Below are 57,671 nucleotides of genomic sequence, written 5' to 3' on the forward strand. Positions count from 1 at the left end.
GCGTGCCGGTTACGAACATCCAGCGGCGCTGCCGTCTGCGCCGTCCTGCACGGATATATTCGACGGAAGCGGAAGGCGCGATCAGGTTAGGGGTCAGAGTCATAAGGAACGCACCTTCGCTCTCATCGCCAGAATAATCAGGATCGGAGCGCCGACGAAAGCGGTCACTACGCCGACTTCAAGTTCGCCCGGACTTCCGATCAGGCGTCCCAGAACATCCGATACGGTCAGGATGACCGCTCCGGCGACGGCGGACAGCGGAATCACGAAGCGCAGATCCGGTCCGACCATGAGGCGCACCACGTGGGTCGCCAGCAGGCCGATAAAACCGATCGGTCCGGCCAGCGCCGTTGTCGCTCCGCACAGAATCACGCCGGCCAGTGCCGCGATTAACCGCAAGGTGCCGGTCTTGACGCCGAGGCCTTTGGCCGTCTCGTCGCCGAGCGCGAGCGCGTTAAGCGCAGGCGAGGTCAGGAACCCGATCAGCAGGCCGGCGAGCAGAAACGGAACGAAGGTCGAGATACTGCTCCAGGTTCCCGATCCCACGCTGCCTACCTGCCAGAAGCGAAATTGGTCCATGACATGGGAACGCGGAATCAGAATGGCCGTCACCAGCGAAGAGAGGGCCGCGCTGGTGGCCGCTCCGGCCAGAATAAGCTTGATGGGCGTGGCTCCGCCGCGCCCCAGCGAACCGACTCCGAATACGAATACGGCCGTGATCGCGGCACCGGTCATGGACAGCCAGATATATTGGCTGGCTGTCGTCATGTTCAAGAAAGCCATGCCGCACACCACGAACAAGGAAGCTCCCATATTCACGCCCAATATGCTCGGATCCGCGATCGGATTGCGCGTCACGGCCTGCATCAGCGAGCCCGATACGCCGAGCGCCGCTCCGCAGAGAAGGCTGAACACCGTCCGTGAGATCCGTTTTCGAACGATATTCGCTTCGTAGGAGTCCATCTCCGGACGAAACAAACCGTCGATCAAATCGTGAAACGGCACTGCCCGCGAGCCGAATGCCAGGGAGGCGAGAATACTCGCTCCCAGCAGAATCAGGCTCACGATCAGTACCGTGGGAAAATGCTTCGGGATGTGCGGACTCGGACGGGAATCGCTCGAGACCGTAATAGGGTTCATCTGGGTTATTTCACCTTGTCGGCAGCGGCGCCGAGCAGTTTCATGTAATCGTCAATCGTATAGGCGATCGACAGGGGAGTCGGCGTGCCGGCTGCCACAAGCGGCGTATCCGCCGCGATGAAAGCGACGGAACCGCGCTCGATCGCCGGGATTTTGCCCAGCAGCGGATCGGCTTGAAGCGCGGCGAGCAGCTTGTCGTCGCCGTAACCGACAATGAGGTCGGCGTCGTTCAGCGCCTGCGCGTTCTCGGCGCTCAGCTCCAGCGAGTAGCTGGTCGGGTCCGTAATCAGCGAAGTGATGCTCTCCGGATAAGTCAGGCCCATTTCTTCAAGGAACGAGACGCGGGTATCAACCGGCGTATAGATATGCAGTTTGGACAGATCGTCGGCCGAGAAATTGACCCAGGCGATTTTTTTGTCTTTCAACTGCGGATAAGCGGCGAACTTCTCATTGATGAGCGCTTCCGTATCGGCGATCAGTTTCTCGCCTTCGGCAGGCATGCCCATGCCTTCGGCGGTCAGTTGAACCTGTTCGCGCCATTTGGTCGTCCAAGGGGACGTCGGATAAGCGACTACCGGAGCGATCTCGCTCAGGGTATCGTAATCTTCCTGCGTGATGCCCGAGTACGCGGCCAGGATCACATCCGGCTTGGCATCGGAGATCGCTTCGAAGTCGAGACCGTCCGTATCCTGGAATACGTTCGGATCGGCTGCGCCAAGCTCATCGAGCTTTTCCTTCGTCCAAGGCAGCAGTCCGCTGCCATCCTGTACGCCGAAGTTGGCGGCGGAGAAACCGTCGGGAACGACGCCCAGAGCCAGCGCGACGTCCTGATTGCCCCATTGGATGGTCACGATCCGTTCGGGTTTGCTCTCGATTACGGCTTCGCCCAGCGCCCCTTTGATCGTCAGCGGGTACTGCGTATCTGTGGTTTCCGCAGCGGCGGAATCCGTTTTGGAAGTCTCTGCCGGTGCGGTCTCGGCAGCGGCCGTATCCGTCGAAGCCGGAGCTGCTGCGGGTGCGGCTTCTTTTGCGCCGCAGCCGACGAGCGCCAGGACCAGGATGATCGAGATGATGGCAGTGACCAGCGAATATTTTCGGTTTGCGTTCATGATGGACCCCTCTCTGAATCGATAAGCGTATTTTATGGTGCCGGAAAGCTCGGAAATGAATAAAAAACCGATAACTTTAATAAAAATGTCCTGATAATGATTATCAACATCACTAAATATATCGGCATACCAGATGAACTGTCAATCAAAAGTTTACAGGTACCCAATCGGATAAGGATGTATGTTCATAAACGTTCGGAGTCCGCGAAGAAGGACGGGAACTTAACAAGCGGAGCGAAGCACGAATCTTCATCGGGCAGACAAATAAAACCCCCGGACGCGGTCCGGAGGCTGAAGAGGAGGAAAGAAGCGAGCAAGCTTGAAGTTCCTTAGATTTTGAATCCGCTGACCGCGCGGTGCAAATTGTCGGCCAGATGCGACAAAGCGGTTGAAGAGGATGAGATTTCTTCCATGGAAGCCAGCTGCTGCTGGGCGGCCGCGGCGACATTTTGCGAATGATCGGAGGTCTCGCCCGCGATACCCAGCAGGCCGTACAGATTCGAAGAGGTGTCCTGCACGCGTGCCGATACTTCCTGGGCCGCGCCCGACATATGGTCGACCCGCTCGTTCAGGCTGTGCATCAGGTCCTGGATCTCCTTGAAGTTCGTCTGCGTCCGTTTGACGGCTTCGAGCCCGCCCTGTACTTCGGCGCCCACCTGTTCGATCGAACGGGTCGAGCGCTCCATGTCGCTTTGGATCTCATGGATCAGCGAGGAGATCTGCGCCGACGAATGCTGGGACTGTTCGGCCAGCTTGCGCACTTCGTCGGCAACGACCGCGAAACCCCTGCCGTGTTCGCCGGCCCGTGCCGCTTCGATGGCCGCGTTGAGGGCCAGCAGATTCGTCTGGGCGGCGATCGCCGAGATGAACTGCGAGATTTCTTCGATTTCTTTGGAACGTCCGTCGAGCAGTTGGATGACTTTTCCGCTCTCGTGAACGGAACGGTCGATCTCGTGAATCTGCATAACGGTATTCTCGACCAATAGATCGCCTTCGGAAGCTTTGCGAATGGTCCGGCTGCTCACATCCAGGATGGCATCCGCACTGCTGGAGATAGAACGTACGCCGGTCACGACTTCGTCCAGTGCCGCCGTACTGCTCTGCGCACGGCTCTCGGATGTCTCGGCGCCCATCGCCACATCCTGAATCGATTGGGCGATCGTTTCCGTGGCGAGGCTCGTCTGTTCGGAACTTGCGGACAGCTGCTCGGAAGACGCCGCCATCTGCTGCGCCGTTTCGATGACTTCATCGAACATTCCGCGCAGATTGTCGGTCATGTCGTTGAACCCTTCGGCGAGCGTCGTCAATTCATCGCCCGTCCGGTCGGTTACCCGATGGGTGAAATCGCCTTCGCCCGCCTGGCGCAGCGAAGCGGTTACGGCATTCAGCCGTTTTCTCATCCGGCGCGTGAACAGCAGGACGGCGGCGGTGGAAACGCTCAGAATGCCGGCCAGCGCAATCAGGAATACGGTGAAAAAGCCGGAGAGGATACTCTCGATGATGCTCTGGGGGGCGCCGACGTAGAAAATGCCGATGACCTCGCCGCCTGCGCTGCGAATCGGCATATAAGCGGATTGATATACGTTGCCCGCCACATTGGCTTCGCCTATGTACAATTCGCCGCCGTCGATGACGATTGCTTTGACCTTGGCGGAGACCTGGGTGCCCACGGCGCGGCTGCCGTTTACCTGGACGTTGGTCGCGACCCGGGTATCCCCTTGAAAGATCGTCACCGTGCCGCCGGTATCGCTGCCGATCGTATCGACCAGATTGAAATTTTCGTTCATCTGCGTCTCGCCTTTGTACAGTTTGTCGTTTTCGATCGTCCATTCGCCCGGATAAGCGCTGTCGATATACCGGTAGCTCAGCGCCAGATCGCCTTTGGCTTTTTCCACGGCAAAGGCCTTGATCCCATCGCTGACCTGCCGATGAACAATGACGCTCACGATGACCGAGAACAAGATCATGAGCGCCAGAAACATCAGATTGATTTTGGTGCCGAGTTTCAGATTCATTTTCAAAAATTTGCGCACAATAAAATCTCCTTAGGTAGAGTTGTGCTAAATATATCGGTAAAATTTTAAGTTAATGAAGAGTTTTCGACAAAATAACGACAAAAAAAGGGACTTTTAACACAAGCTTAAAGTCCCGTACCACAATATACAGTTGATTAGAGGCTCGATGACAGGATCAATGTTCCCAAGCTTTCTCGGGAAGTCTCATGGGAAGGCTGAAAGCAAAGCAGGTTCCGGCCTTCGATGAATGCTTCAGCTGGAGATGTCCGTCCATCAGATTCACCAGCTGTTTGCAGATCGACAAGCCGAGTCCCGTGCCGCCGTAGCGGTTGACATAATTGGCTGTATGCAGCTGCGTAAACGCCTGGAACAGAAGAGGCTGCTTGTCGGCGGCGATGCCGCTGCCCGTATCGGTGACGGTAAAGGTCAGATAGGAACCGCCTTGTTCGATCAGGCCGGCGGATTCGGCGGGAGACACGGATAACGCCGCAAAAGTATCGCCTTGCGCTTGATCCAGCAGCGGGCCGCCAGTATGCGAGACGCTGGCTTCGATCCGGATCTCGCCTTTTTCCGTAAACTTGAGCGCATTCGACAGCAGATTGACGAGAACCTGCCGGATCTTGTTCTCGTCCCCGATCCACAGGTCCGGTACGCCGCTCGCGATGATCTCGTTCAGTCCGACATTCTTGGGATCGGCTTCGGCCCGGAACAGCTGCACCACTTCGGACAGACACCCTCTCAATGAAAAAGGTTCGTGCACGACCTCCATTTTGCCGGAGTCGAGCTTGGAGTAATCCAGAATCTGATTGAGGATCGTCATCAGGGAGCGTCCGCTGCCGTGGATCAGGTTCAGATATTGGGTCTGCTGGTCCGACAGCGGAGTAGCTTGCAGCATCTCGCCCATATTCAGGATCGCATTCATGGGCGTACGGATTTCGTGGCTCAGAATCGCCAGCAGGTTCGCTTTTTCCTCCAGGGCCCGTGCCCGCTCCTGTTCGGATTCCCGCCATTTCAGATAGGTTTGATCCAGGTCCAGCATATTTTCAAAAAAAGCGGCCAGAGACTGCAGCAGTTCGACATCGTGCGCCCGATAAGCGTAGAAGTTGTCGTCGAAGGCGCACAGCGAGCCGAATACATGTCCGTCGCGGTCTTTGATCGTAACGCCCATAAACGAGCAGCCGCCGATAAATGGGGTGACGTCCATATCGCGTGTCAGCGGATGGGTACGATTATCGTCGATTACGAGCGGATGCGGACCGTTCTCCGTCACCAGATGGCAGTAGGAGTCGGTATGGTCGATCACAAGCCCTTCCTGCAAAATGACGGCGCTTCGGTTGATCGTATTCAGGACTTTGGTCTCGTACTCATCGCTTAGAGCAATACAAAAGGTATTGGCGGGGATGACTTTGCAGGCGGTGTCTACAATCTGTGCGGCGGATACATATAACTTCTCGGATAAGACGTCCATGACGTCGATATAACTTGTCTTGAGCAAAACGCACCTCCGGGTGAACAAAACCTTGCAAGGAAGATCTTGAAATAAGGGTAGTAGATGAAGCTGTATAGCAAAGATTGGTTTTACGGGAGAAAAAGAGGAATGAACCGTTGAATAAATCTAAAAAACGTCAAATCGGGATATGGTTTACATAAACCTTCATTCGGAAAATTAAACAGCTTATTCGACAAGTGTAATGAAAAAAATGTCGAAAGGACAAGCTTTGTTTCGCATTGCCAAGTCGGACCGGATTCGTTATGCTGGACTCAAACCGAATATGAATGCGGGTGCTGGATGAAGTCCGGCTGAGATGGAAGCCTTGTGCTTTCGGACCGTTAATCTGATCCAGGTAATGCTGGCGTAGAGAACCTCATTCGAATTGTTCAAGCCATTCGTGTATTCTCGAGTGGCTTTTTTGTATATTCGCAGCCCATAGAGGGTCTTCGCCGGCAGAATCCCGGACGAGGAGGACAAGATGTCGAACAATCAAGCCGAGCCAGCCAAACGGACAGAAACGATGCAGCACACACACGCTTCTTCGGGAACGCCGAGTGAAGACAACGAACGGTATTCGCGCCAGATCCGGTTTGCGCCGATCGGTGCCTGCGGACAGGAGAAGCTGGCGCAGCGTTCGGTCGGCATCGTCGGGATGGGCGCTCTCGGGACGGCACTGGCCAATCACATGGTTCGGTCGGGCGTCGGCCGGGTGCGGATCGTCGACCGGGATTACGTGGAGCGCAGCAATCTGCAGAGGCAGATGCTGTACGACGAAGAGGATGCCGAGCAGTCGCTGCCCAAAGTGGTCGCGGCGGAGCGCAGGCTGCGGCGGATCAATTCGTCTGTGACCGTGGAAGCGATCTTCGCCGACGCTGGGCCGGGCAATATCGCAGAACTGCTGGAAGGTCTCGACCTGGTTCTGGACGGGACGGACAATTTCCGGACCAGATTTCTGCTGAACGACGCCTGTTATAAAATCGGAATGCCGTTCGTATACGGCGGAGCGGTAGGCTCGCGCGGGATGAGCGCAATCTTCGTGCCCGGCGAGACGCCGTGTCTGCGCTGTTTGATTCCCGAAGCCGATTCCGGCGGAGAGACATGCGATACGGTCGGCGTCATCTCGCCGATTGTCGACATTGTCGCTTCCTATCAAGCGGTCGAAGCGCTCAAGTTCCTGGTCGGCGACGCGCAGGCGAGGCGGAAAACGCTGCTGTCGCTGGACATCTGGACCAACCGCGGCCATGAACTGCCCGCGGCGCGGCAGCGGAGCGGCTGCCCGTGCTGCGATCGCCGGGAGTATCCGGCGCTCCAGCTTGCGGAAGAGACCACCCTGTCGCTGTGCGGACGGGATTCGATCCAGATCACAGGGCATGCGCCGTTCGATCTGGAACGCTGGAGCCGTCAGCTGGAGCCGGCGTCGCGGAGTCTCAAAGTCAATGCGTATCTGATCCGCGCCGAACTGTCGGAGAACGAACGGATTGTCTTGTTTGCGGACGGACGGGTGTTGGTGCAGGGGACGGACGATCCGGTCCGGGCCCGGGCGATTTATGACCGGTATATCGGAAGCTGAAACGGATCCGGTCGCAGGGACCAAGTGATGTTTCAATCAAAAGGAGGCGGGCAAGATGCGGGATTTCAGATTGTATGCGATCACCGGGGAAAACTTCCATCCGGGGCGCGAACTTGTGGACGTGATGGAACAGGCGATCATCGGAGGCGCGGATATCCTTCAATTTCGCGACAAACACAGCGGGAAAGAAGAACTGCTGCGCAAAGCCAAAGCGCTGCGGGAGCTGACCCGGCGCTGCGGGATTCCTTTTATCGTCAACGATCATGTCGATCTGGCGCTTGAAGTGGACGCGGACGGTATTCATCTGGGCCAGGGCGATCTGCCGCTCGAAGAAGCGCGGCGCCGGGTAGGCGGCAGAATCATCGGGATTTCGACGCATGCCATCGAAGAAGCGCTGCTGGCGCAGGAGCAGGGAGCGGACTATATCGGAGCGGGTCCGGTCTACGCCACGCAGACCAAAGCGGACGTCGTCGATCCGGTCGGACTGTCGTATATCCGCGAAGTGGCGGAGCGGATCTCGATTCCGTTCGTGGCGATCGGGGGGATCAAGCTTGGCAATGCGGACGAAGTGATCCGGGCGGGAGCTTCGCGTCTTTGCGCCGTCAGCGAGATTGTCGGCAGCGCCGATCCCGCGGAAGCGTGCAGAGCGTTTATTCGCAAGCTGGAGAAGAAAGGGTGAGGCGGGAATGGAACTGATCGTAAACGGAACCAAGCGGGAGTTGGATGCCGTGAATATCGCGGATGTGGTGGAGCGGCTCGGCCTTGCCGGGCGGCCGGTCGTGGCGGAGGTCGAAGGCGAAGTCCTGCATTCGGGGCAGTGGGAATCGGCGGAAGTGAAGCCGGGAATGAAGATCGAATTGGTGCATTTTGTGGGAGGAGGCTGAAACGATGAACGAACACAGAGGGTCATCCGGCGATGTCTGGAGCATCGGCGGTCTGGAGATGCAGTCGCGATTTTTCCTGGGAACGGGGCTGTTTCCCAATCCGTTCGTCCAGAACGAAGCGATCGCCGCTTCCGGAGCGGAAGTATTGACGTTCGCGATCCGAAGAGTGGATCTCGAAGCGGCGGAAGACGACTCGATCCTTCAGCATCTGGAGCCGGGGGCGTTCCGGTTTCTGCCGAATACGTCCGGTTCTCGGACAGCGGAGGAAGCGGTGCGTATCGCGCGCCTGGCACGGGCGTCCGGTCTCAGCGACTGGATCAAGGTCGAGATCAGCGCGGACGGGCGGACGCTGCTGCCCGACCCGATCGAAACGCTGCGGGCTACAGAGATGCTGGTCAAGGAAGGCTTCACGGTGCTGCCGTACACGTCGGACGATCCCATTATCTGCCGCCGGCTCGGGGAGGCGGGAGCGGCCGCGATCATGCCCGGCGGGGCCCCGATCGGGACGGGACTCGGGATCTTGAATCCCTACAATATCGGCTTGATTGTCGAAGAGTCGGCGGTGCCGGTCATCGTCGACGCGGGGCTCGGCACGGCGAGCGATGCGGCGCTTGCGATGGAACTCGGCGCGGCGGCGATCCTGATGAACACGCCGGTCGCCAAAGCCCAGGACCCCGTCGGTATGGCCCGGGCGATGAGACTTGCGATCGAAGGCGGGCGGCTCGCCTATCTCTCGGGTCGGGTGCCCAAGAAACGCTACGCTTCCGCCAGCAGCGGCTTTGAATCGCTGCTCGTCGACTGAGCAGGCCGAGGCGCGAGAGGAGACGGGAGAGAAAATGGGCGATTCATTTATTGTGCTTGGCGGAGGCATTGTCGGGCTGTCGTGTGCCCTTGAACTGAGATTGCGCGGAGCGGACGTCAGACTGCTGGAGTCCGGGGACTGCGGCGGCCAGGCTTCGGGAGCGGCCGCCGGCATGCTGGCGCCGTATTCGGAAAATCCGGAAGCGCCGGACGAGTTTTTCCGGCTGTGCCGGGAAAGCCTGGAGCTGTACCCGGATTGGCAGCGGCGGGTTCGGGAGCTGTCCGGCCTGGACTTCGAATACACGAACTGCGGCAGCCTGTATGCCGCTTATCACGAAGCGGATGTGCAGGCGCTGGAGAACCGCCTGGATTGGCAGCGCAAGCACGGGTCGAGCGGCGAGATTCTGCGCGGCGCGGCTTTGTCGGCGGCCGAGCCAGGGCTTGCGCGAAGCGCGGTGGCGGCGCTGCGGACGCCGCAGGAGAGCCATATCTACGCGCCGGACTTTGTCGAAGCGCTGAAGTCGGCCTGCCGGAAGGCCGGGGTGGACATCTGCGAACGGCTCGGGGAGCTTGAACCGACGCAGTGGGAACGCGGGGTTGAAGTCCGGGCGACGGGCCGCGAAGGCATCGAGCGACGGGCCGCGGACACCGGCCGGAGCCTGTCGGGCCGCGGAGAGCCCGAGCGGATCGGGCCGCAGGAGGCCGAAGCGGAAGGGGCGGTGCCGGGCAGCCTGACGGCCGCCGGCGGCCGGGTCTTTCGCGCGGACCGGCTGGTGGTCTGCACCGGAGCCTGGGCCGGAAGCCTGTCCGGCCGGTTGGGGCTGCGCCTGCCCGTGCAGCCGATCCGCGGGCAGATCTGCGCGTACGCATGGGGCGAAGACCGGGCGCCGGTGCGGCACATGGTCTTCTGCAGCCAGGGCTATCTGGTGCAGAAAGTGAACGGGACCCTGGTCTGCGGCGCGTCGGAAGACGTCGCGGGCTTCGATACGAGCGTGACGGAGCGCGGCATCTCGCGCCTGATGCGCTGGAACAAGCGCGTGCTGCCCGCGCTCGAACAGGCGCAGCCGTTTCACCGCTGGGCGGGACTGCGCCCGGCTACGCTTGACGGCCGCCCGCTGATCGGGCGGCTGGAACGCGCGGAGCGCGTGATCTTCGCGGCGGGCCATTACCGCAACGGCATTCTGCTCGGTCCCGTGACGGCGAAGCAGGTCGCGGACTGCGCGGAAGGCCGTCCGGCGCAGCCCTGGCAGCGCGCTTTTCGGCCGGAACGGTTCGGGGCAGCGGCTCCGAGCCCGCATTAAACCGGCGCTTTGAGAGCGTGCTGACGGATCGTCATTCCGTTAGCACGCTTTTTTTGCGTTTTCCGTATTTTAACGGATCGCAGAGATCTTTAGCCGACGAAACACAGGGAAATCAGCGGAAAACGTCGCGACTTTACGTCTGACGGTCAGGTCGATCCGTTAGAATTTCCAAAAGGTGAAATCGGGCCTTTAAGCGTCGCCTCGATCCGTTAGAATCACGGAAGCCAAATGCAGACACGGTAGAAGCCAAGCTGGGACCGTGCAAAAACTTGCCGGAAGCTCCGTTTCCTTCGAGCCACGGAGTGCCGCAAATGTTTCCGGCTGCCGCAGCCCTTTGCGCTATCTTCTTTTGCGCGTAAAATAGGATCCATATTTACAGGCACGAGAAGGAGCGCTGTTTTGACCGGTAGGCTGTTCGCGTTTTTATTAATCGACGTGGGTTTGGACGAATATGCCGCACGGTTTGAATAAAGGGGGAAATCATACGATGAAAGACGCCACCATCCTGATCGCCGACGACGAGAAAGAAATTGCCGATCTGGTCGCGCTGCATCTGGAGAAGGAAGGATACCGGACGCTGACGGCGCAGAACGGACGGGAAACCGTACGCCTGGTACAGTCGCAGAAGATCGATCTGGTTCTGTTGGATATCATGATGCCGGAGATGGACGGATACGAAGTGACGCGGCAGATCCGCGAGCAGCACCGGATGCCGATCATTTTTCTCAGTGCGAAGACTTCGGATCTGGATAAGATCACGGGGCTTGTGATCGGCGCGGACGATTACATGACCAAGCCGTTCAACCCGATGGAGCTGGTCGCCCGGGTCAACGCGCAGATTCGCCGATCCACCGAGCTGAACGTGCCGGACAAACGCGGTTCCGTACTGGAAGCCGGCGGCCTGACGATCGATCCGGAGCGGCGCGAAGTGACCGTATACGGCCGCGCCGTCGAGCTAACGCCGAAAGAATTCGATATTTTGCATCTGCTCGCCGGCCATCCCAAGAAAGTGTTCAGCGCGGAAAATATTTTCGTCCACGTCTGGGGAGACGATTATTTCGAGAGCGGGAATACGGTGATGGTACATATCCGGACGCTGCGCCGCAAGCTTGGGGAAGATGTCGAGAAGAACAAATGGATCAAGACGGTCTGGGGTGTCGGGTACGCATTCAATGGCTAGGCTGACAGGCAGCTTCCGCTTCCGGATGATTCTGCTGCTGGGACTGAGCATGCTGCTGTCCGGCGGCGTGACGTATGCGATCTACAAAGGGCTGCAGATCTACTACGTGGAAAATGCGAAATTCGGCGACCCGCTGGCCCAATTCCGGCAGATGATCCGCGATTTCGGCGATTTGAACTTTTTCCTGATCTTCTTCGTGCCGCTGGCGATCCTGTTCTTTTTCTGGCTGACCAAACCGTATTCCCGCTACTTCCGCGAAATTTCGATCGGGATTCACCGATTGGCGAACGGCGATTTCGAAGGGCGGGTAGAGATCGGGTCGGGGGACGAATTCGGCAGTATCGCGGCGGATATGAACGCGGCGGGCGAAAAGCTGCAAAAAGCGGTAGAGCGCGGCGATTTCGCCGAGAGCAGCAAGGACCAGCTTGTGCTCAACCTCGCCCACGATCTGAGAACCCCGCTGACGTCGGTGCTCGGGTACCTGGATTTTATTTTGCGGAACGAAGAATTGACCTCCGAGCAGGTGAAGCACTATATTACGATCGCTTTCACCAAGTCCCGGCGCCTGGAGAAGCTGATCGACGAACTGTTCGAGATTACGCGGATGAACTACGGCATGCTGACGCTTGACCTGCGCGAATTGGATCTGGGCGAGCTGCTGGTGCAGATGCACGAAGAGCTGTATCCGGTGCTTGAGCAGAATGGACTGACCGCCAGGCTTTCGATCGAACCGGATGTGCGTATTCACGGCGACGGCGAGCTGCTGGCACGGGTATTCGAGAATTTGCTGACCAATGCGGCCCGTTACGGCCGGGACGGCCGGTATATCGATATCGTCTGCGGCATTGAACAAGACGGGGCCGTCGTACGCGTGACCAATTACGGCGACTCCATCCCCCAGAATGAGCTGCCGCATTTGTTCGAGATGTTCTATACCGGCGACCGGGCGCGCGTTCAGAATCCGCAGGGCGGAAGCACGGGACTGGGCCTTTTTATCGCCAAAAATATCGTGGAACGCCATAAGGGACAGATCTCCGCGCAGAGCGATGCCGTACAAACGTCCTTCGCGGTACGGCTGCCGATCCAGGGCGACGAACGGTCGTCAACGCCGGGATAAACATTTGGAAATTTAAGAGAAACTTTAGATTTGCCGGTACCTTTTCTTAAACCGCCTCTCTTATGCTGGGTAGAGAAGAGAGACGGGAGGGGACGGACATGAAAAGATGGGGATGGACCACCGGCATCATCGCGCTGCTGCTCGTGCTGGCTGTACTTAAGCTGACCGAACAGCATCAGGCCTCGGACCGCGCCTACGATTCGGCGGACGGGCTGCTTCAGGAAACGGCGCTGCGCCATAGCGGCGAAAAGCTTCAATTCGAGGAGAACCGGCTGTACGAAGGAGATCTGCTGCTGGTCAACGGCGATTATCCGATTCATCCGCAGAGCGGGGTGCCCGATGTCGTGGAGCTGAGCGGCCAACCGGAATTGACGGGCGGGGCGGTGCTGCTGGACAACGGAATCCGGCTGTCGCGCAGCGTGGCATTGAAGTTCGCCGTCATGGTGGAAGCGGCTTCGCAGGAAGGCGTGAACCATTTTATGATCAGCAGCGCTTACCGCGATCAGGCGGAGCAGAGCCGTCTGTACAAGGAAAAAGGAGCGGATTACGCGCTTCCCGCCGGATCCAGCGAGCACAATCTGGGATTGGCGCTCGATATCGGCTCTACGCAGGGCAAAATGAGCGGGCAGGAAGAAGGCAAATGGCTGGAACGCAATGCGGCGAAGTACGGATTCGTGCTGCGCTACCCGGCGGACAAAACGGAGGTGACGGGGATTTCGTTCGAACCGTGGCATTTTCGTTATGTGGGTCTGCCGCACAGCATTGCGATGGACCGGAACAATCTGGTGCTGGAAGAGTATCTGGAGCTGCTGGCGGAGAAAAAAGCGGTCTCTACCACGGTCGACGGACGTACCTACGAAATCCTGCATTACGGACCGGATGAACTCTCGGAGATGCAGGTGCCAAAAGGGCGGGACTGCGTGCTGTCGGGCGACAACAAAGGCGGGCTGGTCGTAACGGTCTATCCGTAAGCGGAACGGCGGAGCCCGGGGCATCAAAGAGTCGTGGACCCCGCTTCTGCGCCGCTCGTGCAGGCGAACGGCGCAGCTTCTATAAAAAGCGGCTTTCCGGTTAACGGAAAGCCGCTTTTTGGCGTCACAGAGCCGAAAGTCCGTGCTTTTTATTTTTGAAAATGCTTGTTGTACGCGTTCGGCCGATCGGTTAATCTGGAGCTGAATTCAGATGGAGGTGTTCCTTGTGACTTGTTCGGTGCGGCTGCGATAAATCCGGAAGACAACCGTGGGGACCTGTTCGATTCCGCTGCAAAAATCCGGAATGCCAGGTTTATTTGAATTTGTCCCGATCGCGCTTCTTCCGCTTTGAACCTACAAGTCTATCGATAAGGGAGACCGACACGATGCACAAAAAATGGCAGCGAGCCTTTATGATGATTTTTACCGGACAGCTGTTCTCGATTCTGACTTCTTCCATGGTGCAGTTCGCCGTTCTCTGGCATCTGACCGCGACCATCGGCTCGGCGTCCGTTCTGCTGCTTGCGGGCTTGGCGGCATTCCTGCCGCAGGCGCTGTTCGGCCTGTTCGTCGGCGTCTGGATCGACCGCTGGAACCGCAAGATTACCATGATTGCCGCCGACGGCGTCATTGCCCTGTTCAGTCTGCTGCTCGGCCTGTACTTCTATCTCGGCGATCCGGCGCTGCCGGTCGTGTTCTCGATTCTGGTGATCCGCTCCGCCGCGTCCGCTTTCCACGCACCCGCTTTTCAGGCGGCGATTCCGCTGATTGCGCCGGAAGACCAGCTTACCCGCGTAGCGGGCTGGCAGCAGATGGTGTTCTCCGTTTCGAGCATTCTGGGGCCCGCCCTGGGGATCGCCGTCTATTCCGCTTCTTCGCTCGGGGCCGTGCTGCTGCTCGATGTAGCCGGAGCGGTATTCGCCTGTGCCATGCTGATCCGCGTCAAGATTCCTCCGCAGCAGCGCGACTCCGCCGAAGCGGAATCGCCGTCTTTCCTGCGGGAGTTCCGAAGCGGCTGGCGGGCGTTCGTCACCGTCAAGCCGATCGTCCGCCTGACTGTGATTACGATCGTGTTCAGCATCGTCTTCACGCCGCTTGCGACGCTGTTTCCGCTGATGACGTTCCGGCATTTCGGGCTTGGCGGCTATGCCGCAAGCGTCGTGGAAGCCGCTTTCGGAATCGGGATGATCGCCGGAGGAGCCGCACTGTCGTTCTTCGCCGGAAAAATAAGCGATACCGCGTTTGTGAGCCTCAGTCTGATCCTGATTGGCCTGACCTGCCTGCTCAGCGGGATTCTGCCGTCTGCCGCTTTTGCCGGTTTCGTCGCCTTGTCGTTCGTGATGGGCGGTGCGGCGCCGCTGTTCAACGGTCCTTACATGGCGATGATCCAGAAAGCCTACCGCCCGGAACAGCTCGGCCGCGTCCTGTCGCTCGTCACCAGCCTGACCATGCTCTCTTCCCCGATCGGTCTGGCTGTCGCCGGTCCGGTTGTCGATATCTACGGTGTGCCGTTCTGGTTTCTCGGTTCCGGTATCGTGATCGTCGGCTTGGGCGCTTTGATTCGTCTTCAAGCCCGTATGTTCAGAATTACCGAAGTTCCGGAAAAAAAGGCTTGAATGAGCGTCTGCCCCATACTTGCTTGGGATCAGACGGGGACTTATAGTGGAATCAGCATGTAACCGCATTCAAAAAGGAGCTGATTCCATGTTCGTTCCCCCTTACAACGCCGCTTCCGATGTGCAAAATCCGCAAAAAGGACACCGCCTCGCCGATATGCCGGTCCATGATCCGTTCGTGTTCGCCGATTCCCGCAGCGGAACCTATTATTTGTACAGCGGAGCCGCGCCGCGGCTGAACGGGGTGGATCGCCATGGCGTACTGGTCTACAAAAGTACCGATCTGGAAGAATGGGAAGGGCCGTATGGGGTATTCGCCGTTCCGGACGGCGTCTGGGCCGATCCGCAGCATGGCGCGTGGGCGCCGGAAGTGCACGAATACCGCGGCCGGTATTATCTGCTTGTCACGCTGCACAATGAAGGCCGGCCGCTTGAAGGCGATCCGGTCCAGGGTTATGCCAAGCATTGGCGGGGTACGGCTTCGGCCGTAAGCGACTCGCCGGAAGGTCCGTTCGAGCTGCTCCAAACGGACGGTCCGCTGATCGCTTCGGAGCGGATGACGCTGGACGGTACGCTGTATATCGATGAAGAAGGGGCGCCGTGGATGGTGTACTGCCACGAATGGGTTCAGACGCTGGACGGCACGGTCGAAGCGGTACGTCTGACGGAAGATTTGGCTTCGGCCGTCGGAGAATCGATTCTGCTGTTTAAAGGTTCTTCGGCTCCGTGGCTGAACCCGGATGCCGCGCAGGAAACGTCCGACGATGATCTGCGCCGAGAGCCGCATAGCGATCCGACAGTGCAGCCGCACGGTTCCTCCGCTGCCGGCGAGCCCGACGTCTACGTCACCGACGGCTGCCAGCTCTACCGGACATCGGGCGGAAGTCTGGTTATGCTCTGGTCGAGCTATGAAGAAGGCAGCTATGTGCAGACGATCGCCCGTTCGACGAGCGGCCGTCTGGAAGGGCCCTGGGAGCAGCTTGAACCGCTGGTAGGGGAAGACAGCGGGCATGGCATGCTGTTTCGCACTTTCGACGGACGCCGGATGCTGATTCTGCATCGTCCGTTCAGCATGCCGGAATCGCGGGGGTATCTGTACGAAGTGGAAGACCGGGGAGACCACTTCCGGATCGTGGAGGCCTTCTAGTACCTTGTCAACACTAAAGGTAAGGTTACGCTCCCCTGAATCGCACCTAAAGCGTGTGCGTTTCAGGAAAACGTAAACCTCGGATGAAGAGTTGAAAGGGTACTGGGCGAAGCGTCTTCACAGGAATCGCCAGTACCCGAAAAACGGCCGCAACCGGGCGGATTTCCGCCGGCTGTGGCCGTTTTTGTTCATAGAGTCCGAAAGCCCGGGAAGGCGCGTGCATTATTTCCGGCGGCTTCTGCCCGGTTTGACGACAACCGCTTCGCTGCCCTGCGGCTGCGGCCGGCGTTCCACACGCAGCCATAGAATGCCGCTGACAAGCGAATACAAACCCACAAACAGAACAAAGATACCCGCAACGAGGTTATCCAGCATCAGGATTCCCGTGACAAACATAATGGCGGCGAGCAGGAAACGGATCAGGGAACGCTTGTGCTTCATCAAAATCGATCAATCTCCTTTGAATTTAAACTGTTCCCTCTGCTACGCGAAAAAGCGGAAAGGGTTTCAAGAAAGCGGGCGGCGAAACAAATTGAGGCTTTGGGCGGCTTTGGCAAATGGTGTACAATGGAAGAAACCCAATTCGCCTCTTTTTTCGGGGGATATACGTTTAAGGAAATAGGAATTGAATGGATTTTGGTTTATAGTAAAAGTAGACAAGAAATAGACACAGAATAGTTCCGGAGTGGAGCCTTACTTTTTGCAAATATACGGGATAAGGCAGGTTTTGTTATGAGCAGCGTACTCAAAAAAACAGACGTGATCTTAATCGGGGCCGGCATCATGAGCGCAACGCTCGGGACCATGCTGAAAGAGCTGGCGCCGGAATGGGAAATCAAAACATTCGAGAAGCTGGCAAGCGCGGGAGAAGAAAGCTCCAATGAATGGAATAATGCGGGCACGGGCCATGCGGCTTTGTGCGAACTCAATTATACGACGGAAAAAGCGGACGGTTCGGTCGATATCAGCAAAGCCGTCAATATCAACGAACAGTTCCAGCTGTCGAGACAGTTCTGGGCACATCTGGTCGAGCGCAAGCTGATCTCGAATCCGCACGAATTTATCCGGCCGATTCCGCATATGAGCTGGGTAACCGGCGAGAAAGACGTGGATTTCCTTCATAAGCGATTTAAAGCGCTATCAAAAAACCCGCTGTTCCAGGGCATGGAATATTCGGAAGACAAAGAGCGGCTCAAGGAATGGATCCCGCTGATGATGCAGGGTCGGGATGCAAGCGAGCCGGTCGCGGCGACCAAGATCGACTCCGGCACGGACGTCAATTTCGGCGCGCTGACACGGATGCTGTTCGATCATCTCAAGACCAAGGGCGTCGAGGTGAATTACCGTCACAGCATCAAGGACATCAAGCGCGCGCCGGAAGGCGGCTGGATCGTCAAAGTGCAGAACCTGTCTAACAACATGGTCGAGCGGCATCATGCCAAGTTCGTCTTTATCGGGGCGGGCGGAGGCAGTCTGCCTTTGCTGCAAAAAACGGGCATTCCGGAATCGCGGCATATCGGCGGGTTCCCGGTCAGCGGCCTGTTCATGGTGTGCAAAAAGCCGGAAGTCGCCGAAAAGCACCATGCGAAAGTGTACGGCAAAGCCAAGCTGGGCGCGCCGCCGATGTCGGTTCCCCACCTGGATACGCGCTACATCGACGGCAAAAAGGCGCTGCTGTTCGGCCCGTTCGCGGGCTTCACGCCGAAGTTCCTGAAGACCGGTTCGAACATGGACCTGATCGGTTCGGTCAAGCCGAGCAACCTGTTCACGATGCTTGCGGCCGGTGCCAAGGAAATGGGCTTGACCAAGTACCTCGTCCAGCAGGTTATGCTCTCGAACGCCCAGCGGATCAGCGAACTGCGCGAGTTTATCCCGGACGTGAAGGACGAAGATTGGGAAGTCGTCACGGCCGGACAGCGCGTGCAGGTCATCAAGGACACGCCGCAGGGCAAAGGCACGCTGCAGTTCGGCACGGAAGTGGTCAGCGCCGCGGACGGTTCCGTCGCCGCGCTGCTCGGCGCCTCGCCGGGCGCTTCGACCGCGGTGCATGTCATGCTCGAGCTGATGCAGCGCTGCTTCCCGCAGCAGATGCCGCACTGGGAGCCGAAGATCAAGGAAATGATCCCTTCGTACGGCAGGCCGCTGTCCGACAATCCCGAGCTGTTCCAGGAATTGTTCGATTCGACGGCCGACGCGCTTGGGCTGGAGAAGATCGCGGCGGTACGCGGGTAAACGGCTTTGCGGGCTAGATCTGCGCACCTTCGCAGGACTAAGCCATCGTTCCGAGCATGGAAAAGCCTTCGATCCCTTGGGATCGAAGGCTTTTTTGATGCGTTCGGAGTCGGAGGCATCAGTCCGAATATCATCGGGCAGCGCCCTGTCAGGTTATCCGCCGGACTGGACCGAACATGCTCGGACCCGCTCTGCGGCTTCGACGCCGGTCAGAAGCGTTTCCGTCTGCCCGAACATGCCTTTCAAGCGTACCTGCCCGGAAGCCGCCTCGTATTCCCCGGTCAGAATCGCATAGAGGATCCCTTTGGCGGATATGGAAGTCTTTGCCGATCTCGTAACGCTTGTACGGAAGTTCGATCCCGGGATTGAGCGCAATCCCTTTCCGAAACACACGAAATGTTGCAATAATCCCGTATCTCCGTTTCCCTGCGGTTGTTATATTGATCACATCCAAATGTAAACGCTTTATAAAAAGAGGGGGGAACACCTGAACATGAATCGAAAAAAACGGACCTGGCCGCTGCTGTTGGCTGTCGTGACGCTGCTGGGCACAATGCCCGTTTCACCCGGGAGGACACTGGCCGCTGCGGGGAATCCAACCTTGGAACCGGCAGTCGCCAACGGAGGATTCGAGAGCGATTTCCGGACCGATTCTTCGTGGAAAGTCGCAAGCGACAACGAGGATCAGGTAGAAGTGAGCCGGTTTGCCTATACGGACGATACGTGGATCACGAAGCAGGAAGCCGATCACGCGCTCAAGTACTGGATCAAGAACGAAGCGGACTCCAAGCGGCAGATCACGGTCAGTCAAAACGTATACGACCTGCCGGCGGGAAGCTATGAGCTGACGGCGCAGTCGATGGGCGGATCGGGCGGCGAAGCGGGCGAGGTGCAGCTGTTTGCGGGCCAGGAGCAGACGGAGGCAGCGGCCACGACAGGCTATAACACCTGGAACAAGCGGTCTTTGACGTTTGTGCTGGCGGAGCCGGCGGACAAGCTGAGTATCGGAGCTTCGATCTTCGGGAATGCCAAGGCCTGGGGTTATCTGGACGATCTTCGGCTGACGCGGATCGACAGCGGGGCTGCGCAGCCGGTCCAGAGCGACATTTTCGTGCAAAAGGTGAGCGGTTTGGACAGTGGCTTTATCAAAGGGGTCGACGTATCCAGTGTAACCGCGCTCGAAAACAGCGGCGTTGTCTATCGCGACGCGCAGGGGAACCCGAAAGACCTGTTCACTACGCTGCATGAATCGGGCGTCAATTACGTCCGGGTTCGCGTCTGGAACGATCCGTACACGGCGGATGGCAAAGGTTACGGCGGCGGAGACAACGATCTCGCCAAAGCGATCGAAATCGGCCGCAGAGCGACCGGCAGCGGCATGAAAGTGCTGGTCGATTTCCACTATTCGGACTTCTGGGCCGACCCGGCCAAACAGCAGACGCCAAAAGCCTGGACCGGCTATACGGTGGAGCAAAAAGGGGAAGAGATCTACGCGTACACGAAAAACAGTCTCGAGCAGATGCGCACGGCAGGCGTCAACGTCGGCATGGTGCAGATCGGCAACGAGACGAACGGTTTTTTTGTCGGGGAAAAAGATTGGAAATCGATCGCTTCGATGTTCGGTCAAGGCAGCCGGGCGGTACGCGAAATCGATCCGTCGATTCTCGTGGCCCTGCATTTCACCAATCCGGAATCGTCCGGCCGCTATGCGAGTTACGCGGCGGAACTGGCGAAATATAAAGTCGATTACGATGTGTTCGCAAGTTCCTACTATCCGTTCTGGCACGGGTCTCTTAGCAATCTGACCGCCGTGCTCAAACAGGTCGCGGACGCGACCGGCAAGAAGGTCATGGTCGCCGAAACGTCGTATGCCTACACCGCCGAAGAAGGCGACGGTCACGGCAATACGGCTCCCAAAGAGTCGGGTCAGACGCTCGATTATCCGATCAGCGTGCAGGGACAGGCGACTTCGGTACGCAACGTGATCGATGCGGTCGCAAAAGTCGGCGATGCAGGCATCGGCGTCTTCTACTGGGAGCCGGCCTGGCTGCCGGTCGGTCCGGCCTCGGACCTCGAACATAACAAAACGCTGTGGGAACAGTACGGTTCCGGCTGGGCTTCCAGCTATGCGGCCGAATACGATCCGCACGATGCGGGAGCCTGGTACGGCGGCAGCGCGGTGGACAATCAGGCGCTGTTCGATTTCTCGGGACGGCCTCTGTCTTCGCTGAACGTCTTCAAATACGTCGATACCGGCGCGGTCGCTCCGCTCAAAGTCGACACGGTTCGGTCGGTCGCTTTGTCGGTCAATGCCGGCGAACCGGTGACGCTTCCGGCGTCGGTCGAAGCGGTGTATAACGACGGAAGTATCCGTATGCTTGCTGCGGCCTGGGACGAAGCTGCGCTGAAGGCGGCCGTATCGCGGGGACCGGGCCGTTACCTCATTGACGGTACGGTCGAAGGAGGGAATAAGGTGCAGGCTGCACTGGAGATCAAGCTTGAGAATCTTCTGCCGAACGGAAGCTTCGAGAGCAGCGACCGGAGCATGTGGACCATTGCCTACGGCGAAGGAAGTATTCCGCACACGGCTTACCAGAACAAAGCCTCCGATGCCAAGACGGGTCAATATTCGCTGCATTTCTATTCGCCGGAAGGCGTGGATTTCCGGATTGCACAGACCGTAACGGGACTTGCGCCCGGTTATTACAACCTGTCCATGGCGATCCAGGGCGGAGACGCGGCAGAGAGCACCATGAAGCTGCTGGCTTCGAGCGGCGGTCAGGAACGCTTCGCTGCAGCCAACGTCACGGGCTGGCAGCAGTGGAACGAGCCGAAGATCGAAGAAATCCGCGTCGAGAACGGCAGCCTTACGGTCGGAGCTTCCGTTATTGCAAACGCGAATGCCTGGGGAACGCTGGACGATTTCTATCTGACGTTCGTGCGCGGTCTGGAGACGGCAACGCCTCCTCCGGGCGGAGGTCAAAGCGGCGAACCGCCGGTGACCGGCGCGCCCGCGACTCCTTCGCCTTCGGTACCGGCAGCGCCGGCTCCGGCGCCTGAACCGATGCCGCAGGCAGGTGTGCCGGCGATCCCGGCGCCTGTCGGACCGACGGCACCGTCGGCGCCGGGAGACCCTGCCGGCTCGTCTGAGCAGCCGGGCAGCGGGCAGGCGGCGGCGTCGCAGCCGTATCTGCGGGGCTATCCGGACGGCACGTTCCGTCCGGGCCAAGCGGTGACGCGGGCGGAACTGGCCGCGATGCTGCTGCGGGTAAGCGGCACGGCGGCGCCTTCGGGCGGCGCAAAAGGCGCTTACTCCGACGTGGCGGCCGGCAGCTGGGCCGCCGAAGCGGTTCGGGCCGTGACGGAGTCCGGCTGGATGCGCGGTACCGGCGCAGACGCTTTTGGCCCGGACCGGCCCGTCACCCGGGCCGAAATGGCCGCCGTACTGGCGCGCTGGAAGGCGCTGCATACGCAGAGCGGCGCGGGGCTTGAAGCGGCGGGATTCTCCGATACCGCCAAGCACTGGGCTGCGGGCGATATTGCCCGCGCGCGGCAGGCCGGGTATCTGCTCGGCCTGCCGGACGGCCGCTTCGAGCCGGACCGGGCACTCAGCCGCGCCGAAGCCGCGGCCGTGTTCAACCGGGCCCTGGGCCGTGCCCTGCCGGCTGCGCCGGACGCCTCTCGCTGGCCGGACGTACCGGCCGGGCATTGGGCGCTCGCCGATATCGAGGCGGCCGCGCAGGGTTCGCCGCGCTGAACAGCCGCGGCGGTCCGTCGCCGCCCGTGAAAAAGACAAAAAAGAAGGCGGCCGGGAATCCCCGGCCGCCTTCTTTTTGATCTGTCCAGCCTTATCCTGCCCGTCCAGCCTTATCCTGCCCGTCCAGCCTTATCCTGCCCGTCCAGCCTTATCCTGCCCGTCCAGCCTTATCCTGCCCCGTCCAGCCTTATCCCGCCCCGTTCAGCTTTGTCCGCTTTATTCGGCTCAACCTTGCTTTATCCCGTCTGTCCGCTTCGTCTATTCGCCCCGGCTTTTCCCATCGGCCTCCGCAGCCCGGTCCCGGCGAGCAGCTGAGCCAACCGTTCCTCTGTTCCCGTACCGGGCCGGGGAACGAAGATCGTCCAGGTCAGGCCCGGGTTATGATCGATGTATCCGGCGGACCGAATATCGAAATAAAGCTCCTGTCCGTCCGCGAGGTGCAGCGTGGCGGCCAACACATGGTCATGCTTCACTTCGTACAGGTCCCAGCGGCGGCATAACGGGCGAATTCTTCGCAGTTGACGAGGCGTGTGCGGTAATCGGTGTCCAGGAAAGTCAGATTCATCATGTGACGGTTTCGAGCGGGCATGTTTCCGAAATCGTCAAGCGTCAGCTCGGCCGCCCGGTTCCAGGCCAGCACGTCCGTGGTATCGTCGGTAATGAAGCACGGATAATCCATCTGCCCGGCAAGCGCCTGGAGCAGCGGGAGATCGACCCGGGCCTGCGGAACGGCTTCGGCGGCCGAATCCGCTTCCGCCAGCGAGAGCATATAACTGCGTTCTCCGCGATCGGGATCGTCGACTTCCACTGTAGGACATAACGTTCGACAGCACAAAAAAACAGCCGGGGCGAGGGTGGGGGGGATCGCCGGCTGTTTTTGTCAAACCCGTGGGGACTTGCGTGACTTGCTTCTGCCGAGCGTCTCTTATTCTTCGATCGGCAGGATGTGAACGGGCTGCTTCAACTGGTTCAGATAATCGACCGCATTGTAGAGAATGACCGCCGCTTCCGCGCGCGTGATCTCATCCTGCGGATGGAATTTCTTGTCGGCATCCAGTTCCGCGATTTCGAGGGCAATCGCGAGCTGGGTCGAGCCGAGCTGCTCGATATCGAATTGATCCTGGTCGGCAATTTCGGGAGCCAAGATATTGATCATCGGCAGATTGCCCGCCGTTTTCAGGCTGTCGATCAGATAATCCACGTAATCTTCGCGCGTGATTTTGGCGGACGGATCGACCGTGCCCGGTATGCTCGCGCCGCTGCGGGCGGCATCGAGGAAGGCTTCGGCGTACCACGCCGTGTTCTTGACTGCCGGGAACAGGTCGTGCGCCGTCTGCTTGGGATCGGCATCCGGGTATTCGAGCGCGGACAAGCCGAGGCCGTTCGAGATAAACTGCATAGCCTGCGCCTGGGTCACCGGAGCTTTCGGAGCGAAGGCGTTGGCGCTTACGCCTTTGAGGATGCCTTTTTGCTGAAGGGATTCGATCTTGGCCTGGCCGTCCGTGCCGTTGAGATCCTTGAACGCCGGAGCTGCCGCGAGCAGGGAGCCGCCGAGGGAAGCGGTCAGGATAGAGACGGACATCAGGGATGCTGCGAATTTCTTTTCCATCATTGAAACCTCCTGGGAATCCGGATATGAATCGCCGTATTCTTTTTCCTGCCTACCCAGACGAAGCGCTTTCGGAAAAGGTTGCGACTTCCATGGATTTAATCAAAAAGGAAGTTCGGCTTGCGTTACTTTATTCAAAGCCGGCGCATCCAATCCATGTCGACATCAAAACAGGTAAAGGAAACAGACCAAGAAGCCCGGGCTTCCCGCGAAAGGAAGGATACGATGAATACCGTAAACGAAGAAAGCTGGCAGGCGGAAGGTCATTGGCCAATATGGATATAGCAGATTTGGCTGTACGAGCCAAGGAAGGCGACGCGGAAGCTTTTTTGGAACTGGTTGAAGCATGGAAAGGCCCGATGTACCGAATGGCGAGAACGATTCTGGGAGATCCTATTGATTGCGCCGATGCATTGCAGGAAGCGATTTTGAAAGCGTATCGTTCGGTTGGTTCGTTAAAAGAACCGGATTTTTTCAAAACGTGGATATACCGGATTTTGATCAACGAATGCAATACCATTTTGCGTAAAAAGGCGCGTATGTCGCTGCCCGGCATTCTTCCCGAAAAGGGCGGGGGAGAAGAGGACTATCGTGTGATCGAATTGAGGGAAGCCGTCGATCGGCTGAAAGAACCGCTGCGTTTGACCGTGGTACTCATATACATGGAAGATATGAAAATTTCGGAAGCGGCGCGTGTATTGGGTGTCAGCGAAGGAACGGTCAAGATGAGGCTGAAGCGCAGCCGGATTCAACTGCGGAAGTGGCTTGAGCCGATGGAAGAAGGGAAGGAACACTATGAAGCGACAAAATAATGAGCAAGATGCGGATCTGCGTCATTCGACGGCATCGCTTCGCCAAGCCGATCCGGTCGAGCTTCCGGCGGAAGTCGAGGCCCGGCTGGAAGAAACTTTTCGGATGATCCGCAGCGGAGAAGCGGCCGAGAAGCCGAATGAGGGGAACAAGCCGGTCAAGCGAAACAGCGGCCGACTGTCCAGACTGCGCCGAGGCGTCTCTATTGCCGCGGCGGGTGTACTGCTGCTGGGAGTCGCTTTGGCAGGTATAGCTTTTGCTTCGCCGTCGTTTGCCAAGTCCATGCAGTCCATACCGATTCTGGGAGGCATCTTCTCCATTTATGGAGACCGTGGATTGCGGACGGCCGAAGAAGAAGGGTTCGTGCAGCCTTCCGAGCTGAGCGAAACAATCGGGGATCTTACCGTCGGCGTGAGGAACGTGGTATTCGACGGCACGCGTATCGCGCTGGAAGTCTTCCGCGAAGGGGAAGGCCCGCTTTATAACAACGGTGATCTTAATCGACCCAAGCACGGGATGCTTGAGAAAGTCTCGGCTTTGTACGGGCAGCAGATTTTGTATCCGAGCTATCGGCCTGCGGGAGACGGCACGGTGCTCGTGACCATGGACTACGCCCTGGGAAAAGAGCTGCCGGACAAGTTCGAAGTCTCTCTGTCGCTGGAATTGGAGGGAGCGGACAAACCGTTCGAATTTGAAGTTCCGGTTGAATCCAATACTCCAAAAACCATAATCGAACAACCCCAAATGCCGAAGGAACTGGTTGAAAAAGGAGTCGTCGTCGACCGCATTATTCTGACGCCGGTCACAACCCAGGTTCTGATCCATCTGCGTCCTAAAGCCGAAGACACAGAGGGGACTTTCGTTCACGCCGATGATCTTGAATTGTTCAATATCATCTATGACGATTCTCAGCGGGAATACGATATGTTATCCGGTATGGGTGAACCGGATTCCGAGGCCGGGAGCAACCGATATTACCAGTTTGAACCGCTTGAATCTACAGCCGAATTGCTAAAACTGGGCTTTGCGATGCCGGGCGAGCAGGACGGCAAGCCGTATACGTATATCGAGATGACAATCCCGATTCCGTCCGATTTTTGACTTTTGCCGATTCTTATCCATCAATGACCGCTTTCTTCAGGAAGTGGTCATTTTCTATGAAGTCCTCTAATATGGATGGAAGAGAAGTTTTTGTTATCCGCTTGTGCTATCCAAGCCACTTAAGGAGGAATCATTCATGAGTTCCGACGCCGCAACCGCTGCCTACGAACTGCCGCCCGACAAACGCGCCAAAATCGATGCCTACCGGCTGCTCAACCGTTATGCCGTCCGGGGGCAAACCGTCTTCGCGGGCTCTTCGCTGATGGAATTTTTCCCGGTTCACGAACTGCAGCAGACATTTGGACCGGCGTTTCCATTCTATAATCGCGGGGCAGCGGGGTTCGTGACGCGAGAACTGCTGGCTGCCCTGGACGAATGCGTGCTGGAACTTGAACCGTCCCGGCTGTTTATCAATATCGGAACCAACGACATCGGCGAACCGGATTACACACTGCCCGGATTGATCGGCCGTTACGAAGAAATTCTGAAGCGGGTGCAGCAGCGGGTGCCGGACTGCCGGATCGTGACGCTGGCGTATTATCCGGTCAATGCCGACGACGAATTTGCCGGCGTGGACCGGGCAGCCGCGGCGGATCTGTTCTCGCGCCGCAGCAACCGGGCGATCCGGGAAGCAAACGAAGCGGTAGCGGACCTGTCGCGCCGGCTCGGCATCGGGCATCTCGACGTAAACGCCGGACTTGCGGACGATACCGGAAATTTGGACAAAGCGTATACGATGGACGGGATCCATCTGTATGCGAACGGCTACAAGATCGTATGGGACAATCTGCACCCCTATTTGTAGGGAGCCTGACAAGGAAGGGAGGCGCCTCTTATGAAACAGCAGCTGGACAAATATCTGAAGAGGTTTACTTCGCTCGGCGAACAGGAACGCCGGGCCATTCTGGACGAGTTGGATATCCGGGAGTATCCGAAAGGTACGATTCTGCTGGAGCAAGGAGAAATGTCGTCCACATGTTATTTCGTGCTGCAGGGCTGCCTGCGGCAGTACGCAATCGATGAAGAAGGCAGAGAGACGACCTCGAATTTCTACACGGAAGAACAGGCCATCGCCGGCTTCAACCGGTATGCACCGGAAGAAGGGTCGGACTGTTTTGTGGCCTGTCTGGAAGACTGCGTATTGGTCGTGGGAGATTTCGGGGAAGAGCGGGGCATGTTCGAACGTCATGTGCAGCTGGAGTCGATGGCCCGCCGCATGATGGAAGAACATTTGGGGAAAGTGCAGCGGGACTTTGCGGCTTTTGCCGCTTCTTCGCCGGAAGATCGATACCGCGAAGTGCTGCGGAGCCGCCCGGGTCTGACCCGGCGGGTACCGCAGCATCAGCTGGCCAGTTATCTGGGCATGACGCCCGAATCACTGAGCCGAATCAAGAAAAGGCTTCAGAGCGTTTAGGCGCCTGCAGGGCAGGCTGTCTGCCGCCTCGGGCCAGCAGCCACAAGGCAAGTCCCAGTTCGCCGGCGGCCATCGGAGCGGCAAGGACCGTCTCGAGCAGGCTGACCGCGTCGTTTCCTTCGGGCAGCAGGATTCGCAGCGAATGGACGGCCGCGTAACCGACGGAGGCGAGCAGCAGCAGGAAGCCGATCCAGCGCGGCAGGGAAGCGGCGCGCAGCGCCAGCAGGCCGAGCGTCAGCAGATGCAGACCGAACACGACAAGGCCGATCGACCAGACGAAGTCGAACAGATCCAGCGACAGCAGAATCAGCGAATCGTTCAGGCCGGGAGCCGAGAGAGCGTCGCCCCGGTCGGACAGCAGCAGCGCGGCGGCCAAGGCGGCAACCGCCGTGCCCAGCATGGCGGTATACGCCAGACGGAGCCAGGCGCCGAGCAGGGACAATCCCCGGTGTACCGGTTCGAAGAACAGGTACAGCGCCCAGGCTGCGGCTGCGTCGCAGATCAAGATAACCAGCCAGCCGAAGATTTCGGCTTTGAACAAGGCGGACGAAGACCGGAGATTGGCCGCGGTAGCCGCGGGGTTGTCCGGAATCACGATTGTGCCGTGGATCCAGCCGTAACAGAGTGCCGCCGCTGCGGCCATGATGAGCAGCGATATACCTGCTGCCACCGCCGCGCCCCGCTGCGCGGTGTTTTTTGTCGTGTGTTCCATGCGATTGCCTCCTTATGAATGATGCTGCTTTGTGTTCATCATAAAGAATGGCCGGCGCCGGCGCCTTGATTTAAGTCAAGAGGCACCCCCCTGTTTCAAAATCCCGTATCCGGTCCTTCTATTTACAGAGAAAACCCGTTTCGTAGAATCGAAGCCGGAAAGGAGAATAGGTATGCTGCTCGCCGCTTTTGCCGTGCTGTTTCTGCTTGCCTGTATACTCGCCTGGACGGTCCGCATGCCCGATATTCCGACCGCATCCGCCGCAAGCGTGATGGCGCTGGCTATTTTTACGCAGGGAGTGCTGGTCCATTTTGCGGGCAAAGGATCGACGGGCACGCAGATCGCCGCCGGATTGACGCTGCTGCTCTGGCTGTGCCTGCTGGCGGCTTATCTCGGAAGTGTGCGGGACCGCAGCTTCCAGAGCCGGCATTGGAACGATCCGGTCGGACGCTTCGCGATCGGAACCTGGGTGGCGGGCACGTCGTCCGCGCTGACGGCCGCCCACGTCAACTTCCCCGAGCTGCATTCGGTGCTCGTGCCGCTCGGCATCCTGAACGCCGGCCTGCTGATCTTCTACCTGTTCGCCGCTTCGCTGGCGGCGGGCGAGATCGCCGGGCAGTGGCGGAATTTAAAGCTGCACGGCGTTATTTTGCTGACCGTCGTTGCGATTCAATCGGTCTCGCTGATGCTGCACGAATTGTTCGGGGCCAAAGAGTATATGATCTACCGGGTGCTGGTGCTGCTCGGCATTCTGTTCTATCTGGCCGCGGCGGCGCTGCTGGTCATGCGTTATCTTCGCAAAGGCTGGAATCTCGCGGACGATTGGCCGGAAACGAACTGCATCCTCTACGGCGCGGCCGCTATTACGGGCGCCGCTGCGCTGAAATCTTCCGTCTTCCCGGACGGCGTGCTGCTGGGAATTTGGATCTTCGCCCTGCTGGTGCTCGTGATGGTGGAAGGAGCGGAAATCGTTCGCGGGGTGCTTCGCGTCCGCAAATACGGATGGGCCGAAGGGATCGGCGTCTATGCGCCGGCGCAGTGGTCCAGGCTGTTCACGCTCGGGATGTTCTACTTCTTCACGCAGCAGGGCGGGCGGATCTTCCCCGAGCATGCACACTCCTGGTTGAATGTCCTTCGTGAATGGATATTGATCGGCGGAGCGTGGATCATTGCTATACTCTTATTGGTGGAAATAGGGCTGTGGGGAGGGAGGTTTCTTCATTCTTCGTCCGCCTACCGCAAACAAGAACAATAAAATTTAACGTATAAATATACAAAAATAAGGTCGGACAGGGTATCATGGAGACATCGGCTTTTTATCCATACAGAAAACGGAGAGATGACTCATGACCCGATTCGAAAATGATTATACCCAAGGTGCCCACCCGCGTATTCTGCAGCGTCTGCTGGAGACCAATATGGATCAGACGGGCGGCTACGGCACCGACGAATACTGCGACCGCGCCCGGGCGCTGATCCGCCGCGAGTGCGATGCCGAACAGGCGGACGTTCATTTCCTCGTCGGCGGCACCCAGACCAATACGACCGTGATCGCCGCGCTGCTGCGTCCGCATCAGGGCGTGCTGGCCGCGGATACGGGGCATATCGCGGGACACGAGACCGGAGCCATCGAATCGACCGGGCATAAAGTGCTTACGCTGCCCCATCAAGACGGCAAAATCACCGCGCAGCAGGTCCGGCAGGCTTATCTCGATCATTGGAACGATGCCGCGCATCAGCATATGGTGCAGCCGGGCATGGTCTATATTTCGCAGTCGACGGAGAACGGGACCGTTTACAGCCTGGCGGAACTCGAAGCGCTCAGCGCAGTCTGCCGCGAATACGGCCTGCCGCTGTTCGTCGACGGCGCCCGGCTCGGCTATGCGCTGGCAGCCGAAGGCGGCGACGTAACGCTTGCCGACCTGGCGCGCCTGACCGACGTCTTCTACATCGGAGGCACCAAGCTCGGCGCGCTGATGGGCGAAGCGGTGGTCATCACGAACGAAGCGCTCAAGCGCGATTTCCGCTACCTGATCAAGCAGCGCGGCGGCCTGCTGGCCAAAGGACGCCTGCTCGGTATCCAGTTCGAGACGCTGTTCGAAGACGGTCTGTACTTCGAGATCTCGCGCAGCGCCGTCTCGCTGGCGGTCAAGCTCCGAGACGCGCTTGGCGGCATGGGCTTCGGCTTCCTCCACGCTTCGCCGACCAATCAGCAGTTCCCGATCCTGCCGGACCGTCTGCTCAAGGCGCTTGAAGCGAAGCATTCTTTTTCCGTCTGGGCCAAAGTGGACGGGAACCATACGGCTGTTCGCTTCTGCACAAGCTGGGGGACAACGGAGGAAGAAGTGAACGAATTGGTCGAAGATATTCGCGCCGCGGCCGTTTTGGATAAATTGGACGATTTCAATTCTGGGAAAGGTTGAATTAATCCGGGCAAGCCTGCCGATATCGTGCGCGAGATGGACAGGATGTTGGACAAGCACACGCGTTACATCCGGGAATACGGCCGCCCAATCGGCGGCCGTTTCTAATGACGTTATAGCTCCTCGTATTCTACATCAATGCTAATGCTGTCCGGAAAACCGAGGTCTTTTGCTGCATCGTCTTGCTTGCGGCCGGAGGCGGGAAGCCTGCGATGATGATCGCCGCCGCGCTGCCGCTGATCTATTATGCGACCGAGGGAGCAGCGGAGCCGGCTTGAGCGGGTGAGCGAGATGCGCGGGGAAGCGAAGCGCTGAGCGGGCACGCCGGCGGTACGGCGCCGAGGGAAGGAGCTGGCCAGGAGAAATGGACTGCGAGCACGCTTACCCGTTTCTTTTAACGAAACCAGTTAACGCTAAACGCCGTATTTGGCCGCTTTCGGCCCGCTAAGGAATCCTCATAGCGTTAAAGCTTCTTTTGGGTTGTCAAATCGCTTTATTTGCACCGATGGCGTTATGACGATTCGTTAGAATTCTTCCTGAACGTGCTGGTGTCGGCTGCAGGGGACCGATCTTCTGCCACCCAACCGCGACGCTGAAAAAAGTTGACAAGAAGCGCCCCGTCTTCTATAGTCCTTCTATTCTATGGATTCGTTGAATAGATAGACGGGAGAGAGGGTTCCGCGATGGGCGAACGGGAATTCCGGGGCAGCCTATTCGGAGCATTCGCGCAGAGGTCTTCCCAGCTCCAAGTCGGTTGAAGCCTTGTCCGACATCCGACAGCACGGCGGCTTCGGTCTCGAACGTCTGCCGGTCTCTGCAGACCTTGAGCCGCCGCCCTGCTGCGGGAACGAGAAACAGAAAGGAAGTCGAATACCATGACCGAAACGAATGCGGCGCGGCGGAAAAAGGAAACGATCCGCTATTATGCGCAGTCGCCGGAAAGACAGCGGAGATTGTACCGGCGAACGCTGCTGACGGTGATCTTGTCGCAGATCTTCGGCGGCGCGGGCCTCGCCGCAGGCGTGACCGTCGGCGCGCTGCTCGCGCAGGATATGCTGGGCACGGACAGTTTCACGGGCGTGCCGACGGCACTTTTTACATTGGGTTCGGCCGCGGCGGCGCTGCTGGTCGGTCGATACTCCCAGCGCTTCGGCCGCCGGACGGGACTCGGGCTCGGTTTTATTGCCGGAGGGATCGGCGCGGTCGGCGTAATCTTCGCGGCCCTGACGGACAGTATCGCCCTGCTGCTGGTTTCGCTGCTGATCTACGGGGCGGGCAGCGCCACCAATCTGCAGGCCCGTTACGCGGGAACGGACCTTGCCGGTCCGAACCAGCGGGCGACCGCCGCGAGTATGGCGATGGTCTTCACGACGATCGGGGCGGTGGCGGGACCTACCCTTGTCGACGTCACCGGAGATTTTGCGGTATCGATCGGCGTTCCGTCTCTGGCGGGACCGTTCATTCTGGCGGCCGCGGCGTATTTCCTGGCCGGCCTCATCCTGCTGGTCCTGCTTCGCCCCGATCCCCTGCTGGTCGCCAAAGAAGCGGCGCGGCAGGCGGAGCGTCAGGGCGAAGCGCCGGCTGCGGCCATCGATGCCGCAGCCGGCCGCCGTGGCGTTACGCTCGGCGCGCTGGTGATGATTCTGACACAGATCGTCATGGTCGCGATCATGACGATGACGCCTGTACATATGCGGCATCACGGACATGACCTGGGCGAAGTGGGGCTGGTGATCGGATTTCATATCGGCGCCATGTATCTGCCCTCGCTGATTACCGGTATTCTCGTCGACAAGATCGGCCGGATCGCCATGGCCGCGGCTTCCGGCGTCACCCTGCTGCTGGCCGGCATTGCGGCTGCGCTGGCTCCCGCCGATTCGCTGGCGATGCTGATTGTCGCGCTGGTCCTGCTCGGGCTCGGCTGGAACTTCGGCTTGATCAGCGGAACGGCTCTGATCGTGGACTCGACCGCGACGGCCAACCGCGCAAAAGTCCAGGGTTCGGTCGATGTTCTGATCGCGCTGGCCGGCGCGTCCGGAGGCATGCTGTCCGGACTGGTCGTCGCGAATTCGAGCTACGCGGTCCTCTCGTATGCGGGCGGCGCTATCGCTTTGGCGCTTGTTCCGTTCATGCTGTGGAAAGGGCCACGTCCCGCAAAAGTCTAGACGATATTCCAGACGATACAAACAGCCGGCTCCTCGGAGTCGGCTGTTTGCTGTCGGGAAAGTCCTATCCGTATGGGAAGCTTGTCCGCTGCGGGAGACATTCGTGAACGGAGGCTTCCGATGTGCCTTTCTTCGAAAGGCTTCAGGTCGCGCGTTGAAAACGAGGCAAGAGATTAAATTTCGGCCGGCACGGTACCTGGGTGCGCCTCCGCACTTTGTCCGGCAGAGCTCTCGTACTTTTTGGCCATCAGACCGATCAGCCGCTGCCGCACATCCGGCCATTCCGTATCCAGAACGCTGTAGAAAATATTGTCGTGAACAGGGCCGCCAGGCTCAATCCGGTGTTTGCGGAAAATGCCTTCCTGGACAGCGCCGATCCGCTTCACCGCCCGCTGCGAACGAAGATTCAGGCTGCTGACCGAGAGCTGCACGCGAATCACGGACATGCGCTCGAAACAATGCCGCAGCAGCAAATATTTGCATTCCGTATTGACGCCGGTCCGCCAGTAATCCGGGGACAGGAAGGTCCAGCCGATCTCGATGCCGCGATTTACCCGGTCAATGTCGCCGAGGCTGGTCGTTCCAAGGATCGAACCGGTTCGGCGTTCCGTGATGACGAATGGAATTCGGCTCTTGTCGGCCCGTTGTTCAAGCATCAGGTCGAAGTTCCGTTCAAGCTCGGCTTCCGACGGGACGGGCAGCCAGGTGTCTTTCCAGATTTCGGGACGCGCAAGCACCCGGCACAGTCCTGCGCGGTGACTTTCTTCAACCGGTGCCAGGACCACAAGCGCGCCTTGCAAAATTTCGGGTTCGTCCATAGGAATCCTCATCTTTTTCCTCCTGGTTTATCGGTCTGGGAACGGTTCTTGCCCTTATTATAGAAAAAGAAAGGTCCGCCAAGAATGAACTCGAAAGCGCAATGTATGCACGATCCGGTCAAAAAAGCGGCGATCCCCGAATCTCGCATGAAAACGCCTCCAATTATCCCGGTAGTGCCCGGGAGCCGGTTTATCATAAAATATAGAGAAGAAAGCGCATCAATAAGGAGGATCACCATGTCTGTCGAAACCAATTATCCGTTTCAGAATACATCGCTTCCGCTCGAGGAGCGCGTAAACGACCTCGTCTCCCGCTTTACCCTGGACGAGAAAGTCGACCTGATGATCCAATACCAAACGGCCGTCGAACGGCTTGGCGTCAAACCTTACAAACACGGTACGGAAGCCGCCCACGGCATGGCCTGGCTCGGCGAAGCGACCGGTTATCCGCAGCCGATCGGCTTGTCGAGCATCTGGGACGAAGAACTTCTCCAAGAAATCGGCGGCGCGATCGGCGACGAAGCCCGCGGTTTCTACAAAAGAAATCCCGAAACCAACGGTTTGACGCTGTGGGCCCCGACCGTCGATATGGAGCGCGATCCGCGCTGGGGACGGACCGAAGAAGCGTACGGCGAAGATCCGATTCTGGCCGGCAAGCTCTCGTCCGCTCTCGTCAAAGGCATCCAGGGCGATCATCCCAAGTATCTGAAAGCGGTTGCCACCTTGAAGCATTTTATCGGCAACAATAACGAAGTGGGCCGCGGCGACGCTTCGGTCAGTATCGATCCGCGCAATATGCGCGAATATTACCTCAAAGCGTTCGAGATTCCGTTCAAGGAAGGCGGCGCGCAGTCAATGATGACGTCGTACAACGCCGTCAACGGCGTGCCGGCCAACCTGAATCCGGATGTCAACGGTATCGTGAAGGAAGAATGGGGCATGGACGGCTTTGTCGTCAGCGACGCGTTCGACGTGTCCGGCACGGTGCGCGACCACGGCTATCTGGAATCGCATACGGAAGCCGTGGCCCGTTCCGTCAAGGAAGGCGGCATCGACAGCCTGACCGACGACGGCGAATTGATGAAAAGTTCGCTGCGCGAAGCGCTTCAAGACGGTCAGATCACGGAAGCCGATCTCGACGTCGCGCTGCGCAACACGTTCCGCGTGCGTTTCCGCCTGGGCGAATTCGATCCGGAAGAAGGCAACCCGTACGCTTCGATCGACGAATCCGTCATCATGAACAAGAAGCATGAAGAACTGGCCCGCACCGCGGCGCGCAAAGCGATCGTGCTGCTCAAAAACGACAACAAAACGCTGCCGCTGCAGGCGGACAAGCTGAGCAAAGTCGCCGTCATCGGACCGCTCGGCGGCACCGTCTACCGCGACTGGTACAGCGGCGAACTGCCGTACGCGATCACGCCGCTCGAAGGCATCCAGCAGAAGCTGGACGGCGCGGGGCAGGGCGGACAGACGAAGTTTGCCGGGGGAACGGACCGCATCAAGCTGAAGTCGAAAAAGAACGGCAAATACGTCAAGCTGCAGACTGCCGAAGAGTCGCCGCTTGCGGCATCGGCCGAATCGGCGGACGAAGCGTCCGTATTCGAGCTGACCGATTGGGGTTGGGAGAATGCCACGCTGATCGCCGAAGAGAACGGCCTATACGTGACGACCGACGACCGGATCGTCAAAGCTTCGGCGAACCGCATCTGGGAATGGTTCACGAAGGAAGTGTTCCTCGTTCGTCCGGAGAACGGCGCAGCGCCGCAGGACGCGGCTTCGATCACGTTCTCGACGTGGAAAAGCGCGCCGGTCACGGTAGGGGACAGCGGCGAACTGCTGTCGGGCGACGGCCGCGCCGAAGAAACGTCGAACGAGATCGACGCGGGCGGCACGTCCGCGCTCGACAATTCCGCGGCGGAAGCGCTGCAGGCCGATGCGTTCGACGTGGAGACCGTCACGGACAAGTTCGAAGCGGCCCGCATCGCAGCCCGCAATGCGGAAGTCGCCGTCGTCTTCGTCGGCAACCACCCGCTGATCAACGGCAAAGAGACGGTCGACCGTCCGGACATCACGCTGCCGCAGTCGCAGGAGCAGCTGATCAAGGAAGTCATGTCCGTCAATCCGAACACGATCGTCGTCGTGGTCGGCAGCTATCCGTACGCCCTGAACTGGGTGAACGACAACGTGCCGGCCGTGCTCTATTCGACGCATGCCGGCCAGGAAGTGGGCCGCGCGATCGCGGACGTGCTGTTCGGTGAAGAAAATCCGGCCGGCCGCTTGAGCATGACCTGGTACAAATCGGTCGACCAACTGCCGGAATTCATGGATTACGATATCATCCAGGGCAGCCGCACGTACCGTTACTTCGAAGGCGACGCGCTGTATCCGTTCGGCTACGGCCTCTCGTACACGACGTTCCGCTACGACGGCCTGACGCTCGGCAGCCCGAGTATCGAAGGTTCCGCCGAAGCAACGATTTCGCTGAAGGTCACAGTGACCAATGCGGGCGAGCTGGACGGCGAAGAAGTGGTGCAGATCTACGGCCGCGTGGATCAATCCCGCGTGAAGCGTCCGCTCAAGCAGCTGCTCGCTTTCCGCCGGATCAAGCTGGCCGCGGGCGAGACGGCCGAAGCGTCCTTCGACATTCCCTTGTCGGAACTGGCCGTATGGGACGTCACCCGCGATCGCTTCGTGATCGAGAACGGCGCCTACACGCTGTCCGCCGGTCCGTCTTCGGGCGAACTTCCGGTCAGCGCAGCGCTTGAAGTCGCCGGCGAGACCATTCCGCCGCGCGATCTGACGCAGCCCACCCGCGCCGTCAATTACGACGCTTACGCGGGCGTCATTCTCGGCGAATGCCACGAAGGCGGCAGCGCGATCGAAGTGACCGGCAGCGAAGGCTGGATCGCGTTCAACGATGCCGAATTCGGCTCGGGCACCGCTTCCGTGACGATCCGCGCCGCAAGCGTGGACGGCGGTACGATCGACGTCCGCGTGGGCGGACCGGAAGGCCAACTGGCCGGCACGGTTTCCGTCGAAGCCGGCGGCGCCCAGCAGTGGAACGATGCGACGATCAGCCTTGAGGGCGTAAGCGGCCGGCAGGACGTCTACGTGATGCTGAACGGCAAAGTATCCGTCAGCAGCCTCCGTTTCGCCTAGAAAACAAACGAAAGGGTTCCCCATCGAGGGGAACCCTTTTGCTATGGCGAGTTGAATCCACATACCAAAAAAGCGAAATGTCGGACAACGGATGTCCGAATCTTCGTTTTTGGGCATACGGGATACAGAGGGCAGAATGTTATCTCATGTTGTTGAGGATCGACGAACGGGAATCCTGCATTTTCTTCACGAAATTCGTCATCATGTCAAAGGCTTCGTTGCGTTTGTTGCTCAGCGATTGCAGACGCAGCATGTCCATCTGCCGGGTATTGCCGAGCGCGTCGATCTGGGCTGTGAGCTTGGCGATGTCTTCGGGAGTCGACGTGCCGTTATTGCGGGCATCGGACAGCTGCGAATTCAGGATCGCGATCTGCACGTTGCGTTCTTGAATACTATTAAGCTGGTCTTTGAGCTGCTGCTCCAGCAGTTGGGCTCGCTGCTGCTGAACCTCCATCAGCGCCGATTCAAGATCCATCGATTGAAGGCTCTGATAATTGATCGGGGATACGCTCGAGATCGAATCAGCCGAAACCGGAGCTGCGACCACTACAGCCGCTACAGCCGCAAAGGCCGAAGTCGCGATCGCTTTTTTGATATTTTTCATTCGTTTTCCCCATCTCTGTAAATAATAGGTACCCTAGCTTACTCGGCAGCTTCCGCAAGCTTATCTCCTGATTTTGAAATAATCAATTCTGTTTAATCAAATTTAAATAAAATAGTCGGAATGCGCGGTTAGCGACCCGGACTTTTTTTGTTTTATAATGGCTGTATGCGTGTTGAAGAAACAGACAAGGGGGCAGGCCGTGAAAAAGTTCGATGAAGCGTTGGCCTATGTCGACAAATTGTGGTATGTCCCCAATCGGTTGATCGTAGAATCCGTTCGGGAAGAAGCGCAAAATTCGGAGTATGGAGCAGGCGGATTTCGGCTGAATTCCAGATCGGTCCGATTCAGAGTCGCCAAGATCACCCCTGCCAAGAGCGGACAATTCGTTTTCCCCAAAGAAGTGCTGCTCCGGCAAAATATTCTCCGGACGGCGTCCGCAAAAGGAAAAATGGCAATCCGGGTCTATCCCGAGTGGGAGAATCCGACGAGCAGGCAGGCGGTCCAAACGCAGAAATGGCAGTTGGAATACTTTGTCGGGATGGATGCTGCGGGGAATTCCCCCCGATCCAGACTACTGGAGCTGTACGCCAACTGATTCCCGTTTACAAAGGGCACCCCGCAGAAAAGAGGAGAATATGGAATCCGAAAAAAAACCGCCCGGCGTCGAGATCGTCCGATTCGAAAACGAACATATTTCTTATATCAACGATATGAACGAAGTGTTTCCGATCTTCGGCCGCCTTGTGCCGAGTTTCCAAGGCGGCGTCTGGACGCATGAGGAAGAGCTGTTCGGGCGAAAATCGTTCCTCCGTTTTCCCGACGACCGGCTGGATTGGGAGAGCTATATCGGCAGCGACCGCAAAGCCGTATTCCTCGCCTTCCATGGAGAGAGGTGTATCGGCCAGATCCGTTTGGTGCAGGATTGGACGGGTTACGCCTATATCGAGAACATCGCCGTGCGCGGTTCGCACCGCGGAAGCGGCACGGCTGCCCGACTGCTGGACGAAGCGGAGCGATGGGCGCGCGAGCAGGAGCTGCACGGGCTGTCGCTCGAAGCGCAGGACGATAATCTGGCCGCCTGCCGCTTCTATCTGAAGCAGGGCATGATCCTCGGCGGCGCCGATACGCTTAAGCAGGCGTTCAACCCGGAGATCGGCACGACGCTGTATTTTTACAAAATATTCGAAGCTTCGGAATAGGCGGAGACGGCCGAAACGAAGAGAAAGCAGGTGAACCCTATGATCCGGGGACTGTTCGAAACCCATATCAATGTCAGCGACTACAAGATTTCGGCCGAGTTTTACGAACAGGTGCTGGACTTGATTCCGCTGCACGAAGATCCGGCGCGCAGATCGAAGTTTTATTGGGTCGGTCGGCCCGGCGAAGCCATGTTCGGTATTCGGGAGCATTATCCGTCGCCGCTTGTGCAGCGTCAGCATTTCGCGTTCCGCGTCGGCCTGGAGGACCTGGAGAAGGCGCGTACCCGGTTGGAAGACCGCGGTCTGGAGACGACGAACTTTTTCGGCGAAAAGGATGCACCGCTCAGCGTATTTCCGTTCATGCCGGCGGTATCCGTCTACTTCGACGATCCCGACGGCCATTCGGTCGAGCTGCTGGCGATGCTCGGCGATGCGCCGAGACCCGAGCTTGCGATCCTACCCTGGCCGGAATGGAAGCGGATATGCGGGAGGGAATGAACCCCGGCAATGTAAAAAGGATCGCGGAAGAAGCAAATCTTGCGAATCTGCCGCGATCCGGCCATTCTAACAATAGTACAATCGTTCTAAAGGAGAATCGGCATGAACAAACGGCATTACGACAGCGGAGAGACCCGGCGGATTATCGCGGAGAAGGCGGGCAAACTTTTTGCTCAAAAAGGATTTGCGGCGACATCCATAGCGGACATCTCGCGGGAATCCGGATTCAGCAAGGGCCATATCTATTATCATTTTGATAACAAAGAGAAGCTGTTCGTCGCGCTCGCGAAAGATACGATGCGGACATGGGAAGAGAAATGGTCGGCGGTCGAGCCCAATTATCAGACCGCGACGGAGAAACTGTATGCGGTGGCCCGGTTCGCGATGAACAATTACAAAACGCCGCTGCTGCACGTCGGGCAGGAACTGGCGGGCAGCCCGAACACCGATCCGGAGACGCTGCGGCAGCTGCGGGAGTTGGCGGAAACGCCGATGGGCGTATACGGAGCCATTTTGCGGCAGGGTATCGAAGAGGGGGAATTCGGGATCGACGATCTGCCGGGTGCGACTTTTCTGTTTGGCACTTGGGTCGGCTCACTCTGTCCGCTGATTTTCTCCATGGAGTCGGAGGCGCTTGAGCGGCTGTTCCGACAGGGGGTCGGTATTTTTCTGGGAGGAATCCGGCGGAATTGAGGGTTCCTTTCTCAAGATTAGAACGATTGTACTAATCATTCTAATCAAAAAGGAGTGAGGGTTATGGGAACAGAAACATCATGGCAGCCGTCAACGGCCGAACGTCGGGTCGCGATCGTTACGGGAGCGGCTTCGGGCATCGGACGGGCGATCGCGCGAATTGGCGGGACGCGGAATAGACGTTTTCATTGCGGATATTGACGAGGCAGGCGGAGAGAGGACGGCGGAAGAGAGGGGGAAAGCGGGCGGCGCATCGCAGTCTGATGCGGCTGGTCTGCCGCGTATCGCGCGAGGCCAGGAGCGAGAAGGCGGATAAACCTGCCGAGGCGGCCATGTAGTCGGTGCGGGAGGTGTACAAGGCAAAAAACGGACCCGCTGGCATGGTGCCGGAGCGGGTCCGCTTTGTTTTTGAAACCGTATCGGCATCATGTAACGAAAGTTTGGACAGCAGCGCCGACGCATAGATGATAAACGTGGCGCTCACGAGCGTATTGACGTTCTTCAGCATATCGAATTTATCCGAGAATGCGGGTCCTGCAGCCTCGTCCTTGGCCGACACGATCAGGATCGGAACCCGGCATCGTCTTCGATAATAAGCGGATTTCCTTCCACGGGTGTTCTCCTCCTCCGTACGGGTACACCCTGTCCCTCCAAACTGGAAATGGGCGGCATTCTCCTATACTGTAAGGGAGTAGATCATTTTCAACAAGGAGGCCTTTTCCATGACCGATATTTCCGCCAACCCGACCGCCGGATGGAACTTCGATAACAGCTATGCCAGGCTGCCCGAAATTTTCTACAGTTCGCTTCCTCCGGTACCGGTCCGCGAACCGCAGACCGTGATCTTGAACGACAGATTGGCCGCCGAACTCGGACTGAATCCCGATTGGCTGCACAGCGAAGAAGCCGCGTCCGTATTCGGCGGCAATACGCTGCCGGAAGGGTCGCGGCCGCTCGCCCAGGCTTATGCCGGTCACCAGTTCGGCGGCTTCAACCGGCTGGGCGACGGCCGGGCGGTGCTGCTCGGCGAGCAGCTGACGCCAAGCGGACACAGGATCGATATCCAGCTCAAAGGCTCCGGCCGCACGCCGTTCTCGCGCGGAGGCGACGGCCGGGCCGCGCTTGGCCCGATGCTGCGCGAATATATCATCAGCGAAGCGATGTACGCACTCGGAATCCCGACGACACGCAGCCTCGCCGTCACCGCGACCGGCGAGCCGATCCGCCGCGAAAAGGAGCTGCCTGGTGCAGTGCTGACCCGCACGGCGGCCAGCCATCTGCGCGTCGGCACGTTCCAGTACGCGGCGCAGTGGGGCGGGCCCGACGCGGTCCGGACGCTTGCGGACTACGCGATCGAACGCCATTATCCGGAGATCGGCACGGACGAAGCCGTCGAGGACGGCGAGCGTTACGCGAGCTTCCTGCAAAGCGTCGTGGAACGCCAGGCGGCGCTGATTGCGCAGTGGATGCAGGTGGGCTTTATCCACGGGGTGATGAACACCGACAATATGACGATCAGCGGAGAAAGTATCGACTACGGCCCATGCGCGTTCCTGGACGCTTACGACCCTTCGACCGTATTCAGCTCGATCGACACGGGCGGCCGCTACGCCTACGGCAACCAGCCGCCGATAGCGCTCTGGAACCTGACGCGTCTGGCCGAGACGCTGATTCCGCTGCTGGACGAGGATTCGGAGCGTGCCGTCGAGATCGCCCAGGACATTCTGGGCCGCTTCGAACGTCTGTATCTGGATGCCTGGTTTGACGGCATGCGGGCCAAGCTCGGTCTGTTCGGCCGGGAAGAAGAAGACGAGAAGCTGATCGCCGATCTGCTGGATCTGGTCAAAGCTTTCCGCGCCGATTATACGAATACGTTCGTTGCCTTGACGTTCGACCGGGGTGAAATCGTTCCCGGCCAGCGCACCCTGGCGGGCAGCGAATCGCAGGTCCGCGTCGGTGCGCCGCCTACGCGCACCGCGGCGATTCCCGGCGCGGACGCCCTGATCGCAAGCGGCGAATACCGCGTCTGGCGCGAGCGCTGGCAGCAGCGGCTGGAACGCCAGACGCAGTCGCGCGAAGAATCGGTCGAGATGATGCGCCGCCACAATCCGGCGGTAATCCCGCGCAACCACCGCGTGGAAGAAGCGCTCGCCGCCGCTTCGAACGCAGACGATTACGGTCCCCTGCATCGTCTGCTGGCCGCATTGGCCGACCCCTACGCGCACTCCGCCGAACAGGCGCAGTATGCGCAGCTTCCTCCGGATGCGGGCGAAGGCTACCGCACGTTCTGCGGAACCTGAGCGTTCGGGCAGCCGGAGATTGCCTGCCTTTGTATACGCAAAAGTGCCGCTTCGGAAACCGTCCGAAGCGGCACTTTTTTATCTGGCTTCCGAAAGGAGCGCGAACGCTTCCTCTTTGCTGCGAACCGACAGCAGGCCCGCGCGGCAGTCGTCGTCCATCCGTTTTTGCAGCAGCATTTGCAAAAAAACAGAAAAGGGTTTCGGAAAATCCGGAAAGGAAGCGTATAATGGTCTCAAACCAATCAAGGGGTGAAAGCTGTGATCAGACCGACCGAAGACCAGCAGTATTACGAACTGACAAGCCCAACCGAGCTGCCCAAGGCATCGGGTTTTCTTTGGAACAACCAGATGATGGTCCATATGAACTGCCGCGGTTACGCCGTCGCCCAATTTATGCAGCCGGAACCGGCCAAGTATTCGTATGCGCCCAATCTGGAAGCCAAAACGTTCATGCAGCCGGAACAACCGTACTACGCGCATCACCCCGGCCGCTTTCTTTTTGTCAAAGATGAAGAGAGCGGTTACATCTTCTCCGCGCCTTACGAGCCGGCCCGCCAGGTTCCCGACAAGTACGTCTTCGCCGCCGGCAAGCACGACATACGCTGGACGATCGAACACTGGGATCTGCGCATCGAGATGACGCTGACGCTTCCGAGGGAAGGAGCGGCGGAGCTGTGGAAGATCAGAGTGAAGAACACGGGTCCGCGTACGCGCAAGATCAGTATTTATCCGTATTTCAGCGTCGGCTACATGTCCTGGATGAACCAGTCCGGCGTCTACGACGAGCGGCTTGGGGCCATCGTCTGTTCGTCGATTACGCCGTACCAGAAAGTGCAGGATTATCCGGCTATCAAGAATCTGAAGGATAAGACCTATCTGCTGGCGGAAAAGAAACCGGATGCGTGGGAAGTCAGCCAGGAAGCGTTCGAAGGCGAAGGCGGCATTATGCGCCCTTCGGCACTCGAGAACGGCCTGCTCTCCTGCGGCGACGCCCGTTACGAGATGCCGACGGCGGCCCTGCAGTACCGGATTCGGCCCGAAGCGGGCGAGGAGCTGGAATACCGGTTCGTGTTCGGGCCGGCCAAGGACGAAGAAGAGATCGCGGACATTCGGGAGCGGTACTTCGGCCCGGCCAAAGAGTCCGGCGCGGCTTCGACCGAAGACGGTTTCGAAGCGGCGGCCCGCGCGTATGCGGCGTATATCGCCGAAGGCCGCGGCTGCCTGACAATCGAGACGCCGGACAAAGCCCTCGACAATTTCGTCAACGAGTGGCTGCCGCGCCAGGTCTATTACCACGGCGTGACCAACCGGCTGTCGACCGATCCGCAGACGCGCAATTACCTGCAGGATCATATGGGCATGAGCTATATCGATCCGGCCAGTACGAGAACGGCGTTTCTTACCGCGCTGTCCCAGCAGCGTCCCGACGGTTCCATGCCGGACGGCATCGTGCTGTACGAAGGCGCGGAGCTGAAATATATCAATCAGGTGCCGCATACCGACCACTGCGTCTGGCTGCCGGTCTGCCTAAGCGCCTATCTCGACGAGACGAACGATTATGCGCTGCTGGAGGAAGAAGTGACCTATGCCGGCGGGGCGAAAACAGGTACCGTGTTCGAGCATATCGATTTGGCGGTCCAATGGCTGATCGGCGACCGCGACGAACGCGGACTGAACTATATCAATCAGGGCGACTGGTGCGATCCGATGAATATGGTCGGCTACAAAGGGCGCGGGGTGTCCGGTTGGCTGACGATCGCCACGGCGTACGCCTGCCGGATCTGGGCGGACATGTGCGAGCAGTACGGCCGAACGGAAGAAGCGGCGAACTACCGGGAGCAGGCCGAAGAGATCAACGGCGCGGTCAACCGCCATCTGTGGGACGGCGACTGGTATGCCCGCGGCATTACCGACGACGGAGTGCCGTTCGGCATCAGCGCGGACGAAGAAGGACGCATTTTCATCAATCCGCAGGGCTGGTCGCTGCTGAGCGGCGCGGCAGATCAGGAGAAGAAGGAGAAGCTGATCCGGGCGGTCGAAGAGCAGCTGGAGAGTCCTTACGGCGTGGAGAAATTGGCGCCTTCGTATACGGCGATGCGCGAAGACGTCGGCCGGGTGACGCAGAAGCATCCGGGTTCGGCGGAGAACGGAGCGGTCTACAACCACGCCGCGGCTTTCTATATCTACGCGCTGTATACGGTCGGAGAGAAAGAGAACGCCTACCGGCTGCTGCGCAAAATGCTGCCCGGCACCGATCCGGCCGACATCAAGCGGCGCGGGCAGCTGCCGGTATTCATTCCGAACTATTACCGGGGCGCTTACCGCCAATTCCCGCGTACCGCGGGACGCTCGAGCCATCTGTTCAACACGGGCACGGTCCCTTGGGTTTACCGATGCGTGATCGACGGACTGCTGGGGGTGCAGGGAACGCCGGAAGGTCTGCGTATCGCTCCGCAGCTGCCGGCGGACTGGAACGAAGCTTCGGCCGTCCGGACTTTCCGCGGCGCGGAATTCCGGATCGCGATCAAGCGCGAAGCGGGCGTGAGCGGAACCGAAGTGTATGCGGGAAGCGGCGGCGTACGGGGCGTACGGCTTGAAGGCGGGATCGTACGCGGTGCTCAGGCCGGCGAAACGTACGAAGTGACAGTCAGGCTTCCGCTCGAAGGCTAGACCATCAACAATAAAAAGACGGCAGGCCTCCATCGTACGCGGATACGATGAACGGCCTGCCGTTTTTTTCGTGGATGAGTGAGCGAATTCGAGAAACAGGGCTTCGGGTCAGATCGCGATCCGCACCGTTCCCAGGCTTCGACATCCGGCGCCGCCTGCTTCAGGCGGCGGTGCGTCTGCCGCGCGTACGCACGATCCCTTCGGCCAGCGCATAAGCGGCGAAGCAGACGAATACGGCCGCATACACGGCGGACGCCGAAGGCAGCAGCGGCAGAATCACGGCCGCAGCCAGAATGAATCCGGCCATGCGGAGCAGCGACTGCCGGATATGCGCCGGGCGCCGGCCGGGCAGGAATACGATCGCCGCCGACACGGCATACAAAGCGAATCCGGCCAGCGCCAGCCAGGCGAAATTGCGGACCGTCAGCTCGTGGTGAAATCCGTAATGGACCACATTGGCCACGATGCCAAGCGACATGAACGTCAGCAGATGTCCGTAGATAACGGATTGGCCCGAGCTTTTGCGGTCTTCGCCGGCGATATGCTCCGACGATTCGAAGTAATGCCACCAGATCGAGACGGCGATTCCGAAGCCGAGCAGCGCGGAAACGACGATCTCGCCGCCGATATGCCCTTCGCGCAGTCCGTTCACAATAACGAGAATCAGCTCGCCGAGCAGAATGATGGTGGCAAGTCCGTAACGCTCCATCAAGTGCGGATGGTGCACGGGCATATGGACCAGCACCCGCTTGCGGCCAAGCAGCGGCAGCAGGATATCGGTGAAAATGCCGAGGTAAAGCACGATAAACTTGGCATCTCCCGGGACGAACACGGAGCTGAAGCTGATCAGGGCGCCGCCGAGGAAGCAGAGCCCGAGATACCGGGAGATGCGGCGCGGCTCGCCGTCTTTTTGCAGCCAACTGCGCACATACATGGCCACGGTCGACAGACGAATCCCGACGTAACCGAGCATGAAGGCCGGGTAGTAGGAACCGAAGTCCAGATTGATGCTGGCCGCCATGACGATGACAAACGCCATTTGGACAAAATAAGCGATCCGCTGCACGGTATCGTCTTTGCCGAAGCGGTTCACATAGACGGTGAAGCCGGTCCAGGCCCACCAAAGCGGAACGAAGATCAGGATGTATTTCAGCAGGGTATCCGGCGCGATCGCGCCGTGATGGGAATGGGCGAGTACATGCGCGGTGACCGAGATGGCCGCCACGTAGATCAGATCGTAGAAGAGTTCAAGCCAGGTGACTTTTTTGTGGGCGATAGGCGAAATGGAAGTCACTCATCCTTTCCTTCAAATTTGGAATAGTCGGTTGAAGTCAGTATACCAGCGATTTCAGTCGGATCGGAAGAACAAAAGGATGCGATTTATCGGGAAATGTCGTGTAGTTTCGCCCGGCTTGCCGTATGATAGAGGCCACAACGAAACTTCGAAGGTTAAATCCATCGCGGGAGCTGCCCTCATGAATTACGACTTCTTCCTTTTCTAATCGACCTTTCTCCGTTTGGGCTTGTGGTTTGGGGCGTCTTCTATCTGTGGGGAATCGCAGTATCAAACCTCCCCGTACGAAAGACCGCCCGCCATCTTCCCGATGGCGGGCGGTCTTTTTGTGTTGGAGTATTCGGACCGGCAGCCCTGCCGCCGTCTATCCGCCAAGTCCCAGTCTGGCCGCCATACTGTAGCCGGTCGGACCGGCATTATAGCGTCTGCGCAGATCGATCAGATTGGGTCCGAACGTCGCTTCGAGCGTCTCGCGATGCGCCTGCATCAGCTCGTAAATGTACAGGTCGTGCACGATCACTTCCGTGATCGGCATGACAAGTCCCGGATGAAGCGTCCAGGCGGCGCGGCTGTCCGTTCCCAGCGAGACGATGCCCGCGACGACTTCGCGGTCGTCGGCACTGACGACGATCCAGCGTCCGCCGTATTCCCGGGTAATCTCGTCGCTCGAGTCGTGCGGATACACCTGGGCAAAGTCGAAATCCAGTTCGCCGTAGACGACGAGCAGCACGTCGAGCCCGCGTTCCGATGCGGCGCGAAGCTGGGGTTCCAGCAGCTTCGCTTCTTCCGGCCAGATCTCGAGCAGCACCCGGGTTCCGGCGCGTCCGATCGTTTCGGCCGCCCGTTCGAGAATGGCGTCGGTGCCCGTGATGTTCCAGATGTTCTCGCGGTTGGACGAGACGAACGAATAATGCTCGAGCGCCGTCTCCGCCGCTTCCAACGACGCTTCGGCGCGTTTTTTCTTCAGCCGGACCAGTTCCTGCGGCGGCAGCGGCGTATAGAGCGAAGGTTCTTCGTGGCTGATCAGCACTTCTCCGCGTTCGACCAATCCGCCGAGCACTTCGTAGATTTTGGAACGGGGAACGCCCGAGCCGAGCGAGACGGCATAACCGGACAGCGGCGATTTATCGAGCAGCGCAAGGTACGCCTTGGCTTCGTATTCCGTAAAGTTCAAATCCTGAAGCAGTTTGATAATCTCGGGTTTCATGCTTGAGCCTCCCAGCAATCTTGTTGCGATGCAGTCCGCGTTGCCGCGGGATGCTTGGTTCCATTATCCCACATTGTGCTTGACACCGTACAGCGCCGATGCTATATCTTTATACTAGTGACTACAACGGTAGCGACTATATGCAGGATAGCAAAAAGACGTTTACGGAGGTGCGGAAATGGGATCGATCACCAAACAAAGCCGTGAGCCGAACGAACATCGGCAGGGCACGGAGAAAAGCGGCCAAGGCGAAGTTTTAACGGAACAGGAAATTCGGCAGCAGCTGCCGAAAACGCCGATTCGGCGCGAGATCGATCGGGACGACGCAATCATGGGCAGCGATCGCCGGCTTTCGCATGCCCGGACACTTTACCTGATCGCCGCGTTAATTGCGATACTGCTGTGGAGCACGTCTTTTGTCGGCACCAAGATCGCGTACGCTTCGTTCCCGCCGCTGACGCTGGGCGCCGCGCGTTTCGCGATAGCTTCGGTTATTCTGGGCGCCGCCTTGCTGCTGCGGCGCGAGTTTACGCGGCCGGCTCCGAAAGACCTCGGAATGATGGCCCTAAGCGGTCTGCTCGGGACCACGGTATATTTCGCGCTCGAAAATATCGGGGTGCAGCTGACGACGGCGTCGAGCGCCGCGCTGATCGTCGCTTCGTATCCGGCGGTGACGGCGCTGCTGGAATTCTTCTTTTTCAAAACGAGGATCTCGTGGATGCGGGGAATCGGGATATCGATGGCGATCTTCGGGGTGTACCGGATCTCGGGCGGCGGCCCCGGGGAAGGCGGCGGGCACGAGCTGGTCGGCAATCTGATGCTGATCGCGGCGGGCTTCGTGTTTGCGGTGTACAACTTCGCCACGCGCAGGGTCGTCGGACGTTATTCGATGGTCACGGTGTCTTTCTATCAGACGGTGGCCGGCACGATCGCGTTTATTCCTCTGGCGCTGATCGAACGGAAGCAGTGGGAGACGCCGACGGCGGAATCGCTGTGGATCCTGCTGTACCTCGGCGTTTTCTGCTCGGTTGCGGCGTTCATGCTGTACAATTTCGGGCTGCGCGGACTTACGGCCGGCACGGCGATGGCGCTCATGAATCTCGTTCCGATCATCGGAGTGGCGCTGTCGATCTTCCTGCTCGGCGAAAGCCTGCGCCCGGATGACTGGATCGGCGGGATTATCGTGATCCTGGGCGTAATCTTGAGCGTACGTGAGCGGAAGACTTCGAAAAACTGACCAAGAAATGTATCTCAATTCACTGTGATTATTCTATTAAATATTATCTTCAAGTGAATTTCATGTTAAACACAGTAAAAATTGAACCAAACAAAAAAACTCCATGTTATTATTTAGTTTTAAGTAAAATTAACCCAAAAGAGGAACGAGGTTTTCACATGAAAAACTTGTTCTAAAAGTCTTTCGCATCGCTTGGTATTGCGGCTGTCTTGGTAGGAACCATGTCGTCTGTCTCTTTTGCTTCGATCGATTGGCACTCTACCGCTAATTGGTACGGATCTGGTGCAAGAGCCAATATCAATGCGGTCACCAGTAAAGCAAACGAACCTTATTATTACAGAATGACGGTTTCGGCCAGAACAAATGACAGTTCTTCTTCTTACAACGAGAAAAATCCTGCTGCATCGACCGATTCCGTTTCCGGCAATTTCCTTACTTCAGGTGCTGTGAGTAGCGGAACTTCGACGCACGAATGGGTGATGGTAGGAGATAGCGCATACGTGTCCAAAGCCATCGATTTTAGATAATCTCTATACGTTGACCAAGTTAAATGTAAGGTTACGCCCACCTAAATCGCATCTAAAGCGTGTGCGTTTCAGACGAACGAAAACCTCGGATTAAGGTTGGTCAAGCTGCTAATCTTACATAACGTGAATAAGGCCGACTACGCCTTATTCACGTTTTACTTATTGGAGGCGACCATGCGACAGGTTTTGAAAGCCATACTGGCAAGCAAGAAGATATTCAGTATGCTTTTTATCGGATTTCTTCTTACCGTACTTCCTATTCTTGTGGCACTTTCCACCCAGCGTTATTACGATGAACATTTTTATCATTCCAAGAACGGACACATTCAAAATTACTATTCGGTTACGTTGAAAAATGCAGAAGAAGCCGACCTGTCCGACATTCAAAATAAAGCAAAAGCTTTTTTAAAGAAGCCAGCGTACTCACTGAAGATATGACATTGGTTCTTCCAAAAGTCGGTCAGGTTGCGGTCGTGGGGTTGGTGAGTCCCGGCGATTGGACGCCGCCTCTTCTCCAGGGGACGTCTATCGATTCGAACAAATCTAACGAGATTGTGGTAGGCCGGCTTGTATCCGATCATATCGGGCCATTGAACATAGAAGACAAGACTTACCGAGTTATGGGTATTGCAGGGGAAGATCGAGGCGAAAAATTGATCAATGTCTATAATTTCAAAATATATATGGATATTAAAGATCTTCCCGATTCGATAAAGAAAGAAATGGAGAAACGGCATTTGCTTCGCTTCATCGTCAGATCGAATGCCGATCCTACAGCCGAAATCGAACGCTTTATCACCGCAATTACCGACATCGAGCCGGGTGTTCAAGCAGCTGTCGTTAACGAAAACGAAAATTATCAAAGGGAGAAGAATACCAGACAAGGCGTCAACGAGGTAATGGGTTATCCTTACAAACTGTTTTTGATCGCTTTGATCAACTGCGTAAACATAAGTTATCTTTGGATCTATCTAAAAGGAAAGAAATTTCATTGAGGAAAGCTCTGGGAGCAAGCTCATTTCAGCTGTTTATTTACATGACAAGTCAACTATTGGTGTGTTCCTTGCTGGCAGTACTGTGCTCGATGCTGGTTCAATGGGCATTGAGCCGGGCAAGCCTGAACATTCTGAACATGACGAGTTACTATGTTCACCTTAGTCTTAATGAAGCTGAATATACGGGAGGGATCGCGGAACGGACAGCAAACGGCGTTTTTCCGAGCGGGTGGAGGCTTACGTCAAATGCCGGCCGGGTTACCGATCGGTCGACGCCGCGGCCGAACGGCGGCGTAGGCGCGATCGTGTACGCGCAGGCGTTCCAGTGGTTCGACCGGGAAGCGGACCGGGCAGAATTCAAGCGGATCCTGCAGGATTACGGAACCGATTATCATCAGGTGAACCACCGGAACACGTCGAACGTCGAAACGGAAGAGCTGGAACGCTTTTTCGGAAAAGGCCGGATGACGCTGGCGAAGTTCGCCAATCGTCAGGCATTCGATTTCGAAGGACTGAGCGGCCGCTTGAATTCCTCGCCGTACGCGCCGGCGCCCGGGCATCCGAACCACGAGCCGATGACGGAAGAGCTGCGCCGGATTTTCGACGCGACGCAGCAGGGCGGGAATGTCTTTTTCGATTACGAGACGGAAGTGTATTGGGGAACCTTATAGGCCGGGGATCGGCACGCCTATGAAGGTTCGCCGGAGCGAAGCTGCCGCCGCCTTTTGTCCGGTCTGCCTACCCCGCCCCGTCAATGCCGCCCCGATCCCCGCTGCCGCCGATTCCCGCCCAGGCTCATCAGCAGCACGACCGCGATGATGCAGAACGTGCCTGCCCACTGCCATAGGCCGAACGGCTCGTGCAGCCAGACCACGGTGGTCAGCACCGCCGCGAGCGGCTCCAGGCTGCCGAGCAGGATCGTCTCCTGCGGCGGAAGACCGCGCAGGCTCTCGATATAGAACCAGAACGCCAGCGTCGTGCCGAAGACCAGCACGAAAGCCAGATAGCCGTAACCGGCGGCGTCGAGCGGCGGCCAGGGAGAGTTCCACGGCGGCCGGACGAAGCTCAGAGCCAGGCCGCCGACGGTCATGGCCCAGCCGACCACGACGAGCGAGTCGTATTTGCGCAGCAGCGGCACGGCGGCCAGCGTATAGAACGCGGCGGCGACCGCGGACAGCAGTCCCCAGACGACGGCGGCCGCCGGAACGGACAGCGACGACGGCGAGCCGTTCGTCAGCAGCATGAAGCAGCCGGCCAGCGCCAGACCCGCGGTGCCCAGCTCCAGTCGGGACGGCGCCCTGCGTGTGCGCAGAAGGAAGTACAGCAGCACGGCGACCGGCGCGAGATACTGGAGCAGCGTCGCCACCGCCGCGTTGCCGTAGCGGATCGACGTCAGGAACGTATACTGGACGGCGAGCATGCCGGCCAGTCCGTAGATCAGCAGCATCGGCGCGGTGCCGCGGTCTCTCCAGATTCCGAGAATCTGCCGCCGGCCTTTCAGGGCAAACTGAAGGAGCAGCAGAAGCGGACCGGCGACCAGAAGCCGGATCGTAACCAGCCAGGCGGAATCCGCGGCGTAATGGTGCATCAGCTTCTGCGATACCGTACCGCCCACGCCCCACAGCACCGCGCCCGCGATGACGAAGAACAGGGCGGTCTTGCGGCTGCCGAGCCCGTGTCCCGATCCGCTTCGCGGATCGGGGCCTTTTGCGCTGGCGGCGGCATTCTCCGGCTGCTGCGCCTCCGTTTCCCCGAAGTCGCCGTCCTTCGGCAGCAGAAGTGCGTCCGTGCCGTTTGAACGCGGGATTCTGCCGGTCTTGTCGGTCATATGACTTCCCATCCTCTCCGTATCCGATGCGGAGGCCCTCTGCCTACCGGGAATCGTTCTGTCGTGATAGGATGATTCTAATCGGAAAAAGCTGTGAAAAATACGCGAATATCACTCAAAACTATCGGGATATTGAGGTGAGCCTATGCAAGTTCGGGAATTCCCTATCGAAACGGGCAGTCTGCGGGAGCTGACCTTGCACCGTACGGCGCTGCTGCCCGTCGCCTGTTACAAGACGCGGATCGACCGTCATCTCCAAGGCCGTATTCCGCTGCACTGGCACGACGAGATCCAGATCGTGCGCGTCGAACGGGGCGAAGGCGTCTTCCGGGTCAACGACGAAGAGCTGACGCTGCGCGAAGGCGAAGGCCTGTTTATCAACGGGGGCTGCCTGCACGGCGCGGAGGATCGGGCCCGTTCGGGCTGCGTGTATCTGTCGTTGAATGCGACGCCCGGCTTCCTGCTGCCGCAGGAGCTGCACGACGCCTACCTGACGCCGTATGCGGGCGCGGCCGGACTGCCTTATGTACGCTTCGACGGACGCACGTCCCGGGGTCGGCAGCTGCTCGGCCATGTCGGCGCCGTTCACCGGCTGCTGGAGGAGAAGACGCCTTTTTACGAGATGGAGATCGCTTCCCGGTTGACCGCGCTGTGGCGCGGCGTGATCGCGGGAGGACCCCGGCCCGATCCGGACGAAGAACGGGGCATGCGGAACCGGCGGATGAAGAATATGCTGAACTGGATCCATGGGCATTACGCCGAGCCGGTGAAGCTGCAGGACATCGCGGACGCGGGCAATCTGAGCCGGTCGGAATGCTGCCGCTATTTCCGGAAATTTCTGAACGGAACGCCGCTCGGCTATGTGACGGATTACCGGATTCGCCGGTCGATGGAACTGCTGCGCGGAGACGTTAACGTAACGGAGACCGCTTATCGGGTCGGATTTGCGAGCGCCAGCCATTTTATCGAGAAATTCCGGGTGAAGACGGGAATCACGCCGCTGGCGTACAAGAGAAAGGAAGGGAACGGAAACGGCGGCAGGTGAGCGCCGGAAGCCGGGCCGGACGGACGCGAAAAAGCCGCGCCCGCTCACGGCGAACGAAGCGCGGCCGCTCCCGCATTCTTTGTCCGGATCCCTTTTTCACATAAAATCGAAGAAGTATCGTACCGTATGGAAAAACACGGGCGCCGTATACGTCAAACTGTCGATTTGGCTCAGATAACTTTTCTTGAGCGTAGCCGCTTTGTCTTCGTCTCCTACCAGCAGATCGCGCTTCAGCACGGAGACGGTCAGACTGCCGAAGAATCCGGCGAGTGCCAGCAGGGCGCCGAACCACACCGCCGCGGCGGGACTGAACGGGGTCAGATACGGAGCCAGCAGCGTCGAAGCTCCCGTCGTGACGAGAAACGAACAAACGAATCCTTCCCAGGTGAGATAGGGATTGGAGGTCGGAACGACTTTCTTTTTGCCGAAATAAAGCGAGACGACCGTATGGATTACATCGTTCAACTGCGTGAGCACGACGAGGAAAAGGACAAGCCCGCCTCCGTATTCCGGCGTCGCGAACTGGAAGTACGCCAGGTGGCTGAGCCCGAACACCATAAGCATAAGCCCCCACTGGGTCGAGCTGACGCTGCGCAGGAAGCCGAATATCCCTTGGCCCAGAAGACGCGGGATCGGCAGGATCAGGAACACATACAGCGGAATAAATACGATAAACATGCCGTACCAGCCGGTATAAATCCAGTAGAACTGCACCGGAATGGCGAGATACGCCCATAGAAACAGCCGCCGGTCCGCTTTGCGCGTGCCCCGGATCATCGAGAAGTATTCTTTGAGCGCGAAGAAACAGAGGACCATCAGCGAGACCAGCGATACGGCGGGCGTGAACAGGGTAGCCAGGCAGAAAATGAAGAACATGCCCCACCAGGTTTTCATCCGGGTGCCGATCGGCGAGTAGTCTTTATCGCGGTGCCGCCGGCTGGCGAACGCGTAGACGAGGTTGGCGGCAATCAGCACGGCAAGAACAAGCAGAAGCACAATATAGGAACTGAGCAAGGGATCACCAACTTAGGGTTAAAGTAGCAGTCCGTGTAAGCCTGCGTATGCTATCATAAAGGAACCATTCAAAAAGGCGCAAGACGAAACTTGTCCCGGAAGGGGAGAGCGATGATGACGGATCAACGGTCCGTATATATTCTGCTGACGAATACGGGCACGCTGTTTACGAAGATGATTCGAACGTATACGCGTGCCCCCTACAATCATGCCTCGATCGCGTTCGACCGCGAGCTGACGGAACTGTACAGTTTCGGCCGCAAAAACCCGTACAATCCGATCGACGGCGGCTTTGTCCGCGAAGATATCCGTACGGGAACGTTCAGCCGCTACCCGAACACGACCTGCGTCATCTACGAACTGCAGGTGACGGAGCGCGAAGTGGAGAAAATGCGGCGGGTGCTGAACGTATTTATCCGCAGCCGGGAAAAATACCTCTATAATCTGCTGGGCATTATCGGCGTAGCGCTCAAAGAGCCGGTGGAGTTCAGCAACTCGTATTTCTGCTCGCAGTTCGTGGCCGAGATTCTGCACCGTTCGGGCATCAAGATCTGGAACAAGCTTCCCGCGCTCGTGACGCCCGACGACTTCCGCCAGAACGAGCGGCTGGAGCTGGCGTACGAGGGCAGGCTGAACGAATATGCGCCGATCCGGGCTGCAGCGCCGGAACCGGCAGCCGCGGAAAGACTTGAATAGAAACATTCGGACCGAAGATACGCATGAACAGGATCAACCGGAAGAAAAGGGCGGAACAGCCGCAACAAAAGGAGAGAGTATGTTGAAAATCGGAAGAAACGACCCCTGCTTCTGCGGTTCGGGCAAAAAGTACAAGAAGTGCTGCATCGAAAAAGAGTTTGCCGTGATCGACTCGGCGAAGTTCGCAAGCCTCAAAAAAGCCGATCCGGCATTTGCTCCGCGCACGCATTACGTGGACCGGATCAACGACTTGAACGGCCGTCTGCAGGCGGAAGGGCGTTCGGAAGGGCTGGATGCCGACCTGATGGCGCTGGCCGGCGACCTGTTGGAAGACCTGGAGAGCGGGCGGCTGCACGCGTCTACCCGTTACGGCGAAGGGTTCCGCCCGTCGGAGCGCCGGCTGCTCGAAGAGCTGGCGAACCGCGTCTGGGGCGGATTGATCCTGGGCGGGTTCCAGGAGCGTGACGTGCTGCGTCCGCTGCTGGCTTTTGCTTCGGCCGCGTTGGGCGAAGAGATCGGCGAAGAGGCGCCGATCGCCGGAGCCGTGCTGACGACGGACGAAGCCGGCGGACTGCTGCATTGGACGCTGACGCCGGCCGTCGAGAATACGGAAAACGGGAGTAAAGCGGGAGGGTTCGAGCTGACCGTAGAAACGCGCGGCGACTAAGAACCGAAGCTTCGGTTGGGCTTGTACGTTTCAAGGCGGATTCACAGGCGACTGCAAAAGTGCAAGCGAAGCGGCGACTCCGACTCCGATTTCCCATGCGTTTACCTGGACAAAGCCCGACTATTTGAAATAAGGAGGTTAACCGCCGTCGCTTTAATTATCCTAACCGTTGTAGCCGTCTTCGGTTATCTGTTTATGCACCTGCTTGTCCAAACGCACAGCCAAACCGAGTGATCGGAATCAGCGTCAGCCTCATGATCTTGATCGTTGCGCTGTTCGGATGCTGTTCATTCTCGTTCATGGCTTGGAGACTGTTTCAGGCCCAATTTAATACGCAAATGCTTTTGAACACACCGCCAAAGCCTGCCCGGTTTCCGAATGGAAGTCGGGCAGGCTTTTTGCTCATGCCGGAAACTGCACGATAAACGTCGTCTTTTCCCCGACTGTGCTCTTGACCGAGATCCGCCCTTTGTGCTGTTCGACGATCGACTTCGCGATCGCAAGACCCAGGCCGTGCCCGCCCTGGGAACGGGTCCGCGACTGGTCGGTCCGGTAGAAGCGATCGAAGATTCGCGGCAGATGCTCGGCGGGAATGCCTTCGCCGGTATTGGTTACGGCAAGTGAGATTTCGCCGTTCTCGCGTTGGAGAGATAGTTTGACCGAGCCGCGCGGGTTCGCGTATTTGATCGCGTTGTCGAGCAGGATCATCGCCACCTGCACGATCTGCTCGCGGCTGCCGACAAGGTGTAGATCCGGCTCGATCCCATAATCGAGCGACAGATCCTTTTCGAAAATGACGGCTTCCATGGTCAGCATGACGTTCTCGACCGCTTCGCTCAGATCGAAGCGGGACCGGATCATCCGCATCCGCGAATCGTCCATCTCGGTCAGATACAGCAGATCGCCGGTCAGCTTCGCCATGCGTTCGGTCTCCGACTTGATGTAGAGCAGCCATTTCTCCTGGCTGCGGATACTCTCGTCGCGGTTCGCGAGCAGCACGTCGGCGTTCGTATTGATGACCGCAAGCGGCGTCTTGAGTTCGTGCGAAGCGTCGCCGATAAACTGCTTCTGCTTCTCGAACGCTTCGCGCACCGGCGCAATCGAGCGGTTCGCGAAGAAGCGGCTGAAGAAGAACAGCACGACGAGCATGGCCAATCCCACGGCCGTAAACGTATAGATCAGCGTCTTAAGGATTGCTTGGCGTGCCGTCGTATCGATAAAGACGTACATTGCCTCGCTGCCGGTCTGCACCCGGCTGAACGTCCAGCGGCTGTCGTCCAGCATGAATTCGCCGCGGTCGCCGCCGTCCGCCGACGCCAGCCGGAGCGCTTCGGCATAGAACTCGTCGGTCATGCCGAAGCGGGATTCCGTCTCCGCCAGGGTACCCGCCGAGTCGGTGCGCAGCATGAACGATACGGAGCGCTGCGGCGGCGTGCCGTTCCCGCCCATCCCGCCGTCTGCCGGCGGTTCGCCCATCCCTCCGTTGAAGCCGCCGCCCGCATCTCCCGCCGCGCCTTGACCGGCTGCCGTATCGTCGGCCGCTCCGCCGGGCAGATTTCCGTCGACGTTGTCGCCCCGAGGCTCTCCTCCGCCCCCGCCGTCCCGGTACATATTGGTCGTTCGCGCAAGATCCATGCCGATCTCGCCCTGCACCTGCCGGTAAGTGATGGTATAGATGGTCGCGAAAGCCACCAGCATAATGACGACGATCGTAACCAGATTGACGATGAGGAAGCGGTCGCGCAGTTTCCTGAACAGCGGATTCGAGAGGTCGTGTTTGACGGCCGTGCCGGTTCTTTTTCCCATCAGCCTTTGCCCTCCTCCAGCACGTAACCTACGCTCCGGATCGTCGAAATGCGCGTGTCCGAGCCGAGGAAATTCAACTTTTTACGCAAAAAAGAAATATACACTTCCACGTTGTTATGCTCCGCTTCCGAATCGAATCCCCACAGCTTCTCGATGATCTGCTCCTTGGACGTCACCGCCTGCCTGCGCAGAATCAGCAGTTCCAGCAGTTCGCTTTCCTTCGGGTTGAGCTTGATTTCCTTGCCGCGCACGGTCAGCTTCGGATTGGTCGCATTCAGTTCCAGATCCCCGTATTTCAGAGCGTCTTCCGGCATGACTTCGCCTTTGCGCCGCATGGCTGCCCGGATTCTCGCCAGCAGCTCGTCCGAGGAGAAAGGCTTTGCCACGTAATCGTCCGCCCCGTGGTCCAGCCCCGCGATTTTGTCGGGAATCTCGCCTTTGGCTGTCAGCAGAATGACCGGCACGGCCATGCCTTTGCTCCGTACGGTCTTGAGAATGCTGATCCCGTCCATGCCCGGCAGCATGATATCGAGCAGCAGCAGGTCGTAAATACCGCTAAGCGCGTAATCCAGGCCGTCTTCGCCGTCATGCACGACATCGACCGAATAGTTGTTCTTTTTCAGAATTTGGGACAGGGCTTCCGCCAGGTGCTGTTCGTCTTCCACGATCAGGATTCTCATCTTTATCTTCACCCTCTGTTTGAGTTTGGTTGAATTTGTTCGTCGTTTTGCGTTGGATTGCCTTCATTATATCGGGAAATTCTTTAATCAACCTTAAGAGTTTGCACGGAAACTGTCTGCGGCCGGCCGTTTTGGAGGCATGCAAAAAGGCGCTTTCCGGTTGGAAAG

The 57,671-nt window shown here is 58.5% G+C and carries 52 protein-coding genes and 1 riboswitch (1 of these 53 cut by a window edge); of the genes, 33 read left to right on the forward strand and 19 right to left on the reverse strand.

What is annotated here, in order from left to right; all coding sequences use genetic code 11:
* From HOP44_RS15745 to HOP44_RS15765, 5 genes are all read right to left on the reverse strand, one after another.
* On the reverse strand, positions 1-103 hold the 5' end (the start) of the coding sequence (locus HOP44_RS15745; RefSeq protein ID WP_172254989.1) for a FecCD family ABC transporter permease. 953 nt of this gene lie to the left of the window's left edge; the window shows 103 of its 1,056 coding nt (coding positions 1-103); it begins with the start codon at positions 101-103; its stop codon lies beyond the left edge, outside the window.
* Entirely contained in the window at positions 100-1,140 is a 1,041-nt protein-coding gene (locus HOP44_RS15750) for a FecCD family ABC transporter permease (protein WP_172254990.1), read from the reverse strand. The genes HOP44_RS15745 and HOP44_RS15750 overlap by 4 nt, the downstream gene beginning before the upstream one ends.
* A 5-nt stretch (positions 1,141-1,145) precedes the next feature.
* The gene (locus HOP44_RS15755; protein ID WP_172254991.1) at positions 1,146-2,249 is read right to left on the reverse strand and encodes an iron-siderophore ABC transporter substrate-binding protein; all 1,104 of its coding nucleotides are present in this window, start codon (positions 2,247-2,249) and stop codon (positions 1,146-1,148) included.
* A 329-nt stretch (positions 2,250-2,578) separates the two neighbouring features.
* Entirely contained in the window at positions 2,579-4,282 is a 1,704-nt protein-coding gene (locus HOP44_RS15760; RefSeq protein ID WP_172254992.1) for a methyl-accepting chemotaxis protein, read from the reverse strand.
* A gap of 157 nt (positions 4,283-4,439) precedes the next feature.
* Positions 4,440-5,759, reverse strand: coding sequence for an ATP-binding protein (locus HOP44_RS15765; protein WP_172254993.1), 1,320 nt, complete (start codon positions 5,757-5,759; stop codon positions 4,440-4,442).
* 273 nt (positions 5,760-6,032) lie between these two features.
* A riboswitch (TPP riboswitch) is annotated at positions 6,033-6,144 on the forward strand.
* Positions 6,145-6,276: 132 nt separating this feature from the next.
* Here HOP44_RS15765 and HOP44_RS15770 point away from each other — a divergent pair.
* The 10 genes from HOP44_RS15770 to HOP44_RS15815 all read left to right on the forward strand — a co-directional run bounded on the left by HOP44_RS15770 (position 6,277) and on the right by HOP44_RS15815 (position 16,343).
* Positions 6,277-7,326: a ThiF family adenylyltransferase gene (locus HOP44_RS15770; protein ID WP_172255312.1), complete on the forward strand. Its 1,050-nt coding sequence runs from the start codon at positions 6,277-6,279 to the stop codon at positions 7,324-7,326.
* A gap of 55 nt (positions 7,327-7,381) precedes the next feature.
* Positions 7,382-8,005 carry a thiamine phosphate synthase gene (thiE, locus tag HOP44_RS15775; RefSeq protein ID WP_172254994.1) on the forward strand — a complete coding sequence of 208 codons (624 nt, stop codon included), beginning with the start codon at positions 7,382-7,384 and terminating at the stop codon, positions 8,003-8,005.
* A gap of 7 nt (positions 8,006-8,012) precedes the next feature.
* Entirely contained in the window at positions 8,013-8,210 is a 198-nt protein-coding gene (gene thiS, locus HOP44_RS15780; RefSeq protein WP_172254995.1) for a sulfur carrier protein ThiS, read from the forward strand.
* A 4-nt stretch (positions 8,211-8,214) separates the two neighbouring features.
* Positions 8,215-9,012, forward strand: coding sequence for a thiazole synthase (locus tag HOP44_RS15785; protein WP_172254997.1), 798 nt, complete (start codon positions 8,215-8,217; stop codon positions 9,010-9,012).
* 34 nt (positions 9,013-9,046) lie between these two features.
* Positions 9,047-10,312 (forward strand): FAD-dependent oxidoreductase, encoded by a 1,266-nt coding sequence (locus HOP44_RS15790; protein ID WP_172254999.1) that lies wholly within the window; start codon positions 9,047-9,049, stop codon positions 10,310-10,312.
* A gap of 487 nt (positions 10,313-10,799) precedes the next feature.
* Positions 10,800-11,492 (forward strand): response regulator transcription factor, encoded by a 693-nt coding sequence (locus tag HOP44_RS15795; protein ID WP_172255001.1) that lies wholly within the window; start codon positions 10,800-10,802, stop codon positions 11,490-11,492.
* On the forward strand, positions 11,485-12,609 hold the full coding sequence (locus HOP44_RS15800) for a sensor histidine kinase (RefSeq protein WP_172255003.1): 1,125 nt from the start codon (positions 11,485-11,487) through the stop codon (positions 12,607-12,609). The genes HOP44_RS15795 and HOP44_RS15800 overlap by 8 nt, the downstream gene beginning before the upstream one ends.
* 98 nt (positions 12,610-12,707) lie before the next feature.
* On the forward strand, positions 12,708-13,580 hold the full coding sequence (locus HOP44_RS15805; protein ID WP_172255005.1) for a M15 family metallopeptidase: 873 nt from the start codon (positions 12,708-12,710) through the stop codon (positions 13,578-13,580).
* A 386-nt stretch (positions 13,581-13,966) separates the two neighbouring features.
* A complete protein-coding gene (locus tag HOP44_RS15810; RefSeq protein WP_172255007.1) occupies positions 13,967-15,196 on the forward strand; it encodes an MFS transporter in 1,230 nt (409 codons plus the stop codon).
* 88 nt (positions 15,197-15,284) lie between these two features.
* On the forward strand, positions 15,285-16,343 hold the full coding sequence (locus HOP44_RS15815; protein ID WP_172255009.1) for a glycoside hydrolase family 43 protein: 1,059 nt from the start codon (positions 15,285-15,287) through the stop codon (positions 16,341-16,343).
* Between the two features lie 222 nt (positions 16,344-16,565).
* On the opposite strand, the gene HOP44_RS15820 is transcribed toward HOP44_RS15815, so the two are convergent.
* A complete protein-coding gene (locus HOP44_RS15820) occupies positions 16,566-16,787 on the reverse strand; it encodes a hypothetical protein (protein ID WP_172195971.1) in 222 nt (73 codons plus the stop codon).
* A gap of 288 nt (positions 16,788-17,075) precedes the next feature.
* Between HOP44_RS15820 and HOP44_RS15825 the strand changes: the two genes are divergently transcribed.
* On the forward strand, positions 17,076-18,575 hold the full coding sequence (locus tag HOP44_RS15825; protein ID WP_172255011.1) for a malate:quinone oxidoreductase: 1,500 nt from the start codon (positions 17,076-17,078) through the stop codon (positions 18,573-18,575).
* Positions 18,576-19,068: 493 nt separating this feature from the next.
* Positions 19,069-22,332, forward strand: coding sequence for a glycosyl hydrolase 53 family protein (locus HOP44_RS15830; RefSeq protein ID WP_172255013.1), 3,264 nt, complete (start codon positions 19,069-19,071; stop codon positions 22,330-22,332).
* Positions 22,333-22,568: 236 nt separating this feature from the next.
* Here the strand turns inward: HOP44_RS15830 and HOP44_RS15835 are convergent, their stop codons facing one another.
* From HOP44_RS15835 to HOP44_RS15845, 3 genes are all read right to left on the reverse strand, one after another.
* Entirely contained in the window at positions 22,569-22,805 is a 237-nt protein-coding gene (locus HOP44_RS15835) for a hypothetical protein (RefSeq protein ID WP_172255015.1), read from the reverse strand.
* Positions 22,802-23,101: an MmyB family transcriptional regulator gene (locus HOP44_RS15840; protein ID WP_172255017.1), complete on the reverse strand. Its 300-nt coding sequence runs from the start codon at positions 23,099-23,101 to the stop codon at positions 22,802-22,804. The genes HOP44_RS15835 and HOP44_RS15840 overlap by 4 nt, the downstream gene beginning before the upstream one ends.
* A gap of 156 nt (positions 23,102-23,257) precedes the next feature.
* Positions 23,258-23,944 carry an S-layer homology domain-containing protein gene (locus HOP44_RS15845; protein ID WP_172255019.1) on the reverse strand — a complete coding sequence of 229 codons (687 nt, stop codon included), beginning with the start codon at positions 23,942-23,944 and terminating at the stop codon, positions 23,258-23,260.
* A 23-nt stretch (positions 23,945-23,967) separates the two neighbouring features.
* Between HOP44_RS15845 and HOP44_RS15850 the strand changes: the two genes are divergently transcribed.
* From HOP44_RS15850 to HOP44_RS15865, 4 genes are all read left to right on the forward strand, one after another.
* Entirely contained in the window at positions 23,968-24,753 is a 786-nt protein-coding gene (locus HOP44_RS15850; protein WP_246369856.1) for an RNA polymerase sigma factor, read from the forward strand.
* Complete coding sequence (locus HOP44_RS15855) at positions 24,737-25,852, forward strand: DUF4179 domain-containing protein (protein ID WP_172255021.1); 1,116 nt, start codon at positions 24,737-24,739, stop codon at positions 25,850-25,852. The genes HOP44_RS15850 and HOP44_RS15855 overlap by 17 nt, the downstream gene beginning before the upstream one ends.
* A 136-nt stretch (positions 25,853-25,988) precedes the next feature.
* Entirely contained in the window at positions 25,989-26,657 is a 669-nt protein-coding gene (locus tag HOP44_RS15860) for a GDSL-type esterase/lipase family protein (protein ID WP_172255023.1), read from the forward strand.
* A 30-nt stretch (positions 26,658-26,687) separates the two neighbouring features.
* Positions 26,688-27,266 carry a Crp/Fnr family transcriptional regulator gene (locus HOP44_RS15865; protein ID WP_172255025.1) on the forward strand — a complete coding sequence of 193 codons (579 nt, stop codon included), beginning with the start codon at positions 26,688-26,690 and terminating at the stop codon, positions 27,264-27,266.
* Here the strand turns inward: HOP44_RS15865 and HOP44_RS15870 are convergent.
* Positions 27,241-27,978 carry a DUF4386 domain-containing protein gene (locus HOP44_RS15870; protein ID WP_172255027.1) on the reverse strand — a complete coding sequence of 246 codons (738 nt, stop codon included), beginning with the start codon at positions 27,976-27,978 and terminating at the stop codon, positions 27,241-27,243. The two genes, HOP44_RS15865 and HOP44_RS15870, sit on opposite strands and share 26 nt — an antisense overlap.
* Positions 27,979-28,150: 172 nt before the next feature.
* Here HOP44_RS15870 and HOP44_RS15875 point away from each other — a divergent pair, with 172 nt between their 5' ends.
* From HOP44_RS15875 to HOP44_RS15885, 3 genes are all read left to right on the forward strand, one after another.
* On the forward strand, positions 28,151-29,233 hold the full coding sequence (locus HOP44_RS15875; protein ID WP_172255029.1) for a hypothetical protein: 1,083 nt from the start codon (positions 28,151-28,153) through the stop codon (positions 29,231-29,233).
* Positions 29,234-29,324: 91 nt separating this feature from the next.
* The gene (locus HOP44_RS15880; protein WP_172255031.1) at positions 29,325-30,401 is read left to right on the forward strand and encodes a threonine aldolase family protein; all 1,077 of its coding nucleotides are present in this window, start codon (positions 29,325-29,327) and stop codon (positions 30,399-30,401) included.
* Between the two features lie 875 nt (positions 30,402-31,276).
* A complete protein-coding gene (locus HOP44_RS15885) occupies positions 31,277-32,566 on the forward strand; it encodes an MFS transporter (RefSeq protein ID WP_172255033.1) in 1,290 nt (429 codons plus the stop codon).
* A 173-nt stretch (positions 32,567-32,739) separates the two neighbouring features.
* Here the strand turns inward: HOP44_RS15885 and HOP44_RS15890 are convergent, their stop codons facing one another.
* Positions 32,740-33,396 carry a GNAT family N-acetyltransferase gene (locus tag HOP44_RS15890; protein WP_172255035.1) on the reverse strand — a complete coding sequence of 219 codons (657 nt, stop codon included), beginning with the start codon at positions 33,394-33,396 and terminating at the stop codon, positions 32,740-32,742.
* A gap of 225 nt (positions 33,397-33,621) precedes the next feature.
* Between HOP44_RS15890 and HOP44_RS15895 the strand changes: the two genes are divergently transcribed.
* Complete coding sequence (locus HOP44_RS15895; protein ID WP_172255037.1) at positions 33,622-36,543, forward strand: glycoside hydrolase family 3 C-terminal domain-containing protein; 2,922 nt, start codon at positions 33,622-33,624, stop codon at positions 36,541-36,543.
* A 139-nt stretch (positions 36,544-36,682) separates the two neighbouring features.
* Here the strand turns inward: HOP44_RS15895 and HOP44_RS15900 are convergent, their stop codons facing one another.
* Positions 36,683-37,147 carry a hypothetical protein gene (locus HOP44_RS15900; protein ID WP_172255039.1) on the reverse strand — a complete coding sequence of 155 codons (465 nt, stop codon included), beginning with the start codon at positions 37,145-37,147 and terminating at the stop codon, positions 36,683-36,685.
* A 199-nt stretch (positions 37,148-37,346) separates the two neighbouring features.
* Between HOP44_RS15900 and HOP44_RS15905 the strand changes: the two genes are divergently transcribed.
* The 4 genes from HOP44_RS15905 to HOP44_RS15920 all read left to right on the forward strand — a co-directional run bounded on the left by HOP44_RS15905 (position 37,347) and on the right by HOP44_RS15920 (position 39,537).
* Positions 37,347-37,742 (forward strand): MepB family protein, encoded by a 396-nt coding sequence (locus HOP44_RS15905; RefSeq protein ID WP_172255041.1) that lies wholly within the window; start codon positions 37,347-37,349, stop codon positions 37,740-37,742.
* A 40-nt stretch (positions 37,743-37,782) separates the two neighbouring features.
* On the forward strand, positions 37,783-38,346 hold the full coding sequence (locus HOP44_RS15910; RefSeq protein WP_172255043.1) for a GNAT family N-acetyltransferase: 564 nt from the start codon (positions 37,783-37,785) through the stop codon (positions 38,344-38,346).
* Between the two features lie 39 nt (positions 38,347-38,385).
* Positions 38,386-38,844: a VOC family protein gene (locus tag HOP44_RS15915; RefSeq protein ID WP_172255316.1), complete on the forward strand. Its 459-nt coding sequence runs from the start codon at positions 38,386-38,388 to the stop codon at positions 38,842-38,844.
* Positions 38,845-38,946: 102 nt separating this feature from the next.
* Positions 38,947-39,537 carry a TetR/AcrR family transcriptional regulator gene (locus HOP44_RS15920; protein ID WP_172255045.1) on the forward strand — a complete coding sequence of 197 codons (591 nt, stop codon included), beginning with the start codon at positions 38,947-38,949 and terminating at the stop codon, positions 39,535-39,537.
* Between the two features lie 118 nt (positions 39,538-39,655).
* Here HOP44_RS15920 and HOP44_RS15925 read toward each other — a convergent pair whose 3' ends face one another.
* Entirely contained in the window at positions 39,656-40,045 is a 390-nt protein-coding gene (locus HOP44_RS15925) for a hypothetical protein (protein WP_172255047.1), read from the reverse strand.
* Between the two features lie 214 nt (positions 40,046-40,259).
* Here HOP44_RS15925 and HOP44_RS15930 point away from each other — a divergent pair, with 214 nt between their 5' ends.
* Positions 40,260-41,837 (forward strand): protein adenylyltransferase SelO, encoded by a 1,578-nt coding sequence (locus HOP44_RS15930; protein ID WP_172255049.1) that lies wholly within the window; start codon positions 40,260-40,262, stop codon positions 41,835-41,837.
* Positions 41,838-42,095: 258 nt separating this feature from the next.
* Complete coding sequence (locus HOP44_RS15935) at positions 42,096-44,507, forward strand: GH36-type glycosyl hydrolase domain-containing protein (protein ID WP_172255051.1); 2,412 nt, start codon at positions 42,096-42,098, stop codon at positions 44,505-44,507.
* 160 nt (positions 44,508-44,667) lie between these two features.
* On the opposite strand, the gene HOP44_RS15940 is transcribed toward HOP44_RS15935, so the two are convergent.
* Positions 44,668-45,801 (reverse strand): low temperature requirement protein A, encoded by a 1,134-nt coding sequence (locus tag HOP44_RS15940; protein WP_172255053.1) that lies wholly within the window; start codon positions 45,799-45,801, stop codon positions 44,668-44,670.
* Positions 45,802-46,165: 364 nt separating this feature from the next.
* Positions 46,166-47,008, reverse strand: a complete 843-nt coding sequence (locus HOP44_RS15945; RefSeq protein ID WP_172255055.1) for a TrmB family transcriptional regulator — start codon at positions 47,006-47,008, stop codon at positions 46,166-46,168.
* Between the two features lie 178 nt (positions 47,009-47,186).
* Here HOP44_RS15945 and HOP44_RS15950 point away from each other — a divergent pair, with 178 nt between their 5' ends.
* From HOP44_RS15950 to HOP44_RS15965, 4 genes are all read left to right on the forward strand, one after another.
* Entirely contained in the window at positions 47,187-48,245 is a 1,059-nt protein-coding gene (locus tag HOP44_RS15950; RefSeq protein ID WP_425501885.1) for a DMT family transporter, read from the forward strand.
* A gap of 701 nt (positions 48,246-48,946) precedes the next feature.
* Positions 48,947-49,210: a hypothetical protein gene (locus tag HOP44_RS15955; protein ID WP_172255057.1), complete on the forward strand. Its 264-nt coding sequence runs from the start codon at positions 48,947-48,949 to the stop codon at positions 49,208-49,210.
* 2 nt (positions 49,211-49,212) lie between these two features.
* Positions 49,213-49,767 (forward strand): hypothetical protein, encoded by a 555-nt coding sequence (locus HOP44_RS15960; protein WP_172255059.1) that lies wholly within the window; start codon positions 49,213-49,215, stop codon positions 49,765-49,767.
* Complete coding sequence (locus HOP44_RS15965; protein ID WP_343059927.1) at positions 49,764-50,438, forward strand: hypothetical protein; 675 nt, start codon at positions 49,764-49,766, stop codon at positions 50,436-50,438. Before HOP44_RS15960 ends, HOP44_RS15965 begins: the two co-directional genes overlap by 4 nt.
* An 80-nt stretch (positions 50,439-50,518) precedes the next feature.
* Here HOP44_RS15965 and HOP44_RS15970 read toward each other — a convergent pair whose 3' ends face one another.
* Positions 50,519-51,595, reverse strand: coding sequence for a DMT family transporter (locus HOP44_RS15970; protein WP_172255063.1), 1,077 nt, complete (start codon positions 51,593-51,595; stop codon positions 50,519-50,521).
* A 145-nt stretch (positions 51,596-51,740) separates the two neighbouring features.
* On the opposite strand from HOP44_RS15970, the gene HOP44_RS15975 reads away from it, so the two are divergent.
* Positions 51,741-52,640 carry an AraC family transcriptional regulator gene (locus HOP44_RS15975; RefSeq protein ID WP_172255065.1) on the forward strand — a complete coding sequence of 300 codons (900 nt, stop codon included), beginning with the start codon at positions 51,741-51,743 and terminating at the stop codon, positions 52,638-52,640.
* Between the two features lie 96 nt (positions 52,641-52,736).
* Here HOP44_RS15975 and HOP44_RS15980 read toward each other — a convergent pair whose 3' ends face one another.
* A complete protein-coding gene (locus tag HOP44_RS15980; protein WP_425501887.1) occupies positions 52,737-53,534 on the reverse strand; it encodes a phosphatidate cytidylyltransferase in 798 nt (265 codons plus the stop codon).
* Between the two features lie 234 nt (positions 53,535-53,768).
* Between HOP44_RS15980 and HOP44_RS15985 the strand changes: the two genes are divergently transcribed.
* Together HOP44_RS15985 and HOP44_RS22650 are read left to right on the forward strand one after the other, a co-directional pair.
* Positions 53,769-54,350 (forward strand): hypothetical protein, encoded by a 582-nt coding sequence (locus HOP44_RS15985; protein WP_425501888.1) that lies wholly within the window; start codon positions 53,769-53,771, stop codon positions 54,348-54,350.
* 82 nt (positions 54,351-54,432) lie between these two features.
* The gene (locus HOP44_RS22650) at positions 54,433-55,017 is read left to right on the forward strand and encodes an SEC-C metal-binding domain-containing protein (protein WP_246369858.1); all 585 of its coding nucleotides are present in this window, start codon (positions 54,433-54,435) and stop codon (positions 55,015-55,017) included.
* A 402-nt stretch (positions 55,018-55,419) separates the two neighbouring features.
* Here the strand turns inward: HOP44_RS22650 and HOP44_RS15995 are convergent, their stop codons facing one another.
* Both HOP44_RS15995 and HOP44_RS16000 read right to left on the reverse strand, forming a co-directional pair.
* Positions 55,420-56,823, reverse strand: a complete 1,404-nt coding sequence (locus HOP44_RS15995) for a sensor histidine kinase (protein ID WP_246369860.1) — start codon at positions 56,821-56,823, stop codon at positions 55,420-55,422.
* Positions 56,823-57,503, reverse strand: a complete 681-nt coding sequence (locus HOP44_RS16000; RefSeq protein WP_172255071.1) for a response regulator transcription factor — start codon at positions 57,501-57,503, stop codon at positions 56,823-56,825. The genes HOP44_RS15995 and HOP44_RS16000 overlap by 1 nt, the downstream gene beginning before the upstream one ends.
* Between the last annotated feature and the right edge of the window lie 168 nt (positions 57,504-57,671).

This window comes from Saccharibacillus deserti, from assembly GCF_013618475.1.
In the GTDB taxonomy this organism is placed as follows: Bacteria; Bacillota; Bacilli; order Paenibacillales; family Paenibacillaceae; genus Saccharibacillus; species Saccharibacillus deserti.

Bases quoted from the DNA above. Each gene is read 5' to 3' on its own strand.
- HOP44_RS15750 (WP_172254990.1), bottom strand. From the start codon at position 1,140: ATGAACCCTATTACGGTCTCGAGCGATTCCCGTCCGAGTCCGCACATC.
- HOP44_RS15755 (WP_172254991.1), bottom strand. From the start codon at position 2,249: ATGAACGCAAACCGAAAATATTCGCTGGTCACTGCCATCATCTCGATC.
- HOP44_RS15770 (WP_172255312.1), top strand. From the start codon at position 6,277: ATGCAGCACACACACGCTTCTTCGGGAACGCCGAGTGAAGACAACGAA.
- thiE (WP_172254994.1), top strand. From the start codon at position 7,382: ATGCGGGATTTCAGATTGTATGCGATCACCGGGGAAAACTTCCATCCG.
- thiS (WP_172254995.1), top strand. From the start codon at position 8,013: ATGGAACTGATCGTAAACGGAACCAAGCGGGAGTTGGATGCCGTGAAT.
- HOP44_RS15785 (WP_172254997.1), top strand. From the start codon at position 8,215: ATGAACGAACACAGAGGGTCATCCGGCGATGTCTGGAGCATCGGCGGT.
- HOP44_RS15790 (WP_172254999.1), top strand. From the start codon at position 9,047: ATGGGCGATTCATTTATTGTGCTTGGCGGAGGCATTGTCGGGCTGTCG.
- HOP44_RS15795 (WP_172255001.1), top strand. From the start codon at position 10,800: ATGAAAGACGCCACCATCCTGATCGCCGACGACGAGAAAGAAATTGCC.
- HOP44_RS15800 (WP_172255003.1), top strand. From the start codon at position 11,485: ATGGCTAGGCTGACAGGCAGCTTCCGCTTCCGGATGATTCTGCTGCTG.
- HOP44_RS15805 (WP_172255005.1), top strand. From the start codon at position 12,708: ATGAAAAGATGGGGATGGACCACCGGCATCATCGCGCTGCTGCTCGTG.
- HOP44_RS15810 (WP_172255007.1), top strand. From the start codon at position 13,967: ATGCACAAAAAATGGCAGCGAGCCTTTATGATGATTTTTACCGGACAG.
- HOP44_RS15815 (WP_172255009.1), top strand. From the start codon at position 15,285: ATGTTCGTTCCCCCTTACAACGCCGCTTCCGATGTGCAAAATCCGCAA.
- HOP44_RS15825 (WP_172255011.1), top strand. From the start codon at position 17,076: ATGAGCAGCGTACTCAAAAAAACAGACGTGATCTTAATCGGGGCCGGC.
- HOP44_RS15830 (WP_172255013.1), top strand. From the start codon at position 19,069: ATGAATCGAAAAAAACGGACCTGGCCGCTGCTGTTGGCTGTCGTGACG.
- HOP44_RS15840 (WP_172255017.1), bottom strand. From the start codon at position 23,101: ATGCTCTCGCTGGCGGAAGCGGATTCGGCCGCCGAAGCCGTTCCGCAG.
- HOP44_RS15845 (WP_172255019.1), bottom strand. From the start codon at position 23,944: ATGATGGAAAAGAAATTCGCAGCATCCCTGATGTCCGTCTCTATCCTG.
- HOP44_RS15850 (WP_246369856.1), top strand. From the start codon at position 23,968: ATGAATCGCCGTATTCTTTTTCCTGCCTACCCAGACGAAGCGCTTTCG.
- HOP44_RS15855 (WP_172255021.1), top strand. From the start codon at position 24,737: ATGAAGCGACAAAATAATGAGCAAGATGCGGATCTGCGTCATTCGACG.
- HOP44_RS15860 (WP_172255023.1), top strand. From the start codon at position 25,989: ATGAGTTCCGACGCCGCAACCGCTGCCTACGAACTGCCGCCCGACAAA.
- HOP44_RS15865 (WP_172255025.1), top strand. From the start codon at position 26,688: ATGAAACAGCAGCTGGACAAATATCTGAAGAGGTTTACTTCGCTCGGC.
- HOP44_RS15870 (WP_172255027.1), bottom strand. From the start codon at position 27,978: ATGGAACACACGACAAAAAACACCGCGCAGCGGGGCGCGGCGGTGGCA.
- HOP44_RS15875 (WP_172255029.1), top strand. From the start codon at position 28,151: ATGCTGCTCGCCGCTTTTGCCGTGCTGTTTCTGCTTGCCTGTATACTC.
- HOP44_RS15880 (WP_172255031.1), top strand. From the start codon at position 29,325: ATGACCCGATTCGAAAATGATTATACCCAAGGTGCCCACCCGCGTATT.
- HOP44_RS15885 (WP_172255033.1), top strand. From the start codon at position 31,277: ATGACCGAAACGAATGCGGCGCGGCGGAAAAAGGAAACGATCCGCTAT.
- HOP44_RS15890 (WP_172255035.1), bottom strand. From the start codon at position 33,396: ATGAGGATTCCTATGGACGAACCCGAAATTTTGCAAGGCGCGCTTGTG.
- HOP44_RS15895 (WP_172255037.1), top strand. From the start codon at position 33,622: ATGTCTGTCGAAACCAATTATCCGTTTCAGAATACATCGCTTCCGCTC.
- HOP44_RS15900 (WP_172255039.1), bottom strand. From the start codon at position 37,147: ATGAAAAATATCAAAAAAGCGATCGCGACTTCGGCCTTTGCGGCTGTA.
- HOP44_RS15910 (WP_172255043.1), top strand. From the start codon at position 37,783: ATGGAATCCGAAAAAAAACCGCCCGGCGTCGAGATCGTCCGATTCGAA.
- HOP44_RS15915 (WP_172255316.1), top strand. From the start codon at position 38,386: ATGATCCGGGGACTGTTCGAAACCCATATCAATGTCAGCGACTACAAG.
- HOP44_RS15920 (WP_172255045.1), top strand. From the start codon at position 38,947: ATGAACAAACGGCATTACGACAGCGGAGAGACCCGGCGGATTATCGCG.
- HOP44_RS15925 (WP_172255047.1), bottom strand. From the start codon at position 40,045: ATGCTGAAGAACGTCAATACGCTCGTGAGCGCCACGTTTATCATCTAT.
- HOP44_RS15930 (WP_172255049.1), top strand. From the start codon at position 40,260: ATGACCGATATTTCCGCCAACCCGACCGCCGGATGGAACTTCGATAAC.
- HOP44_RS15945 (WP_172255055.1), bottom strand. From the start codon at position 47,008: ATGAAACCCGAGATTATCAAACTGCTTCAGGATTTGAACTTTACGGAA.
- HOP44_RS15950 (WP_425501885.1), top strand. From the start codon at position 47,187: ATGGGATCGATCACCAAACAAAGCCGTGAGCCGAACGAACATCGGCAG.
- HOP44_RS15955 (WP_172255057.1), top strand. From the start codon at position 48,947: ATGCGACAGGTTTTGAAAGCCATACTGGCAAGCAAGAAGATATTCAGT.
- HOP44_RS15970 (WP_172255063.1), bottom strand. From the start codon at position 51,595: ATGACCGACAAGACCGGCAGAATCCCGCGTTCAAACGGCACGGACGCA.
- HOP44_RS15975 (WP_172255065.1), top strand. From the start codon at position 51,741: ATGCAAGTTCGGGAATTCCCTATCGAAACGGGCAGTCTGCGGGAGCTG.
- HOP44_RS15980 (WP_425501887.1), bottom strand. From the start codon at position 53,534: ATGAAAACCTGGTGGGGCATGTTCTTCATTTTCTGCCTGGCTACCCTG.
- HOP44_RS15985 (WP_425501888.1), top strand. From the start codon at position 53,769: ATGACGGATCAACGGTCCGTATATATTCTGCTGACGAATACGGGCACG.
- HOP44_RS15995 (WP_246369860.1), bottom strand. From the start codon at position 56,823: ATGGGAAAAAGAACCGGCACGGCCGTCAAACACGACCTCTCGAATCCG.
- HOP44_RS16000 (WP_172255071.1), bottom strand. From the start codon at position 57,503: ATGAGAATCCTGATCGTGGAAGACGAACAGCACCTGGCGGAAGCCCTG.